Origin of the sequence: Mesorhizobium sp. M0048, assembly GCF_040323405.1 — a bacterium.
In the GTDB taxonomy this organism is placed as follows: domain Bacteria; phylum Pseudomonadota; class Alphaproteobacteria; order Rhizobiales; family Rhizobiaceae; genus Mesorhizobium.
Genome location: NZ_JAMYUV010000017.1, coordinates 54,435 through 95,246, shown reverse-complemented (window position 1 = coordinate 95,246; position 40,812 = coordinate 54,435). Strand labels below are relative to the sequence as shown.

Genomic DNA, 40,812 nt, shown 5'->3' with positions numbered 1-40,812 from the left:
TCTCGTAGGCCCGCCGCAAAGCCTTGCCGTCAAGCGACACCACCTCGGGCGTCTCTCGGCTGGCTCGGGCGAAAGCTGCGGCAAAGGCCGCAAAGGCGCGACCAAAGGCCTCCGGGTCGAGCAGGCGCAGCAGCCGCGAGAAGGTGTCGTGGCTGGGAGCTGCGTCATAGTCGATCAGCCGCGACAGCGCCTGCTTGCGCTCCTGCGCAAACAGGGCGAACTCCGTCGCATTGCTGGCACCACACAGGCTTGCCGCGATCATCATCACGATCAGGTCGCCAAGCCGGTGCGTGGCGTTGGGCGCGCGTGGATCAGGCACCGCGCCAAAGTAGCTCTCAAGGCAGGAAATGGCAGTCGCTCCTTCGCTCAACTGCCTCTCCAAAGAATCCTTTCTCAGCCTAAACTCAACCCCAAAATCGCCATATGCGATTCCCCTGCCCTTGAGGGGGAGATGGCCGGCAGGCCAGAGGGGGTCGGTTCGACTGGATGCGACCTCCCTTGCGACAGATGGAGGTTGGCGCTCTTCGTGAGGCGACCCCCTCTGTCGCCTTCGGCGACGTCTCCCCCTCGAGGGGGGAGATTACGCAGCTCACCCCGCAAGCCGGCTAACCATCTCGTGCTGCGCGTAGGCGTGGCCGAAGCGGTTGGCTAGAAAAGCGTCGAGCGCGATGTCCTCCTGCTTGATGAAACCTCTTGCCGGCAAGGTGCCGTCGGCGAGCATGTCGAGCACGGCGCAGATCGCCGATGCAGTGGTGATCTGGATGGCGCTGCGCACCTTTTCGCCGTCGCGCCTGGCGTAGATCTTGTTGGCATAGGTCTCCTGCAGCAGACGGCCGTTCTTGCGGCCGCTGACGGTGACGAAGACGATAACCACGTCCTGCAGCGTTGCCGGCAGGGCGCTTTCGAAAATGTCCTTCAGCACGTCGCGGCGGTGGCGCAGGCCGAGGTCGTTGAGCAGCGCCTTCATGATCGCGGCATGGCCGGGATAACGGATGGTGCGGTAATTCAGCGTGCGCACCCTGCCTTTCAGCGTTTCGGCCAGCGTGCCCAGCCCGCCCGAGGTGTTGAACGCCTCATAGGTGACGCCGTCGAGCGAGAACTCCTCGCGCTCCTCGAGCGGCGGCACCTCGATCAGCTCGCCTTCGACGATCGCCTCGCAAGGCTCGCAATATTCGTTGATGACGCCGTCGGTGCTCCAGGTCAGATTGTAGTTCAGCGCGTTCGACGGGTACTGCGGCAGCGCGCCAACCCGCATGCGCACGCTCTCCAGCGTGTCGAAGCGGCTGGCGAGGTCGTTGGCAACGATCGAGATGAAGCCGGGCGCCAGGCCGCATTGCGGAATGAAGGCGCTGTTGCCGGAGCGCGCCAGTTCCTTGACCCGCCTGGTGCTGACGACATCCTCGGTCAGATCGAGATAGTGCACGCCGGCACTGGCCGCCGCCTCCGCGATGCGCGTGGTCAGATGGAAGGGCGCGGCGCTGAGCACCGCGAATTTGCCGGCCAAGGCCGCTTCGAGGGTGCCGGCGGCTTCGATGTCGAGTTCCAGCGTCTCGATCGTTTCAGGCAGTTCGGCCGCGCCGAGCTGCGCCGCCGAGCGGTCGACGAGCGTGACATGGTAGTTGCCCGTGGAAGCCAGCATCTCGGCAATGGTCGAGCCGATCTTGCCGGCGCCGACGACGATGATTTCCTTCATGACTGGTCCCTCGCACCAACGTTGGATTGATCGCTAGAATCGCAGCTTGCCTGTCGAAAGGAAGCGTGAGACTGTACGAAACGCAGTCTCTCTTTGCGCAATGTGCCGGCAAGGTTCGTCGAAATGCTAAGCGATGCCGACCAGGCTCTGCTTTCCCTGCTGCGCATCAATGCGCGCGCCTCGACCGCCGAACTGGCGCGACGGCTGGGCGTGTCGCGGACCACGGTGCAGAGCCGGATCGAGCGGCTGGAACAGCGCGGCATCATCACCGGCTACGGTGTCAGGCTTTCGCCCGACTACGAACAGGGGCTGGTCAGGGCGCATGTCCTGCTTACCGTCACCCCCAAGCTCGCCGACAAGGTGGTGCGCAGCCTGCAGGCGCTGGCACCGGTTCGAACCCTGCACTCGGTCAGCGGCAATTTCGACATGATCGTTGTCGTCGAAGCGCCGTCGATCAGGGATCTCGACACGCTCCTCGACCAGATCGGCGCCATGGACGGGGTCGAGCGGACGTCGTCGTCGATCATCCTGTCGACGCGGATCGACCGCTGAGCCGGCTGGCGTCGCGGGTCCAGATGCTGGCGCGAAGGATCACCAAGGGCGGTGATCGTTCTGGCGTTACCGCAGCAAAGCGATATAGGCTTTCAGAATGTGGATCGATGGCGTGCAGCCGCGCCCAATCTCTTGCAGCATCGCGCGTTCACCCAAAGAACCTAGACAGGAGGCCTCCTTGCCCAAGCAGTGTTTCGGAAAATCCCATGTGCCGTTGTCGCCGGCGGTCAGGGCCGGCGATTTCGTCTATGTCTCAGGCCAGGTGCCGGTCGGCAGCGACGGGCTGGTGGTCAAGGGCGGCATAGCCGAGCAGACCGAACAGGTGCTGTCGAACGTCAAGGCGGCACTGGCGCTGGCCGGCTGCACGCTCGACGACGTGGTCAAGACGACGGTCTGGCTCGAGGACGCGCGCGATTTCGGCATCTTCAATACCGTCTACGCCCGGCATTTCCCGAAAGATCCGCCGGCACGCACGACGGTGGAGTCACGGCTTATGATCGACATCAAGATCGAGGTCGAAGCCGTCGCCTACAGGCCGGCCTGACGGAAAAGCGGAGACAGGCGCAATGCAATTCGATCTCCTGATAAAGGGCGGCCGCCTCATCGATCCGGCGTCCGGCCTCGACGCACAACGCGATCTGGCGATTGCCGACGGCCGTATCGCCGCCATCGACCCCGAAATCCCCTTCGAACGTGCAGCCCGCGTCATCGACGCCACGGGCTCGATCGTCGCGCCCGGCCTGATCGACCTGCACAGCCATGTCTATTGGGGCGGCACGTCGCTCGGCGTCGATGCCGACCGGCTCGCCGCAAAGAGCGGCACCACCACCTTCGTCGATGCCGGAAGCGCCGGCGCCGGCAATTTCCTCGGCTTTCGCCGCCACGTCATCGAGCGCTCGAAGGTCCGTATCCTGGCATACGTCAACATTTCCTTTGCCGGCATTTTCGGCTTCTCGCAGACCGTCGCGGTCGGCGAATGCAGCGACCTCAGGCTCTGCGAACCGCGCGAGACGGTGGCCGCGGCGCGCGAGCACGCAGACGTGATCGTCGGCGTCAAGGTCCGCTCCGGTCGCCATGCCGGCGGCAGCAGCGGCATCGCGCCGGTCGATCTCGGGCTGGAAGCCGCCGACAAGGCCGGCCTGCCGCTGATGGCGCATATAGACGAGCCGCCGCCGGGTCGCTCGGAAGTGCTGCCGCGGCTGCGCAAAGGCGATATCCTCACCCACTGCTTCCGGCCGTTTCCCAACGCACCGGTCTTCGCTTCGGGCGCGGTGCGGCCGGACATGCGGCTGGCGCGCGAGCGCGGCGTCATCTTCGATATCGGCCACGGCATGGGCTCGTTCGATTTCGAGGTGGCCAAGGCGATGCTGAGCGAGGGGCTGGCGCCGGACGTGATCAGCAGCGACGTGCATCTCTACTGCGTCGACGGGCCGGCCTTCGACATTCTGGTGTGCATGTCGAAGCTGCTGGTTCTCGGCATGCCGCTGGTCGAGGTGCTGCGCGCCGCGACACAGCGGCCGGCCGAAGCGATCGCCAGGCCAGATTTGGGCAGGCTTGCGGTTGGTGCGGTCGGCGACATCGCGGTGCTGCGGCTGCGTCCGGGCCGCTTCACCTTTGTCGACTCGGTCGGCGCCTCGTTGGTCGCCGAGCAAAGGCTGGTCTCTGACGGCATTGTGGTCGGCGGCACGTGGTGGCCGAACGAGGCGCTGGACGATTTCGGCGAAACCGAGCGCTTCGAAGCGCATGCGCATGACACGCATGTCGAGGTTGCCGCCCGGCATTTCGGGCGTGGGTGATCTCCCCCCTTGAGGGGGAGATGGCCGGCAGGCCAGAGGGGGTAGGTCCGACGGGGCTCGGCCTGCTGCTACGGTAGAGGAGGCTGGCGCTCGACGCGCGGCGACTCCCTCTGTCGCCTTTGGCGATATCTCCCGCTCAAGGGGGGAGATCACAGCTTCACCGCGGCGTCCCATAAACCGGCGTCGCAATGCCTTCCATCCTCGCCTTGATCTGCAGCGCCACGAACTTCGAATAAAAGCGCGACAGCGCCAGATTGCCGCCGTGGAACCACAGCGCTTCCTGCGCGGTCGGCTTCCACATGTTGCGCAATTCGCCTTGCCATGGACCCGGGTCGCCTTTCACGCCCGAGCCAATCCCCCAGCACGGCCCGACCTTGTCGGCGACTTCACGGGAGATGATCGCCGCCACCGTTTCGTTCATCGAGAGATAGCCGGTGCAGGCGATGATTGCGTCGGCCGCCAGTTCGGTGCCGTCGTCGAAGAGGATGCCTGTCGGCGTCAGCGACTTGATCCCGACGCCGCTGCGGATGCCGATCTCGCCGTCGATGATCAGATCGCAGGCGCCGACGTCGATGTAGAAGCCCGAGCCGGTGCGGTAGGCCTTCATCAAAAGTCCGGTCTCGTCGTCGCCGAAATCGATGGCGAAGCCGGCGCCGCGCAAGCGGTCGTAGAAGGCCGCGTCGCGCGCCTTGATGATGTCGTAGAGCGCGCGCTGGCCCTGTGGCAGCAGCGCGAACGGCGTCGAGGCGACGATCATGTCGGCCTTCTCAGTGGTGATGCCGCGGGCCAGCGCCTTTTCCGAAAAGATCTCGAAACCGATCTCCATCAGCGTGTCCGACTTGACCACCGTCGTCGGCGAGCGCTGGACCATCGTCACCTCGGCGCCGCTCTCCCATAGATCGACGCTGACATCATGGCCAGAACTTGCGGCGCCGATGACGGCGACCTTTTTGCCGCGGAATTTCTCGCCGCTGAAATATTGGCTGGAGTGCAGGATCTCGCCCTGGAAGGCCTCGGCGCCCGGCAGGTCGATCTGCCTGGGCGGGCCATAAGCACCGGTTGCAAAGACGATGTGCTTCGGCTTTAGCGTGATGCGCTGGCCGGCGCGGTCGACCTCGACCGTCCAGACCTTTTCGGTGTCGTCGTAGGACGCGCTGATGCATCTTGTGGAGGTCCAGTAGTTGAGCTCCATGACGCGTGTATACATTTCCAGCCAGTCGCCCATCTTGTCCTTGGGCGTGAACACCGGCCAGTTCTCGGGAAACGGGATGTAGGGCAGATGGTCGTACCAGACCGGGTCGTGCAGCACGAGCGAGCGATAGCGATTGCGCCAGGAATCGCCGGCCTGCGCATTCTTCTCGATGATGATGGCCGGCACGCCGAGTTGCCGGAGCCGTGCGCCCAGCATGATGCCGCCCTGGCCGCCGCCGATGACCAGGCAATAAGGCTGCTGGCCGGCGCCGAGTTCACGCGTCTCGCGCGCCCTCGCCTCCAGCCAGGTCTCGCGCTCCGGATCGGCCTTGTGGCGGACGCCCAGAGGCCGCGCCGGGCCCTTGCGCTCCTCAAACCCCTTGAGATCGCTCATCGCCGTAAACAGTGTCCGGCATTTGCCGTCCCTGAGGCGCATGATGCCTTGGCCCCACGCGGATGACGTCTCGAAAGAAAACCAGGCTTCGATAACGCCTTCGTCCGAAGTCGCTTCGCTGCTGAGCTGCCACCGGGCAGGCCTTGTCATTGCCAGCGTGGCTTCCAGCATGTCGCGGATCGCCGCGCCGCCTTCCATGGTCTTGATGTTCCAGGTGAAGGTCAGCAGATCGCGCCAGTAACAGTCCTCGACGAACAGGTTGATTGCGGCCGCGACGTCGCCCGCCTCGAGCGCTCGCGCAAAAGAACCGAGCCAGGTGGCCGCCTGTTTCGACGGTGATATGTCGAGCATCTGTCTTCCCTATCTCAAGCGACTTCGGCGCTGCCCTTTAACCTTATCCTCTCTCCCGAAGAGCGGGGAGAGGGTAGGTGAGGGGCAGCGCAAACAGTCCGGAAATTAAGGGCGCAGCGCAAGACCCCGCTATCAGGCGCGCGCGCGGGCCTGATCCGAACCGCTATCCAGCCATGCAAGATCGTCCGGCGAAAGTGAGATGTCGAGCGCCTGGAGGCTGTCTTCCAACTCGTCGAGCGTGCGCGGCCCGATCAGCGGGACGGACGGAAAGGGCTGCGCCAGGACATAGGCGAGCGCGACGTGGATCGGGCTTTTGCCCAGCCGTTTGGCGAGCTCGATGGCGCGGTCGCGACGGCCGAAGTTCCTCTCCGAGTACCAGACCCGGACCAGTTCCTCATTGTCGCGCCGGTCGCGGCCGGCGCGGTCGGTGAAGAAGCCGCGGCCCTGGCTCGACCAGGCGAAATTCGGCATCTGCCGGGCGGTGAGCCAGGCCTTCCATGCGTCGCTGGAGGAGGTGACGCAGCCCGCCCAGATCGGCTCCAGCATCTCGGCCAGCGAGAAATTGTTGGAAAGGGCGCCGGGCTTCTGCTTGCCGGTGCGCTCGGCATAGACAATCGCCTCGTCCATGCGTTCCATCGTCCAGTTCGAGCCGCCGAACGGACCGCGAATGCGGCCGGCCTTGACCTCGCGATCCATCGCATCGACGAACTCGTCGACCGGCACGTCCGGGTTGTCGCGATGCATGAAATAGACGTCGATATGGTCGGTCTGCAGCCGCTCAAGCGACTGGGTGAGCTGCTTGCCGATGACGTCGGGATAGCAGAGCGGCGAGTGCGCACCCTTGCCGATGACCACCGATTGCTCGCGCACGCCGCGGTTCTTCAGCCACTGGCCGAGCAGCGTCTCGGTATAGCCGGAACCGTAGACGAAGGCGGTGTCGAACAGATTGCCGCCCGCCTCAAAATAGGCGTCGAGCAGGATGGCGCCCGACGAAAACGTGCGGAAATCCTCGAAGCCGAGCGCCAGACACGAAGCCGGCCGCGGCAGGCCCGGAATGCCGCGCTTGGGGATGGCGGTCCCGCCGGAGCGCAGCTTCCGCCCGGAGATCGTGTGGACGCGCTTTGCCGGTTTCTCGATGTCGTATTCGAGCCCGATGGCGGCCCGCCATTTATCGAGCACGCGCAGATTGCCGAGACTGTCGGCCCAGCTCATGCCCGGCCAGGCGAACTCCTGCTTCCCGCCGAGAATGGCCTCGCCGGCAGCGTCGACCTCGAATGCGTAAAGCCAGCCGTCCTCCTTGACCTCGACCACCTCGGTGTCACCCGGACGGATGATGCGGATTTCGCCGGTGCCGCCTTGCTGGCCGCCGGCATACCAGAAATCCGCCACCTCGATGCGGCCCTTGCTGCCGAGAATACGCAATACGTTGTCCTGCGCGAGCGAAATGCTGCAGGAGACTTCCGCGACGATGCCGCCTGGAAAATGCAACAGCGCCGACGCCCATTCGTCGACGCCGGATTGGCCGAGATGCGCAGCGCCGACCACTTTGTCCGGCTCGGCGAAGGGCTTTCCCGCCGCGGCGCCGGCAATCAGCCGCGCCATCGAGACGGGATAGCCGCCGACATCGAGAATGCCGCCGCCGGCGAGATCCTTGGCGTAAAGCCGGTGCTCCGGCATGAAGCCCGGCATGGCGAAGCCGAAACTGGATTTGATCATCTTGATGTCGCCGATCGCGCCGGCCCTGACCAGCTCGACCAGCCTGGCCGTCTGCGGATGCAGCCGGTACATGAAGGCTTCGCCGAGAAAGGTGCCGGCCTTGCGCGCGGCATGGATCATGGCGTCGGCCTCGAAGGCGGTCAGGCCAAGCGGCTTTTCGCAAAGCACATGCTTTCCGGCCTCAGCCGCCTTGATCGCCCATTCGGCATGGCTCGGATGCGGCGTTGAAATATAGATCGCGTCGACATCCGGATCGCCAAGCAAAGTCTCGTAGCCATCGAGGATGCGGGCGCCGGGGAAAGCCTCAGTGAGCCCGGCCTTGCCGGGATTGCGCGCCCCTAAGGCGACTAAGGTGCCGGTGCGCGAATGGGCGACGCCGCCGGCAAAGGCCTTGGCGATGTTGCCGGGCCCGAGAATGCCCCAGCGAATTTTTTCTGGCTTGGACGTCATGTCAAATCTCCGTGGGGTGGCCGCGACCAGTCGCGATCGGACAAAAGGAACTAGATGGGTTAGCGAATGCGTGCGCCGGTGGCGTCGAAGAGAAGCGAGCGGTCGGCCTTGATCGACACCACCAGGTCGTCGCCGTTCGCGCGATGCCGCGAGGCCTCGCGCTCGATGATCAGTTCCTCGCGCCCGCCCCCGGTCCCGGAATTGGCATAGACATAACTCACCGATCCCAAGTGCTCGGCGACGTCGGCCTTGAGGGTAAGGTCGCAATCGCCCTGGCCGGCGTCGAAGAAATGCTCCGGCCGCACGCCAAGCACGACATCGCCGCCTGTCGCAGGCAGCGCATCCGAAAGCGGCTTGCGCAGTCGCGCGCCGCGATGATTGACCAGTTCGACGACCGCAGCGCCGTTGTCGGCCCCGACCATTTTCGCCGCCAGAAAGTTCATTTTCGGGGAGCCGACGAAGCCGGCAACGAAGCGGTTGGCGGGGTCGTCGTAGAGATCGAGCGGCGCGCCGATCTGCTCGATATTGCCGGCGTTGAGGACGACGATCCTGTCGGCCAGTGTCATCGCCTCGGTCTGGTCGTGCGTCACATAGACCATGGTAACGCCAAGCTCCTTGTGAAGGCGCGATATCTCGACGCGCATCTGCACCCTGAGCTCGGCGTCGAGATTGCTGAGCGGTTCGTCGAACAGGAACACTTGCGGCTCGCGCACGATGGCGCGGCCGATAGCGACGCGCTGGCGCTGGCCGCCCGACAATTGCCGCGGCCGCCGCTTCATCAGCTCGGCGATACGCAGGATTTCGGAAGCCCGCTTCACCCGCCGCTCGGTATCTGCCTTGGGATTGCCGGTCATTCTCAGGCCGAAGCTCAGATTCTGCTCGACCGTCATGTGCGGATAGAGCGCGTACGACTGGAACACCATGGCGATGCCGCGATCGGCTGCCTCGACGTCGTTCACCACCTTGCCGCCAATGGCGATCTCGCCGTCGCTGATGTCCTCGAGCCCGGCGATCATCCGGAGCAGCGTGGACTTGCCGCAGCCGGAAGGGCCGACGAAGACGACGAATTCGCCGTCATCGATATCGATATTGGCGCCGTGGACGATCTCGAAGACGCCGAAGCGCTTGATGACGTTTTTGAGTGTGACTGCAGCCATGCTGATCCTTACTTGATGGCGCCGGCGGCGATGCCGGCGACGAAATGGCGCTGCAGAAGCACGAACACGACGAGCATTGGCGCCGTCAGCATCACCGCGCCCGCCATGATGCCGCCCCAGGACACCTTGGTGAGACCGATCAGCGTGCCGAGCGCCACCGGCGCGGTCATTGCGCCAGGCTTGGAATTGATCAGCAGCGGCCACAGATAGTTGTTCCAGGAGGCAAGGAAGAGGATGATGGCGAGTGCCGCCAGCATCGGCCGCGCCAGAGGCAATGCGACGAACAGGAATATCCGCCATTCCTTGACGCCCTCGACCTTGGCCGCGTCGAACAGCTCGTGCGGCATCATCGAAAAACTCTGTCGCATGAATAGCACGCCCAGCGAGTTGAACAGCGGCGGCACGATCAGCGCCACCCAGGTGTTGGCGAGCTTGAAGTCGCGCGCCACCATGATGAATTGCGGGATAAGCACGACCGCATAGGGCAGCGTGATGGTGCCGAAGATGATGGCGACGACCATGCCCTTGCCGAAGAAGTTGTAACGCGCCAGCGCCCAGCCGGCCATCGAGGTGAGCATCACCGACAGGAAGGTATAGGTCACCGCCACCGAGACGGAGATGCCGATGGCGCCGATGAAATTGGTGCCGCGCTGCAGATTGCTGACATTGTCGAGGAAATTGCCGTGCGGCAAAAGCTCGATGTCGGGGCTGAAGATGCCATTGTCGGGCATCGTGGAAAAGACCACCATCATCCACAGCGGAAACAGCCAGACCAGCGCCAGCGGCGTCAGGACCAGATGCAGCGCGATGCTGCGGCCCAATCTGGCCTGAGAACGGCTGACCCGGGAATGGCTGATTGGGGAGCGCGAGGTCATTTCGGTTCCCTCGTCAGCCATATCTGCACCAGCGAAATGGCAATCGCCAGCCCGGCCATGGTGTAGGCGACGGCCGAAGCGTAGCCGAAATTGAGCGACCGGAAGCCCTGGCGGTAAAGCAGCAGCCCGAGCGTTTCGGTGCCGCCGCCCGGCCCGCCGCGCTCGGTGATCAGGAAGGGCTCGGTGAACAGCTGCATGGTGCCGATGATCGACAGCACGGCGCAGAACACGATGATCGGCTTGAGCAGCGGCAGCGTGATGTAAAAGAACTGGTTGACCTTGCTGACCCGGTCCAGGGTTGCCGCCTCGTAGACATCCTCGGGGATGGACTGCAGGCCGGCGAGCAGGATGATGGCGTTGTAGCCGGCCCAGCGCCAGGTCACCGCCATCATGATCACCGCCATCGCCGGGGTGACGTTGGTAAACCAGTCGACACTGGGCAGGCCGATGCTGTTCAGCAATTTGTTGATGATGCCGTAGTCGAGATTGAACATCAGCCGGAAAACCGCCGAATAGGCGACTTCGCCGACCACGACCGGCGCGAAGAAGGCAAAGCGGAACAGGCCACGCGCCTTGAGCAGCGGCGAATTCAAAAGCACCGCCATCACAATCGCCAGGGAAATCATCACCGGCACCTGGATGACGAGGATCAGCAATGTGTTCTTCAAGGCGTTGAAGAAGGCGGGATCGCCGATCAGCCGGCCCCAGTTGAAGGTCGGCGCGAACCGCCACGGCACGGTGCGCGTCGCCTGGAACGAGATCAGGAAGGAATCGATGATCGGCCACAGCCAGAAGATCGAGAAGATCAGCAGATAGGGCGCGAGGAAGCGATAAGCCGTGGCGTTCTGGTAGCGCATTCGTTTTCCTCCTTTCTGCTTTCGCCTGCTGGGGCGCGCGGTGTTGATGTTCAGGTGATGCGCCGCCGCAAACGGTGGCTTGTTCGAAGGCCGGCGCCGCCCCTCATCCGCCTGCCTGGCCGCAATGCTGGGGGATTCCCCTCTCCCCGTTCTTCACGGGGAGAGGGTAAGGGTGAGGGGCAGCGCCAGCGTTCGAAATAGATCACGAAGTCTGGAGCCATCCCGTATCAGATCACGACTTGACCGGCAGGCCGGTCGCCGCGGCGATCTGGCTTGCGGCATCGTCGAGCGCTGCCTTGGCGTCGGGATAGCCGCCGGCCAGATATTTGGTCTGCACCGCGCGGATGATGATTTCGGCGTCGCTCTGGAACGGAGTGCCGCGGCTGGGGACGACCTTGGGCAAGGTGCCGAGGATGTCCTTCCACACGGCTTGGCCACCCCAATAGGGCAGGCCTTCGGAGACATAAGGGTCGTTGAGCGCCGAGATCAGCGACGGCACCAGGCCGAAGCCTTTCAGCATGGTGATCTGGCCCTCATTCGTCCCTAGCGTGTATTTCAGATAGGCATAGGCGGCTTCCTTGTTCTTCGACACCGAAGTGATGGCGAGCGAGGAGCCGCCGAGATTGGCGGCGCGCGGACCGTCGGCGGTCAGGCTCGGCATCAGATAGACGCCCCATTTGCCTGCGCCATCGGGCGATTCCGTGCGTATGGTGCCTTCATACCAGCCGCCATACATCTGGCTGGCGACCTTGCCGGCGGTGTTGTTAGTGATCTTGGTGCTCCAGTCGGCAGAGGAAATGATGCCGGCGTCCTTCATCTCCTTGATCTTGGTCATGGCATCGACGCATTTGGGCTGATTGACGGTGATCGATTGACCATCGGCGGAGAAATAGGCGCAGCCCTGCTCGTTGGAGATCATGCGGAAGAATTCGGAATCGCCGTTGAAATCGGCGTTGGTCATCGTCACGCCAGGATTGGCGGCCTGGATCTTCTTGGCGGCGGCGATGAAATCGTCCCAGGTCTTGATCGAAGACGGGTCGACGCCGGCCTTCTCATAGAAGTCGCGGCGGTAGAACATCGCTACTGGACCGGAATCCCAGGGCATCGCATAGGCCTTGTCGTCAACCTCGAGCTCGGTACGTTTGAAGTCGGGGAATTTTGCCTGGTCTTCTGCGGTGTAGCCGAGCGTGTGCAGGTCGACGAAGCAATCCGGGAACTGGCTCCAGTAGTTTTCCGCCTCGCCGTTCTCGATCGTCACGATATCCGGCAGGCCCTCGCCGCCGGCGGCACAGCCGGCGATCGATTTGTCGTAGGTCGGCTGGTTGCCGAGGTCCTCGACCGTGACCTTGATGTCGGGATACTGCTTGTTGAAGCCCGCTATGGTGGCCTTCAGCGACGAAGCGGCGATGTTCCAGCTCCAGATCGTGATTTCACCGGACTGCGCAAAGGCTGGGCTGGAGCCCAGGGCAAGCGCGAGCGCGGCGCAGGTCAATTTTAAGCGCATTGAAATCCTCCCATTTCAGTTGCTCTCTGTTTGCGAGCGTGGCTAGACTAGGCTTCGGGAAAGCCTTGTCCGCGACAAAGGGAATAAGAAATGAGCGGAAAGTAAGATGCCGGAAAGGCCGTTTTACCAGCCTGGCGCCAGCAGCGTGGAGGGCCTGCCGCTGCTGCTGCAAATGTTCCACACCCAGCCCCTGGTGATGCTCAAGCCACATTGGCATGCCCAGGTCGAGGTGAATTTCATCGTGCGTGGCGCCGTGCATTACCGCATGGACGGGCACGGGCTTTCGCTTTCTGCCGGCGACATGTGCCTGTTCTGGGGCGGCCTGCCGCACCAGATGGACGAAGCCTCCGACGATGCCATCTACGCCGGCGCGCATCTGCCGCTGGTTCATTTCTTCCGGCTGCATTTGCCCGTCGACGTCCGCAACAGGCTGATGACCGGCGCGACGCTGGTGACCGACGCCACAGACCGGTCGGACGACCACAATTTCGAGCGCTGGAACCGCTATGCCCGCTCCGGCGACCCGGTCAAGGCGGAGCATGCCGTCAACGAGCTTTTGCTGCGGCTTGAGCGGGTGCGGTTCGAGCCCTACCGGCTGGTGCCGGAAACGCCGGTCGAACAGGAGCTAGGCAGCCCGTTCGATCAGCAATCGCTGCGCAATGTCGGGCGCATGTGCGACTTCATCGCCGAGAATTTCCTCTACGAGATCGATTGCGTCGACATCGCCGCGGCGGCCGACATCCATCCCAAATACGCCATGAGCATCTTCAAGAAATCGACCGGCATGACGCTCAATGAATATGTGAATCTGCTGCGCCTCAGCTACGCGCAGGCGCTGCTGATGCATCAGGATGCCAATGTGCTGCGCGTCGCCATGGAATCGGGCTTCGGCTCGCTCAGCGCGTTCAACAAGTCGTTCCGCAAGCTTTCCGGCATGTCGCCGTCGGATTTCCGCAGGGGCGTGGCCGGCGCCAGATAAGGGCGCCGGCTGGATTCAGCCGATAACCCCCAGACGTCTCGGCAGGCGGTTCATCGGCGACGGCCCGTTGGCGGTGATCAGGAACTGGTCCTCGAGATTGAAGCTGGCGAGACTGTCGATGTAGAGCGGAATCTCGAATGCCAGCACCATGCCGGGTTCGATCGCGACATCGCAGTCGGCCGAGATGAACGGCCATTGCTCGGAAAACACGGAATGGCCGACGCCGTGGCCGAAATGGCCGCGGCGATAGGAACGCAGGCCCTGGCGCGCCAGGCTGTCACTGGCGGCGCGATGCACGGCGGCCAACGGCTTTCCGGGCATAAGCGCGGCAAGCCCGTCGGCGAAGGCGCGTTCGGCTATCGCATGCAATTCGGCCTGTTCGGGCGACGGCGGCCCGAAGGTGAAATTCCGCGACATATCCGAGGCATAGCCGTTCACGCTGCACACCATGTCGGCCTTCAGCGGATCGCCGGCGGCGGCGACCGCGTCGGCGCCTTTTGGGCGAGCGCCCAGCGTGACGTATTCCGCCGTCGAGATTTGCTGCGACGACCCGCCGGCTACATCCGCGACGCCTTGCCGGTAAAGCGCGACCAGCTCAGACTGACGCATGCCGGCCGCTGCATGCTGCTGCAGCCGCGACAGGCCGGCCTCCGACAGGACGATGCCCTGCTGCAACAGGTCGATCTCGCTCTGCGACTTGATCGCCCGCAGCCGGTCGAGGATCGGCGAACCGTTGACCAGGGCAGTGCCCGGCAACATCGCCTGCATCGCGGAAAAATCGCTGGCCGAGACGAAATCCAGCTCGATGCCGAGCGTCGCACGCTCCAGCCCGAATTCTGCGAGGATCGTCTTCAGCTCGCGGACGGAGCGGGCAAGCTCGAAGGTCGCCGGACGTGAAAAACCGGGGGCGCGGCCAACCAGGCCGGCCTCGATGCGCTGCGCAACAGGCCGGTCGGCCGTCGCCGGCTCGAGCGACGCCGATTCGATCCAGATCGGATGCGTGCGTACCATGGCGCCGGCCATCGCCGCCGGGAGCTGGGCAGCCTGGAAATCCGCCACCACGACGCCGATCGGCAGGTTGCCTCGCTTGGGAATAACGACGAAACCGGCGCCGGCCCGCCGGAACAGGCCTGCCGGGCCGATCCAGGCACCGGTGGCATATTGGAACGCCTCGGGCTCGCAAAGCACCAGCGCCTCGATGCCGGCGCGCTGCATCAGGTCAGTCGCGCGCTCGCGGTCGACAAAGCCGGTCATGGGATCTCCTCGAATGCAATCGAAACCGACGCCGATGCGGCGGCGTTTGGCCTTAGCGTAGCTTCAGTGCCGCCGTGGAGCAGCTTTTTTCTGGAAGCGCTGTTCACCTTGAGAGTTCGTCGTCGGGAAACGAAAAAGCCGCGGCGAACCGCGGCTTTTCAACACAACAAGCGGCTGCTTCGAAAGCTTATTCGGTTTCGTCGGAAGTGTCGTCGGCAGTGTCTGCCGCGTCATCCGCGGTCTGCCTTGCCAGCGCTGCCTGCAAGGCCAACGTGGCCTGTGGCGAGGCCGGTGTCGTCGCAACGACCGCCGCTGCGTGAGCAACTCCGTGCGTCGACTTGTCCCTGGCCGCGGCGGAAGTGGCGGCTCCGTGTCCCTGCGAGCCGGCCCCGGCCGAGTTTCCGCCATTGCCGTTGCTGCCGCCATTGCCGTTGCCATTGCCATTGCCGCCGGGAGCAGCGAGTACCGGAGATGCGACAAGGGTGAGAGCGGCTACAGTCGCGAATAGACAGGTGCGCGTTTTCATAGTTCCTCCTTCGAGTCGCCCTCCCGCCAGGATGGGTTCCAAATGAAAAACGTCAGGACTTCCAATGTGAAAGCCGGCTGTTACCTAGCTTTGTTCAAATACAGTATTCTGCAAGATGGACCTTGGTCCGAAACCGGCACGCAAAAGTCCTGAATTTTATCGACAGCGTACTTCGGACGACCGCAACGGCTGGATTTTGCTGCCGTCAGATCCAGCGCCGCTACAGCGCATGTGCGTCGGCTGACATGAGGTTACAATCGAGGAAACCTCGGTGCTCGCCATCCGGCGAGATCATTTAAGGCGATTGAGGAACATTCCACAGTTCGTGAAGTTGGGAGCGCAGGCCCGCTTTTGAGGTGCCAAAATGTTTGATGCCGGCGGGCTTTTGGGAGGAAGCCATGATCCGCGTCACGCCTGCATTTCGTGTTTCACGCCGCCGCGCATTGCAGTTTGGCCTGGGAGCGACGCTCGCTTCGGCCACCGGGCTTGCCCCGGTTTCCCGCGCCTATGCGCAGGATGAGGTCAAAGACGAAGACATTTTCCGGTTCGCCCTCAATCTCGAATATATGGAAGCCGAATATTACCTGCGCGGCACAACCGGAAAAGGGATCGATGACTCGGATGCCGGCCCGAAGGCCGGCGCTGTGGCTGGCGGCAAACAGGTTCGCTTTGACACGCCTGCAATCGGCGAGTTCATGCGTGAGGTCGCCGAAAACGAACTTGCCCATGTCAGGTTCTATCGCAAGACACTTGGAAGCGATGCCGTCGACCGGCCGGCAATCGATTTCGATGCGGGCTTTGCGGCGGTTGCCAAGGCGGCGGGGCTCGGAGCGGACTTCGATCCTTTCGGCAACCAGATGAACTTCGTGCTCGGCGGCATGCTGTTCGAGGATGTCGGCGTCACTGCCTATGCCGGCGCCGCGCCCCTTCTGAAAAACAAGGATTTCCAGGCCGCCGCCGCTGGCATTCTGGCCGTTGAGGCCTACCACATGGGGATGGCGCGATCGTCGCTTTACCGAATGGGCGAGGATGCCTGGAAGGCCGCCAATGCGGTTTCCGACGCCCGCGACAAGATCGATGGACCGGAAGACAAGGACCAGGGCATCCGAGTGGACGGCAAAGCCAATATCGTTCCATCGACCCCGGATGCAATCGCCTTCACGAGGACGCCGCAAGAAGTGCTTCGGATCGTCTATCTGACCGACCAGAAAGGCGTCAGCAAGGGCGGCTTCTACCCGAACGGAATGAACGGAACGCTCAAAAGCACCTGAGCGGTCTGCGGATGAATCTCGTGGCAAATGAACTTGCGCGCGCGGCCAGCCGATTCGGCGCGCTGCGCCCTGTTGGCGCGCAAAAACGAAAAAGCCGCGGCGGACCGCGGCTTTTCGATGCTTGATTTCCCTTGAGAGAAATGGAGCGGGTGAAGCGATTCGAACGCTCGACCCCAACCTTGGCAAGGTTGTGCTCTACCCCTGAGCTACACCCGCTCGCGCGGCTTTTGGGCCGCAAGCCGCGCCTATATGGCTGAAGAGCGCGGCGATTGCAACAGGGAATTCGCAGGCTTTTTTGCTTCGCCGGCAATGCGGAGAAGCGCTCCTCCGGACGTCGCAAGGCAATCACCCCCCGCGTTGCGCGACGGACTTGTCTTGGCCGCATCATTGGCCGTAAACGGCGTTAGCCAAACAAGCCGTTGAAAGCGGGCCACCAGAAGAAAGACCGATGCCGAAGACCGAAGCCGAACTTTTCGCCTTTCTTGCCGGACTCGGGATCGAGGTATCGACGCGGCGGCATCCGCCGCTGTTCACGGTCGCCGATTCGCAGGCGCTGCGCGGTGAGATTGCCGGCGGCCACACCAAGAACCTGTTCCTCAAGGACAAGAAGGACAATTTCTTCCTGGTCAGCGTCGACGAGGAGGCGGTGGTCGATCTCAAGCAGATCCACCATCTGATCGGCGCTGCGGGGCGCGTGTCTTTCGGCCGGCCGGAGATGCTGATGGAGCTTCTCGGCGTCGTCCCGGGCGCGGTCACGGTGTTCGGGCTGATCAACGACACCGAGCGAAGGGTCAAGGTCGTTTTGGACGAGAAGCTGATGAGCCATGCGGTGGTCAATGCCCACCCGCTGACCAATGAAGCGACGACTTCCATCGCTGCCGCGGACCTGGTCAAATTCGTCGAGGCAACCGGACATGATGCTGTTATCTTGAAAGTCTCGGCATGATCGCCACATGGGTGACTAAGACCGGGGTGACTGAAACCGGGTTCTAAAGAAGGATGTTGCGCCCGTCCCTTGGCCGGCGGCGCGACCGAAAGGCGACGAGAGATGAGCGATAGCAACCCCTTTGGCGGCCCATTTGGCAGCAATGGCCGCCAGTATGCCACCACCGTGCAATATGGCGGCACCGATGCCGCGCGTGAGAAGGTCGCGCTTGCGAAGGCGCCGGCCGACGTCATCAAGGACACAACGACCGCTGGATTTGCTGCAGACGTCATCCAGGAATCGCGTCGCCAGCCGGTGCTGGTCGATTTCTGGGCGCCGTGGTGCGGCCCCTGCAAGCAATTGACGCCGCTGCTGGAGAAGGCGGTGAAAGCCGCCGGCGGCAAGGTCAAGCTGGTCAAGATGAATATCGACGACCATCCGTCGATCGCCGGCCAGCTTGGCATCCAGTCGATACCGGCGGTCATTGCCTTCAAGGACGGCCAGCCGGTCGACGGCTTCATGGGCGCCATTCCCGAGAGCCAGATCACGCAATTCATCCAGAAGGTTGGCGGCAAGAACGGTGGCGCGCCGCAAGTGGCCGAAGCGCTGGCCGCGGCTGCCGAGGCGCGCGACGCCGGGGATGTGCAGACAGCGGCCGACATCTACGATGCCATCCTGGAACAGGCGCCGGAGACGATCGAGGCGATCGCCGGCTTGGGCGACCTGCTGTTCGAGGCCGGCGATGCCGAAGGTGCCGAGGCGGTGCTGGCGCGGGCGCCGGAAGCGAAGAAGGATGCGCCCCAGCTCGCCGCGCTGCGGGCCAAAATGGCGCTCGCCGCGCAAGCAGCAGTGCTCGGCAATCCGGCGGAACTGGAACGGCGGCTGGCCGAAAATCCCGGGGATCACCAGGCACGGTTCGAGCTTGCCATGATCCAGAACGGCAAGGGTGATCGCATGGCGGCGGCCGACAATCTGCTGGCGATCATCAAGGCAGACCGCTCGTGGAACGACGACGGCGCCAGAACCCAGTTGCTGCAGCTCTTCGAGGCATGGGGCATGACCGACGAAGCAACGCTGTCGGCACGGCGCAAATTGTCGTCGCTGCTGTTTTCCTGAGCCGGCGCAGACTGTTTTGTCGCGCGGGCTTGCGGTGGGCGGCAGCTGCGCCAGATTAGGTTTTCGGACGGCGTTCGATTTCAGGTTTCCGGTGTTGCGCCTTGTGCCGGCCGGGAGGAGACGGATTTGGTGCGCTTCCTGACAAAGCGATCGGAGGATTGAGGTGCAGGCGGGAAACGCGCATTACCGGCTCGCTGCGGACTTACCGTCGACCATGCCGATCTTTCCGCTTGAGGGCGCATTGCTGTTGCCGGGAGGCCGTATGCCGCTCAACATCTTCGAGCCGCGCTATCTGCAGATGGTCGACGAAGCGATCGCCGGGCCGCGGCTGATCGGCATGATCCAGCCCAGCCTCGACGGTGCGCTGCGTCCAGACGGCGAGCCGGAGCTCTGCAATGTCGGCTGTGCCGGGCGCATCATTGCGCTGTCCGAGAGCGGCGACGGCCGTTACCTGATTTCGCTGCAGGGCGTGTGCCGGTTCCGCATTGTTCAGGAACTCACGGTCAAGACGCCGTTCCGCCAGTGCCGGCTGGCACCTTTTCTCGCCGATCTCGACGAGGAGCAGGCAGACGCCGAGATCGACCGGCCGGCGCTGCTGAAAGCGTTTCGCGCCTATCTGCAGGCCAACGATCTGGAGGCCGACTGGGAGAGCGTCAGCCGCGCCGAAAACGCCATGCTGGTCAACGCACTGTCGATGATGGCACCCTACGGGCCGGCCGAGAAACAGGCGCTGCTCGAAGCGGCCGATCTGAAGACACGCGCCGAGACCCTGATCGCCATCACCGAAATGGCGCTGGCGCGCGACAATGAGGATTTCGGTTCGAGTTTGCAGTAGGTTGGCCCTCCTTCTCCCACAAGGGAGAAGGGGAGGCCACGCGCAAAAACCTGAAGCGGTCGCCTTGTGGAAAGGATGGATCGAATGGCGGATGGACGTGACGGGAACAGGACTGTCGATCCCAAGCTGCTGGAACTCTTGGCCTGCCCGCTGACCAAGGGGCCGCTTGCCTGGGATCCGGAGCGCGGCGAGCTTATCTCGCGGGTGGCAAAGCTTGCCTATCCGGTGCGGGACGGCATTCCGATCATGCTGCCCTCGGAGGCACGTACGATCACCATTGACGATGCCGTGCCCACGCCACCGCGCCTGGGCGGAACGGCCTGACGAAGAGAAGAGGCCAATAGCCAGCCATGTTCTACTGAAAATTGCGCCCTTTGGGCATGACCTTCTCTGCCTTTCCCAATAGTTCCGTTTGCGCGATGCTATCGGGCCGCTTCTCCTCGGGGCCGCTCGAAGGTTCATCCACAAGCCTTGCCTCCTCGAGCAGCACCGACAGCCACGGCGTCAGATCCTCGACCTTCTCGGCGACGATATGGATGACGTCCGATTCCGATTGCAGCTTGCCGGTGACGCGGATGAAACGCGCGCCCATGACGATGGGGCGGAAGCGGTTGAAGGTTCTTTCCCAGAAAATGATATTGGCGACCGCATTCTCGTCTTCCAGCGTCAGGAAAATCGCCTTGCCATTGCCCGGCCGCTGCCGCACCAGCACGAGGCCGGCGACCGAAACGCGGCGGCCGTCCCGCACCTGGCCGAGCCGCGCATTGGGCGTGACGCCGGACCGATCCAGCCTTTGACGCAGGAAGGCGACCGGGTGCGCCTTCAGCGACAGGCCGAGCGAGCGGTAGTCGTGGACGACGTGCTCGCCGAGCGGCATTGCCGGGAGCCGGGTTTCAGGCTCGAGATCGCGCAAGCGGATCGCCGGCTGATCGAACAGCGGCAGCTTTTCGGCGGCACTCTTGCCGTCGAGCGCGCGGACCGCCCATAGAGCGTCGCGGCGGTTCAATCCAAGCGAGCGGAAAGCGTCGGCCTGTGCCAGTTTTTCGATCTCGTCGACGTTGAGGCCCGAGCGCAGCCAGACATCGCGCACGGATGCGTAGCCGTCGCCGCGTCGCAGCACAAAGGTCTCCATGCGCTCCTTCGACAGGCCCTTGACCTGGCGAAAACCCAGCCGGACGGCATGGCTGGTCCGGATGACGCCGCGCATCTGGGCATGGCGGTCAAGGATACGATCCGGATCGAAAGGCGATTTCTCCAAGGCGCAATCCCAGCCGGAAAAATTGACGTCGACGTCGCGGATCTCGACGCCGTGGTCATGCGCGTCGCGGACAAGCTGAGCCGGCTGGTAAAACCCCATCGGCTGGGAATTGAGGATCGCGGCACAGAACACGTCGGGATAGAAGGTCTTGAACCAGCAGGAGGCATAGACCAGCAGGGCGAAGGAGGCGGCGTGGCTTTCGGGAAAGCCGTATTCGCCAAAGCCTTCGATCTGTTTGAAGCAGCGCTCGGCGAAGTCTTTTTCGTAGCCCTTGGCGACCATGCCGTCGACCATTCTCTTGCGGTAATTGCCGATCGTGCCGGTGCGCTTGAACGTCGCCATGGCGCGGCGCAGTTCATCGGCCTCGCCCGGCCTGAAGCCGCCGGCGACGATGGCGATCTTCATCGCCTGCTCCTGGAACAACGGCACGCCCAGCGTCCTGCCGAGGATTTTTTCCAGTTCCGGCTTGGGGTATTCGGGTTTTTCCTTGCCTTGCCGGCGGCGCAGATAGGGATGGACCATGTCGCCCTGGATCGGGCCGGGCCGCACGATCGCCACCTCGATGACGAGATCGTAAAAGTTTTTCGGCCGCAGCCGCGGCAGCATCGACATCTGCGCGCGGGATTCGATCTGGAAGACGCCGATCGTGTCGGCGCGGCAGATCATGTCGTAGACACGCTTGTCCTCGGCAGGCAGAGTGGCCAGCACATAGGGTTGGCCGTAATCGTCCCGCGCCTCCGGATAATGATCCCGGAGCAGGGTGAAGGCGCGCTGCAGGCAGGTCAGCATGCCGAGCGCCAGCACGTCCACTTTAAGGATTTTCACCGCGTCGAGGTCGTCCTTGTCCCACTCGACCATCTTGCGCTCGTCCATCGCCGTCTTGACGATGGGCACGATCTCGTCGAGCCGGTCCCTGGTGATGACAAAACCGCCGACATGCTGCGACAAATGACGGGGAAAGCCCATGATCTCGTTGGCGCATTCGATCACGTGCCTTGTCGATGGATCGGTCTGATCGAGGCCGCCGGCTTTTGTCTCCTTTTCGCCGAGTTCCGAGGTCGACCAGCCCCAGATCGAACTGGACAGCGCGCTGCGGACGTCGTCCGACAGGCCCATCGCCTTGGCCACTTCGCGCATCGCCGAGCGGCCCCGGTAGCTGACGACGGCAGCGGCCAGCGCGGTGCGCTTGGTACTGTATTTGGAATAGATGTACTGGATGACCTCCTCGCGCTTTTCATGCTCGAAATCGACGTCGATGTCGGGCGGTTCGTTTCTTTCCTCGGAAATGAAGCGCTCGAAAAGCGTGTCGATCTTGTCCGGGCCAACTTCGGTGATGCCGATGCAGAAGCAGACGATCGAGTTGGCGGCGGAGCCGCGCCCCTGGCAGAGAATGTTCTGGCTGCGGGCGAATTTGACGATGTCGTGGACAGTCAGGAAATAGCGCGCGTAGTTCAGGCGCTCGATCAGGGCGAGCTCCTCCTCGATGCGTTGCGTCACAAAAGCGGGCACGCCCGAGGGGTAGCGGATGGCGGCCCCCTCCTTGGCCAGCCTTTCCAGCTCGGCCTGCGGCCCGAGGCCCGATTCCGTCGGCTCGTCGGGATAGTTGTATTGCAGATCACTGAGCGAGAAGGTCAGCTCGCCGGCAAAACGCAGCGTTTCCGCCAGCGCTTGCGGATGCCTGCGGAAAAGCCGTGCCATCTCCAGCGGCGGCTTTAAGTGACGCTCGGCATTGGCCGCCAGCTCCAGCCCCACCTCGGCGACGGGCACATTGAGGCGGATCGCCGTCAGCACGTCCTGCAGCGGGCGCCGTTCCGACGTATGGTAGAGCACGTCGTTGGTGGCCATCAGCGGGATGCCGGCCAGCTCGGCCATCGCCGCCGCCTGCTCGATACGGAAGCGGTCGTTACCGCGGTAATCCGGCGAAACCGCCAGCCTCAGGTTTTCGCCGAAGCGATCCCTGAGCCGGCTAATCAGTTCGAGGCCAGCTTCCGCGTCCGCCGACAGATCCGGCAGTATGGCCAGCGACAGGAGATCGCCCCATTCGAGAAGATCGCTCTGTTTGAGAAGCGCTGCGCCCTTTTCGTTCTCGTCGCGCAGATTGGCCTGCGTCAGCATGCGGCACAGATGACCCCAGCCCTTGCGGTCCTGCGGGTAGGCGAGGATGTCCGGCGTGCCGTCGCAAAAAACCAGGCGGCAGCCGGGATGATAGGAAACACCCTCCACCTTGGCCTGCTGCCAGGCGCGCACCACGCCCGCCACCGTGTTTCGGTCGGCGAGACCGATCGCCGAAAACCCCAGGAATTTTGCCGCGACCACCAGCTCCTCCGGTTTCGAGGCACCGCGCAGGAACGAGAAGTTCGACTGAATGCCGAATTCGGCATAGGGGATGGCCGTCAGCGCATTCATGCGAAGATCCCATGCATGAACCAGCGCGGCGGGACTTGAGAGGCGCCGTAAAGGCCCTGGCGATAGAGCCAGTAACGGCGGCCGTCGGCATCCTCGATGCGGAAATAATCCCGGGTCGGGGCATCTTCTCGTCCCGCCGCCCCTCGCCACCATTCCGGCGCGATGCGCTCCGGCCCTTCGGCGCGCGCGACCCGGTAGAGCGCGCGCCGCCAGCGGAAGTTCAAAGGCGGGCCTTCCGGCATTTCGGTGGCCGGCACCTCGATCGGCTCGGGCGCACGGAAAAGCCGGATCGGCCGTTCCGGCTGGAAGACGGTCGTGGGAGCGTCCTTCGCCTTGTCCGGCTGCTTCGGCGGCGAGGTTCTCTGCGGCACTTCCGCGAAGGGAAGGGTGGCGACGGCGCGCTCCGGCAGATGGCTCTCGACGGCGACCGGTTTCAAGACCGCACCTTCGCCGAGCCGGGCGCGGATGCGGTCGGCAAAAAGCGCGATATCGGCACCGTCGTCGCTCGTCTCGCCGGCAAGGTCGGCCTGCTGCATGTCGAAGGCGGCGGCGGTCAGCACCGAAAGGCGCACGAGATCGAAGCCATAGCCGGCGTCGATATCCTGTTCGAGCGCGGCAAGCCTTTCGTGGAACAATTTCTGGATCAGCCGCGGCTCGCGCAGAGGCCGCGAGGTGCCGACGGCGATGCGGCTGACGCCGCCATCGACGCGGAAAAGCAGCAGCGCCAGCCGCCTTGCGCCCTCGCCGCGACGCTCGAGGTCGCTCTTCAAGGTGGTCGCCAGCATGCCGGTCAGCCGCTCGATGTCCTCGGTCAGCATGATCGGCTCGGCAAGGTGACGCTCGACCGAAAGCGGTGCGACCGGCAGGCGCGGCGACACGGCCTCCTCGAGGCGGCCAAGCGCCTGGTCGAGACGCAAGAGCAGCGATGCGCCGAAGCGGCGGGCCAGCGGCGCGCGCGGTGCCGCCATGACGGCGCCCGCCGTGCGCAGGCCGACGCTTTCGAGGCTGGCGCGTACCTCCGGGTCGATGCGCAGCGCCGCCAGCGGCAAGGGCGCGAGAAGCGCTTCCTCCTTACCATCGGGCACGATGCGGTCGCCAGCAAACCGCGCCGCCGCCCAGGCAGCCCCAGGCGTGGCGGCAAGCCCGGCGCGGACATCGAAGCCCTGATGGAAAAAACGCGACAGGATATCGTCCAGCATCGAGCGTTCGCCGCCGAAAAGATGGGTGCAGCCGGTGACGTCGAGATAGAGGCCGTCGGTCCCGTCAAGCGCCACCAGCGGGGTATAGCGGTCGCACCAGTCGGCGAGGCCTTCGAGCAGGCGCCGGTCGGCCTCCGGATCGGCCTCCACGATGTCGATCGAGGGATGCATGGCGCGTGCGTCGGCTATGCCCATGCCGCGCTTCAGATTAAGCGCCTCGGCCCGCTCGTCGAGGGCGGCGATGCGCTGGGCGTTCCGGTCGCGGTGACTGATCACCAGCGGCAGGTGATCCGACGGCCGGGAACGCCAGGACCGCCCCAGACGCTGCCGCAGGATTCTCTCGGCGGCGAGATGCGGAAACCACAGGGATAGGATTCTTTGGCCGTTCTGGGGCCCATTCCTGAGACCTTCCTTGCTCGCCCCGTCTTTCTTCGAATATGCGTTCATCGGGGTTCCACTCCAGTGTGAATTTTCCGGGCAAGGCCGTGCGGCTCTTGCCGATGGCGACGGTGAAGGCGGGCCGGCCGATCGAGCCGGCGAGCGGCCCGGCAAGCGTCTTACGCGTTGCCGCCGGTGCCGCCGACAGGATGAGGCGGACGGGCGCTGCCGTCGGTTCGGGCTCGCCGGCCTGGCGCAGCAGGAACAGCGGCCGGCCCGCACTCTGCGCGCGGGCGTGCAGCCGCCGCGTCGCGGTGAGGTCAAGCCGCTGCGGGCTGCCGCGGATTTCGAGGATGACGGCGGCCAGCGCCGTCATCCGGGCAGCCTCCTCGGCGATCCACAGCGCATCGAGCAGCCTTGGCGCCTCGGAAAACAGCAATTGCTCCGGCTCGATGCCGAAGAAGGCGTGAAGCCCCCTGGCATAGGGAAAGCCGGCCTCGCGGAAAACCTCTGATGTGCCGATCCACAGCACCGGCAATCGCGGCCCCTGGCTTAGGATCAGGCTGACGAGCGACAAGGCAAAACCGGCAACGACCCCGGCATCGCGGGTCGCGGCGCCATGAAACTCGCTCACCGCCGCCTTCGGCAGGCCGCCGCTCAGCGCAGCATCGAGGCGCTCGGCGCCGGTGCGCAAAAACGCATCGGGCGGCGCCACGGCGAGGCCGCGCCGGACAATGGTCAGATTCCGAGCGGGTGTCGGATGCCGAGAGGGTGTCAGACTCTGACGAGGGACATCCGCGTCAAACGACGAACTGGCCGGCGCCTCCAGGCGCTCGGGCAAGGTCCCTTCGATCTTCGCGATCTGGCGGCGCAGGGCAAAAACAGTCTCCCGCGCCACGGCGCTTGTCGCCATGACGGTCAGCTTCCACTCACAATTGTTCCCGTTATGTTCCTATAGATTCCAGAGGCCGCCCGAAGAGTCAAGCGGAGTCATGGGGAATTTATTCCCAGAAAGAGCAATCCGAGCTTTTCAAGGAAACCGCTCGGGAGCCTGGGGTTGATAAAAAGGGGGCGGCTTTTGACTCTAGCCTGAAGCCAATTCTGAAGCGACGCGTCTCAAATATTGGGCGGTAAAGTCGGCGATTTGATCGACTTCTTCATCGTCATATTTGCGAAAGCTAAAGCGGCTGAAGCTAGGGTCGATAGCTTGGAGGGTTTTTCGTAGGGGACCGCGAAAATTCCTCATTTGATGGTTCCCCTCATATGCCAATACGTCTGCGCATTGAAGCGGTGGGTGCCTAGTTTTTGAGCCGAAATTGAAAGTCGCCGATTTTCCCGGAAAATGCCGCTGGACTTGCTGGAACGCCTCAGTCGCCGCCGCGCTGTACTGGTTGGCTTCATGGACGAATGCGATGTTATCGTGGCCTTCCGATGCGAGTTTCTCCCACGTGCTGCGAAGGGCCCATTGCAGGCAGATGTAGTACCAGCCGCGTACCATGTCTTCCGGCTTGATGGCTAAGCTATGTTTGTGAGCCAAGACCTCGCTCAGTTTCCGCCTGTCGACGGCGGCGATAATGCCCCGAATGTAGTGGTTTTTGACTACCGGCAGGATGCGCTTGACGTGTCTATCTCGCTCTTCACGGGTCCACCCTTCGTACTCCCCATGCCTGTTATGGCAATCGACCGAGTGGTGAATTTTTATCGGCGCCTTCGCCACGATCCACTCGAGGGTCCAGATCTGCCAGTCTTCTTTTGAAGCCCAAACGGCGGATACGGAAAGAATTTGCGAGTCATGGTCAGTGCCAGATTCGTCTAGGTAGACCTCAATCACGACCACCAAACCTTCCCGAGGGGCAAGAAAGGTGTCGCGGAACTCTAGGACGCGCCTTCCACCATTTCCGTCGACTCATCGGCTCGAAATTTGTTCAGCACGGTACCACCTCCTCAGTGCGTACGCGAATTACGACACGCTGAATTTATTCCTGCTTATGATCCTGGGGCAAAGGCGGCAGCCCGACCATTTGCCGAGTTCGGCCTGAAAGCCTATATGCCGGGATCAAAGGACAAAGCATGGCTCGCATCTACCAAACACGCATCTGGCACGACCAGCTTTCGCCAACGATGGAGGAAATCGAGCTCCTGGCGCTGGAGGCCTATGCCCATCTGCCGGAGGACTTTCGCAAGTTGACCGGCGAGATCGTCATTCAGATCGCCGAATTCCCGACCGACGAGATCATGGACGACCTTTCGCTGGAAACGCCCTTCGACCTGCTCGGCCTGTTCGAGGGGCGCGGCATCGCCGAGCGCTGGAATCCGCAGACCGGCGAGGGGCCGAACCGCATCACCCTCTATCGTCGCGCCATCCTCGACTACTGGGCCGAGAACGAGGAAACGCTGGGCGACATCGTCACCCATGTGCTGATCCACGAGATCGGCCACCATTTCGGCCTGTCGGACGACGATATGGAGAAGATCGAAGAGGCAGCGGAGTGAGCGACCCCGCTCCTCGTCATCCTGGGGCGGAGCAAGGAGCGAAGCGACGCGGCGCAGACCCCAGGATCCATGCCGTGATAGTGATGCAGTGCGCCGGCGGTGCAGAACCGAACGCTCATCATCCCGTTCTGGGTAACGGGGCTATCCCGATCGGTGGTAGATCACACTAGACTAATCCTGATCCGCCGTGCCCTTCGGCAGAGGTAACGGCATGGATCCTAGGGTACTCCGCGACGTCGCTTCGCGACTGCTACGCCCTAGGATGACGAAGGACGAGCGCTTCAGCGAACCTCCCTACCAATCGCTGAGCTTGGTGTCGGGGCCGTATTCCTGGCCCTCGATGTCCTTCACCACGGCCTGGCCGCAGCGCATGGTCTTGGCTTCCTGGTCATAGGCATAGGTCGGCGAGCCGAACAGGTGCCAGCCCTTGTTCAACGCCGCCGTCACCTTGTGGCAGAAGCTGGAATCGTCCGGACCGGACAGAAAACGGTAGAGTTTCATTCTTCAATCCTGTCGTCAGTTGCGTTAGTCATGCGCGAACAGCGGCGGCCTTCGCCAGCAGTTTTTCGGCCTGCGCCAGATGCAGCCGCTCGACCATCTTGCCGTTCAGCGCAACTACCGCCCTACCGGTATTTTGGGCGAGCGCGAAGGCATCCTTGACCGCGCGCGCTTCGGCTATTGCTTCGGGCGACGGTGCAAAGGCGCGGTTCGCGGCTTCGATCTGAGCCGGATGGATCAGCGACTTGCCGTCAAAACCCATGGCGGCCGCTTCCGTGCACTCGCGCGCAAACCCGTCCATATCGCGAAAATCATTGAAGACACCATCGAGCAGGTCGAGGCCGCCGGCGCGCGCGGCGAGCACCATCTGCATCAGCCATGGAACGAGATAGCGCCGATCGGGCGTGGCGAGAATGCCGGTGTCCTTGACCAGGTCGTTCGTTCCGGCAACGAAACAAACCAGTCGAGAGGCCGGGTCGCGGCCGAGCTCAGCGATCGGCCCGATATTGAGCAGCGCCCTGGGCGTCTCGATCATCGCCCATAGCTTGACTTCGTCGGCGATAAAATTGTCGTCGAGCACGTCGCCGGCCTCGAGAATGTCGCGCGGCGTGTCGACCTTGGGCAGCAGGATGGCGTCGGGCGAGCATTTTGCCGCGGCCAGCAGGTCGGCGCCGCCCCACTCGCTCGACAGCGCGTTGATGCGCACGACCATCTCGCAGCGCCGGTTGGAATGGCCGGCGAAAATCGCCACCAGCTTTTCGCGCGCGGAAGGCTTGTCGGCCGGGGCGACGGCGTCCTCGAGATCGATGACGACGGTATCGCAGGCCAGCGATTGGATCTTGGCCAGCGCCTTGTCGTTCGAAGCCGGGACGTAAAGCACCGAGCGGCGCGGGCGGTAGCTTTCGGTGGTCATCTCCGATCTATGCCGTCTGCAGCCGGCCGAGGCAAGCCGTGCATAAAAACTGCACGCAACTTCGGAAAATCTCCTCGTCTCCGCCCCGCTTGCCACCCGACCGGATGCGACAAGGGCGGCATGCAAGAGCAAACGAACTCCCGTTGGTCCCTGCCGTACCGGCTTCGCCGCGAAAGCTGGTGGCTCGTCGATCCGCCCCGGACTTCGGTAAACCTCCTCCCTTTCGTCCGGAAATCCCCGCCCACCGGCCGCATCAAAGCCGCCGAGAAAGCCCGATCATGATAGTATTCCTCCCGGCGGCGCCGAGCTATTGCAACCGCTTCGGCGTTGCCGTCCTGCTCGTCGCGCTGGCCGATTTTTTCTTCTATGGCCAACCGGCGGGCATCACGCTTTTCCTGTTCGGCGTTGCGATTGCCGCGGCGAGCATGGCTCTCCATCCTCTCGGCTCCTTCAACGATGGCAAATTCTGGTTCAAGCCGGTTGCGCTGCTCATGGCGCTGCTGCCGCTTGTGGAAAATGTCAGCGCACTGTCCGTCTCGATCGCGCTGGCGGGGCTGGCCATCTTCGCGCTTTCACTGGCCGGACGGTTGCGGCGCGGCCTTGCCCGTATTGCCGGCCAACTCTCGCTGTTCCTGCTTGCAACGCCATTTCGGCTCGTCCTTGATTTCTTCCGCTGGCGCACGGCGGCGCGGCGGCTTGGCCGGCGGCGCGTGCGCCTTGCGGCGATCGCCGTCTGGGTCATGCCGCTGGGCCTCGGCGCAGTGTTCCTCGCGCTGTTCGGCGCCGCCAATCCGGTCATTGAATATTGGTTCTCGCTGATCGACCTGATGGCACTGCTCGACCTCGTCCAGCTGCCACGTCTCGCCTTCTGGCTGTTCGTGCTTGCCTGCGTCTGGGCATTTCTGCAGCCGCGCCTGCCGCGCTTTCTCCGCCGCCGCAGGGTGTCGCCAGCCAGCGCACCGGCGACGCCGGCCACCAGGACCACCATCGAGGACATCGTCTTCGGCAAGGCCGCTATCCTCCGCGCGCTCGTCGTCTTCAACATCCTGTTCGCGGTGCAGAGCGCACTCGACGCCACCTATCTGTGGGGCGGCATCGCGCTTCCAGACCGGCTGACCTATGCCGCCTACGCGCATCGCGGCGCCTATCCGCTGATCGTCACGGCGCTGCTGGCCGCCGGCTTCGTGCTGGCGGCGCTGCGGCCGGGAAGTGCGACCTCCGGCGATCCGCTCATCCGCCGGCTGGTTTATGCCTGGGTGGCGCAGAACATCCTCCTGGTGGTCTCGTCGATCCTGCGGCTCGATCTCTATGTCGGTATCTATGCGCTGACCTATTGGCGTGTCGCTGCGTTCGTCTGGATGGGGCTGGTGGCGGCGGGCCTTGTCCTGATCATAGCCCGCATCGCGCGCGAAAAGTCCAACGAATGGCTGTTTGCCGCCAATCTTCTGACGCTATCGGCGACGCTCTATGCCTGCTCGTTCATCAACTTTGCCGCGCTGATCGCCAACTACAATGTCGACCATTGCTTCGAAATGACCGGCCAAGGCACCCAGCTCGACGTCTGGTACCTGCGCTCGCTCGGGCCCGGCGCCTTGCCAGCGCTCGATCGCTTCGTCCAGCACCAGAGCAGGACGGTTTCCGCGGAGGATGCCTCCATCCGCGAACTCGCCGGCTGGTATGCACAGGACGAAGCACGCTTCCGCGCCGGCCAGGAAAACTGGCGGGGCTGGAGCTTTCGTGACTGGCGGCTCAACCGCGCCCTCGACAGGCGTGGCCCGTTCGTGGTTCCTCCGATGTCCGAACCCTTCATGCCGGGCCGCTGATTTGATGCCGAACCACATACTGGTCGCCGACGACGACCCGCACATTCGCGAAATCATCTGCTTCGCGCTGGAAAAGGCCGGCATGAAAACGCTGGCGGTGCCGGACGGCGCGGCTGCCCTGCAGGCGATAGAGCGCCATGCGCCCGATCTCGTCGTGCTCGACATCGGCATGCCGGAAATGGACGGGCTGGAAGTGTGCCGGCGGCTGCGCCACACATCCGACCTGCCGGTGCTGTTCCTGTCCGCGCGGGATGAAGAGATCGACCGCGTGCTCGGGCTGGAGATGGGCGGCGATGATTATGTCACCAAGCCGTTCAGCCCGCGCGAGCTGGTCGCCCGCGTCAACGTCATCCTGCGCCGCTCCCGGCCCACGCCGGAACCAGCCGACGACCGGCAATTCTCGCATGGCAGACTGTTGCTGGTTCCGGCAAGCCATACAGCCAGCTTCGACGGCAAGCCGCTGGCGCTGACGTCGATCGAATTCGCGATTCTGAAAGGCTTTTTGGCGCGGCCGGCGCATGTGCTTGGCCGCGACATGGTGATGGCCAACGCCTATGCGGCCAATATCCATGTCGCAGACCGCACCGTCGACAGCCATATCCGCAATATCCGCGCCAAGCTGGCGGCCGTCGGCTGCGTCGACGCGATCGAGACCGTGCACGGCGTCGGTTTTCGGCTGGGCGGATGCGGCGCGTGAGCGCCCAAGAACTGATTGGCAGCAAATGGCGGCCTCGCCTCGCCACGGTCGTCATCGCCATCCTGATCATGGTGATGGCGCTGCCGCTGGCCGGCCTGTTTTTCTTCCGGCTCTACGAGAACCAGCTGATCAGGCAGACCGAGGCCGAGCTGATCGCCCAAGGCGCCGCCCTTGGCGCGATCTATGCGCAAGAGGTTCGCGAGGCCGGCCTTGCCCCGGAAAAGCTAGGCGCACCCGTGCCTTCACCCAACACCAGCGATCGGGCCTCTCCCTACCAGCCGATCGAACCGGGCCTCGATCTTGCGTCCGACGGGATCCTGCCGCCCCGGCCCGCGCCCACCGCGCCCAGCGCCCACCCCGCATGCGCGGAAAGGGGCGCACGCCTGTCGGGCATTCTTGCCGAGACGCAGAAGACCACGCTCGCCGGCTTCCGGCTGCTCGATCCCAGAGGCGTGGTCATCGCCGGCCGTGAGGAGGCCGGCCTGTCGCTCGCGGCTGTCGAAGAGGTTCGCGCAGCGCTTGCCGGCCGCTACGCCAGCGCGCTCAGGCTGCGGGTTCCCGACCAGCCGTCGCCGCCGCTCTATTCGGTCAGCCGCGGCACCAAGGTTCGCGTCTTCGTGGCCATGCCGGTTGCGGTCTCCGGCAAGGTCGCCGGCGTCGTCTATCTGTCGCGGACGCCGAACAACATCGTCAAGCATCTCTATGGCGAGCGCGGCAAGGTGGCGCTGGCGGCAATCGCCATCCTCGGCGGCGCGCTGCTGATCGGGCTGGTCTTCCTGCGCGCCGTCAGCCGTCCGATCTATGCGCTGATGGAACGCACGAAACGCATCGCCGCCGGCGACCGCGCGGCGATCAGGCCGCTCGATCACCACGGCACGCGCGAAATGGGTGAACTCTCTGCTGCTTTCCTCGACATGGCCGAAAAGCTGCACGCACGCTCCGACGGCATCCAGACCTTTGCCACCCACGTCTCGCACGAGCTCAAATCGCCGCTGACGGCGATCCAGGGGGCCGCCGAACTGCTGCGCGATTCGGGCAGCGCGATGGACGAGGCCGAGCGGCGGCGGTTTTCGGACAATATCGTCACCGATGCCGGCCGGCTCAACCTTCTGGTGCGCCGCCTGCTCGACCTGGCGCGCGCCGAAAATCTCGAGCCGAGCGGCGAAAGCACGTCGCTCGGTGCTGCGCTGGCGCTGCTGCCGGCCGAGGACAGGCTGGCGATGCGCCTCGAGGCCGGCAGCGATATCGGCCTGCGCATCTCGGCCGAGAACGCGGCAATCGTGCTGGCCAATCTCATCGACAATTCGGCGCGGCATGGCGCAACGCTCGTTTCCGTTGCGGCGGCGAGCGCGGACGGCAAGGCGACGATCCAGGTGAGCGACGACGGCGCCGGCATTTCGCCCAGCAACCAGGCTCGCATCTTCGAGCCGTTTTTCACCACGCGCCGCGATTCAGGCGGCACCGGTATGGGCCTCGGCATCGTGCTGGCCCTCCTGAAAGCGCATGATGGCACGATCCGGCTGGTTGACTCAGCGAGCGGCACGCGCTTCGAGATCATCCTGCCGGCGGCGTGACTCGGCGGTTCAGATCGGAAGGGCCAAAAGGTGCATTATGACATCGTCATCATCGGCGGAGCCATCGTCGGCTCCTCGGTCGCCTATTATCTGCGCGAGGAAGGGTTTTCGGGCTCGATCGCGCTTGTCGAGCGCGACCCGCAATTTTCCCGCGCCGCGACCACGCTGTCCTGCGCCTCCATCCGCCAGCAGTTCTCGATCCCGGAAAACATCCGGCTGTCGCAATTCACGCTGAAACTGTTCCGGCGGCTCAGGGAAGAGTTTGGCGCGGACGCCGATATCGGCTTTCGCGAAGGCGGCTATCTTATCCTTGCCGGCGAAAACGGGCTGCCGATCCTCAAGGCCAACCACGAGGCGCAGATGGCCGAGGGCGCCGACATCGTGCTTGAGGATGCGGAGGCGCTTGTCCGCCGGTTTCCATGGCTGTCGGCCGAGGGCATCACCGCCGGCGCCTATGGCCGCAGCGGCGAAGGCTGGTTCGATGCGCATGCGATGCTGATGCTGTTCCGCAAGGCGCTGCGGGGCGAAAACATCGATTTCATCACCGCCGATGTGACCGGCATCGAGCGCCAGGGCGACCGCGTCGCCAGCGTCAGCCTCGACAATGGCGAGCGGCTCGAGGCCGGCACCGTTATCAACGCCGCCGGGCCGAATGCCGGCAAGGTGGCTGATATGGCCGGGCTGGCGCTGCCGGTGGAGCCGCGCAAGCGCAACGTCTTCGTCTTCGAGGCACGCGAAAAATACGCCGACATGCCGCTGCTGGTCGATCCCTCAGGCATCTATGTCCGGCCGGAGGGCTCGGTCTACATCACCGGCGGTGCCGAGCCGGAAGAGGGCGACGGTCCTGCCGACCCCGGTGATTTCGAGCCCGACTGGCCGCTGTTCGAAGAGGTGATCTGGCCGGTGCTGGCCACCCGCATTCCCGCCTTCGAGGCGATCAAGCCGACACGTGCCTGGGCCGGCCATTACGACTACAACACGCTCGACCAGAATGCGGTGATCGGCCCGCATCCTGAGGTGAAGAATTTCCTCTTCGCCAACGGCTTTTCCGGCCACGGCCTGCAGCAGGCGCCGGCCGTCGGCAAGGCGCTGGCCGAACTGATCGTGCATGGCGGCTATCGCACGGTGGATTGCTCGGCGTTCGGGTATAGCCGGATCGCCGATGGGCGGCCGTTTCGGGAATTGAATGTAATTTAACGCTAGCCCGAAGGGATGCTACCGTTGCTTGGTGGATTAAGCCGCCGCCAAGCCGTCCGTACCAAGATACGCCTGAAGCCAGCCCAGCACCTGGGCCCAGCCTTCGGCATGCTTCGTCGCGGCAGCAGCGAGGCCGGCGAAGCCGCCATGGCAGATGGTGACGCGTGTGCCGCCGGCGATCGGCTCCAGCAGCCAGGCGACTTTGGTTTGGCGGCGGCCAAGCGTCGGATGGTCCCAGCCGTATCTCCGCGTCTGCACGATTCGGCGCGGCTCTTCGATCTCCAGGAATTCGCCGCTGGCGGGCAGGTGTCTGCCGGCCGCCGTCTCGACGGTGACGCTCCAGCGGCCGCCGACGTGGAGGTCGGCCGTCCATCCGGTCATCCGGTAGGTCGTGGCGGACCCCCACCAGCGCTCGACCTCGCGTGTAACGAGCGCGTCAAAGATCCGCTCGGGCGGCGCGCAAACATCGGCGCTCGCCATAACGGCCTTGCCATTCGTCATGCTGTGCACCGCGGCACTGTACATCGCTGTCTCCAGAAACGTTTCGCTATCGAAACAACCTCAAGCCTTCGACGCCGGGCGCGACAGGCCTTTGCCGGTTTCGAGCAGGCTCTTCAGGCTGGACAGGATGAGCGGCCAGCCGTTCGCCACATGGCCAAGCAGCTTGTGCGGTCCATCGGCTTCGTGTGTGATGGCGAGCTTCACCATCTCGCCCTCCTGCTCGATGGCGAAGGTGCAGCGTGTGTAGCCGTCCGCCTTGATCTCGGGCATGAACTCGTTGCGCCATTTGAGCACGATGCGCTTGGGTGGATCGATCTCGAGGACCTCGCCGTTGTCGGTGACGCGGCCGTCGGTGTAAACCATCTTCCACGCCGAACCTTGTTTCCAGTCGCTTAGCATCTGGGCGCCGAGGAAATATTGCCGATGGAACTCCGGCTCGGTCAGCGCTTGCCAGAGTTTTTCGGGCGAGGTGCGGATGTAGGTGACATAAACGAAAATGTTGCTCATCAGTCTTCCCTTTCGAGGCGTTTCTTCAAATCGCTGAGGGCGCCCAGTCGCCCCCGCTCGAATTTGCCGATCCAGCGTTCGGCGATCTCGTTGATGGGAACCGGATTCAGATAATGTTGCTTCTCGCGTCCCTTGCGGATGGTGATGACGAGGTTTGCTTCTTCCAGGATCGCCAGATGCTTGGTCACCGCCTGGCGCGTCATGTCCATCTCACCGCACAGCGCGTTCAGCGTCTGCCCGTTCCTTGCATGAAGGCTGTCCAGTAATCGCCGACGTGTCGGGTCGGCCAAGGCGCGAAAGACGGCATCCATGCTCATGACCTTAACATGCAACCATCTGGTTGCATGTCAAGAGGCAGAACCTTGGCCGAGGATGCGCAGGTTGAGGTCGCTGAAAGTGGATTTCAGCGCTTGCGGCCGAACCAGAATGCGTTGGGCATGCGCTCCATGCCGATACGCTCATAGAAGCCGACGGCGTCGGGCATGGAGATCAGGCTGATGGCGACGGACGGTCCGAGTTGCCGGCGTGCCTCATCCATCAGACCCTTGCCGATACCCAGCCCTTGCGCCGATGCAGAAACAGCGAGCTCGGAGATATAGCAGACCCAGGAAAAGTCGGTGATGCCGCGAGCGACACCGACCAGCGGCTTGCCTTCTGTGTCGAGACGCGCGGTGAGCACCAAATTGGCCGCTGACAACATCGCCTTCAATCGAGTGTTGTCATCGACGGGCCGTGTCTCGCCGAGGCCGGATTCCACCAGCACGCGGCGGAACTCGGCGGTGCCGAGGTCCGGTTCGCTGGCGTAAAGGATCGTGGATCGCGTTGTCATGTCGATAAAAGTGCACCATGGGCCAGTGGTTTTGAAGCGTTTTGTGTTTCGATCGACGACGGAAGTCCAGAAACAGCCGCCTTTTATTTGCCCGCGGCTTTGTGTAAACCGGGCGCCAGCAATTCCCCGCAACGAGAAGAAGACGGGCAAGAACCATGGAAAAATTCACCAAGCTCACCGGCGTCGCCGCGCCGATGCCGATCGTCAATGTCGACACCGACATGATCATCCCCAAGGATTATCTCAAGACGATCAAGCGCACCGGGCTCGGCACCGGCTTGTTCGCCGAAATGCGCTACAAGGACGACGGTTCGGAAAACCCGGACTTCGTGCTCAACAAGCCGGCTTACCGCAAGGCGCAGATCCTGGTCGCCGGCGACAATTTCGGCTGCGGTTCGAGCCGGGAACATGCGCCGTGGGCGCTGCTCGATTTCGGCATCCGCTGCGTCATCTCGACCTCGTTCGCCGACATTTTCTACAACAACTGCTTCAAGAACGGCATCCTGCCGATCACCGTCAGCGCTGAAGACCTGGAGAAGCTGATGGACGATGCCTCGCGCGGTTCCAACGCGACGCTGTCTGTCGATCTCGAGACCAAGGAAATCCGCGGGCCTGACGGCGGCGTGGTCAAGTTCGACCTCGACGAGTTCAAGCGCCACTGCCTGCTCAACGGGCTCGACGATATCGGTCTGACCATGGAGAAGGCCGGCGCCATCGCTTCGTTCGAGAAGAAGAATGCTGCTGAGCGCCCCTGGGCCTGAGCGGTACGATGACCTGGTCGCGACAGGCCGGGTCCGTGGCGGCTGAACGGAGGGAACAGTCATGACACGTTCGCTTCTTGCCGGGGCCTGCGCGCTGGCGTGGATTCTGATGCCGGTGGCAGGCGCGCATGCACAGACCGACATGGTGCTCGTGCCGGCTGACGATGCGTCCGGCGTGGCCGACCAGGGCGCGTTGAGCAATGCGGCCCTAGCCGACAATGACAAACAGGCGCCGATCCCGTTCGAGGGCGGCCAGCTGACCATTACCCAGGAGGAAGAGTACGGGGAACGGGTGCTCGCCTTCGACGGCAAGGAACTGGCGCGCAATTACGACGTCTTCTTCGACAAGGTCGTCGAGGTCGGCGGTGTCAAGGTGGCGCTTGTCGATGTCGGCGACGGCGGCAATCAATGCGGCCCGGCCAAGGTGATCGTGTGGAAGCCGGAAGGCGGCACGATCCAGACGACCACGGTCGAGCAGGATGAATGCGGCGCACCGCCGGCCGCGATCTCCGACAGCGCCATCTATTTCGTACCCTATCTTTTGCCGGGCGATTCCAAGCCGGCGCTGCAATGGTCGCCGACGGACGGGCTGACGACGTCCGGTATTCTGACCTACATGCCGGAGCCGGGCACGGACTGGAAAGACGTCGATCCGTCGAAATACGACAACATCATTGATGCCTTTCACAACGAGGCCGTCTACAGGCTAGCCGAGACGCTGCTCGGCAAGGACATGCCCGACATGGCGACCAGCCTGCTGGTCGGCGGCGGTACTGAGGAGACCGCTTCGGGCGCCTTTTTTGCCAGCGGCTGCGTGCCGCATGATTGCGGCGGCAATGACGGTTTCATGGCCGTCGACCCGGTCAACCATAAGCTCTATTTCGCCCGCCGCGGCGACAAGCCCGAGCCGGACGCGTGGCCGGCGGTGAGTACATGGCCGGCCGACGTCAAGGAAGTGCTGGACAAGGCGCTGGGGTCGGCCAATTAAGGTTTCGCCAAGGGGTCGCAACTGCGCATTCGTCATCCTCGGGCTTGACCCGAGGATCCTTGCCGCGACCGTTGTCGGAAGGCGCGGCTGAGCAGAAATTCTGCACCGTGGCAAAGCCATGATGTCTCGGCATGGATCCTATGGTCTAGGCTGCGTCGCTACGCTCCTTGCTCCGCCATAGGATGACGACGGGATAGATGCTCCGGCCAATCTCCAAGGTTAGCGTCTTGCCGCCTCGTGACAACAATTTGCCTAGCTTGGCTCATGACCCGCCCGGGCCCCTCTGCTAGACGACGCTCAGCAACCCAACGAGACCGTCCCATGCGAAAACTGATCTCCACCGGTTCGCCCTTCGAGAAGACCGCCGGCTATTCGCGTGCCGTGGTGCAGGGCGACTGGTGTTTCGTGTCCGGAACGACCGGCTACGATTATGCCACTATGACGATGCCGGAGACGGTCGAGGCGCAGACGCGTAATTGCCTCGCTGCCATCGCCAAGGCATTGCAAGACGGCGGCTTCGAGATGGCCGATGTGGTGCGGGCACATTACTATATCACCGATGCGGCTTTCGTGGATGTGGTGTTCCCGATCCTCGGCGAGGCCTTTGGCGAGATCAGGCCGGCGGCAACGATGATCGTGTGCCAGCTCAACAAGCCGGAGATGAAGATCGAGATCGAGGTGACGGCGCTGCGGCGCACAGCCTGATGCCTGTCACGGTTGCGACAACGACACGGTTAGCACGAGGATCGGCCCATGGTGAAGGTCAGGCGCATCGTTGCAAACATAGACACGCAGGATATCGCGGCGGCAAAACCCTTCTATCAGGGTGTGCTCGGCCTCGATCTCAAGATGGATATGGGCTGGATCGCTACCTACGGCTCGCAAGAGACGATGTCCGTGCAGGTCAGTTTCATGGCCGAAGGGGGATCAGGAACGCCGGTGCCGGACATCTCTATCGAAGTCGACGACGTCGATGCCGCGCTTGAAAGCATGAGGACGGCCGGCTTTGCCATCGAATACGGTCCGGCGGACGAACCCTGGGGCGTGCGGCGCTTCTTCGTACGCGACCCGTTCGGCAGGCTGGTCAATATCCTTTCGCATCTGTAGGCGTTTTGGCTTGAGCATCGGATTCTCCCAAAACCGGTTTCCACTTTTGGGTCCGATGCTCTGAACCGCAGGCTTGCGCGCCGGCTGCTTGGCGTTTAGCAAGGCCGCGTTCATGCGCTAAACAATCGGGACGGTTCTCATGGCTTCGAAAAATCTTCTCCTGCTTGCCGGCGACGGCATCGGCCCCGAGGCGATGGCCGAGTTGAAGAAGCTGATCGCCGCCATGAACGACAGGCTTGGCAGCGATTTCGTCACCGATGAGGGCCTTGTCGGCGGCTGCGCCTATGACGCGCATGGCGCGGCGATCTCCGATGCCGACATGGCCAAGGCTATGGCCGCGGACGCAGTGCTGTTCGGCGCCGTCGGCGGACCGAAATGGGATGCGGTGCCTTACGAGGTGCGCCCGGAGGCGGGTCTGCTGCGGCTCCGCAAGGACATGGAGCTGTTTGCCAATCTAAGGCCGGCAATCTGCTATCCGGCGCTGGCGGCGTCCTCCTCGCTCAAGCAGGAGGTGGTCGAAGGGCTCGATATCCTCATCGTGCGCGAGCTCACCGGCGGCGTCTATTTCGGCGAGCCGAAGCAGATCATCGATCTCGGCAACGGCCAGAAGCGCGGCATCGATACTCAAGTCTACGACACGTTCGAGATCGAGCGCATTTCGGGCGTTGCCTTCGAGTTGGCACGCACGCGCAAGAACCACGTCACCTCGATGGAAAAGCGCAATGTGATGAAATCTGGCGTGCTGTGGAACGAGGTCGTCACCCAGACGCACAAGGCGCGCTATGCCGACGTCAAGCTCGATCACATGTTGGCCGATGCCGGCGGAATGCAGCTGGTGCGCTGGCCGAAGCAGTTCGACGTCATCGTCACCGACAATCTGTTCGGCGACATGCTGTCCGACATCGCCGCCATGCTGACCGGCTCGATCGGCATGCTGCCGTCCGCCTCGCTCGGCGCGCCGGATGCGAAGACAAAAAAGCGCAAGGCGCTCTACGAGCCGGTGCACGGCTCGGCACCCGACATCGCCGGCAAGGGCATCGCCAATCCGGTCGCCATGATCGCCTCCTTCGCCATGTGCATGCGCTATTCCTTCGGCATGGTTGAAGAGGCCGACCGGCTGGAAGGCGCGATCGCCGCCGTTCTCGACCAGGGCTTGCGCACCAGGGATATTCATTCGCCGGGAATGACCGAGGTCGGCACCGCTGAGATGGGCGACGCGATCATCGCCAAGTTCCTGGGCTGATCCCGTGTCGGTCGACGTCCGCTGGGCGACGACCGAGGATGCCGCGGCACTCGCCGCCGCCATGCTTTGCGAAATGGCGGTGCATTACCGGCAGCCGCCACTCGACGCCAGCCAAGCTTTGTCGGCGGCGCAGAAATGGCTTGGCGACGAAAGTCCGGCCTATCCGCATTTTGCGCTCGCCTTCGTCGATGGTGAAGTTTGCGGGCTGGCCTCGGTTGCGATCGCGCATCCCGGCATCGATCTCGAGCGGCTGCTGTTCCTCAAGGACCTATTCGTACGCGATGATGCCCGCAATGGCGGTGTCGGTCGAGCGCTGATGGCATTCCTTGCCGGCCATTGCCTGCGCGAAGGCATCGGCCGCATCGACCTGACCACCGAGGACTGGAACGAGCGTGCGCTGCGCTTCTACGTCGGGCTCGGCGCGGAGCGCCAGGGCCGGAAGGTCTTCCTCAGGCTTTCGAGCGAGGCGCTGAAGGCGATCGCCAAACCCTGACGCCCGCCGGCACCGGACCCCAAAGGTTTTCACCGACCTTGGATGGGATAAGCCCAAGCGCCAACAGACCCAGCGTGTTGAAGCCGGGAACGAAGTACAGCAAAACGAACCAGCCGCTCAGGCCGATGTCGTGCAGGCGTCGTACCATAAGGGCAAACCACGGCAGGACAGTCAGTAGCAGGAACACGAAGGCTGGCGCATAACCCAAAGCTCCAAATTCCAGGTCGCCTCTGACAGCTGTGATCGCTGCATTGATGAGGACGCCGAACGCAAGAAGCGCGAAGAACACGATCAGCGTGAGCAGAAAAAAGCCCCAAAATTCCTTGCGGCGGGCGCGGCCGGTGAAGCTGACAGGTCTCACTTTGAATGCGCGCCAGAAATAAGCCCATAATCCGGTGGATTGGGCAGGTTCAACGCCGTTGGGAATGAGGCTGCGGGATTCGGCAGCCCTTGGCCTTCCTGCAATGACGGCGCGCGCAGTCCCATCGTCCGGCTGGAACTCGAC

At 63.6% G+C, this 40,812-nt stretch carries 41 protein-coding genes and 1 tRNA gene (1 of these 42 cut by a window edge); 20 read left to right on the top strand and 22 right to left on the bottom strand.

Annotation, left to right across the window (positions count from 1 at the left end):
• Window positions 1-370 (bottom strand): transposase family protein (locus tag NKJ84_RS16900; protein ID WP_352507390.1); only part of this gene is annotated, 370 nt, incomplete at its 3' end.
• 219 nt (window positions 371-589) lie between these two features.
• The gene (locus NKJ84_RS16895) at window positions 590-1,693 is read right to left on the bottom strand and encodes a saccharopine dehydrogenase family protein (protein WP_352507389.1); all 1,104 of its coding nucleotides are present in this window, start codon (window positions 1,691-1,693) and stop codon (window positions 590-592) included.
• A 123-nt stretch (window positions 1,694-1,816) separates the two neighbouring features.
• Between NKJ84_RS16895 and NKJ84_RS16890 the strand changes: the two genes are divergently transcribed.
• The 3 genes from NKJ84_RS16890 to NKJ84_RS16880 all read left to right on the top strand — a co-directional run bounded on the left by NKJ84_RS16890 (window position 1,817) and on the right by NKJ84_RS16880 (window position 4,041).
• Window positions 1,817-2,245, top strand: a complete 429-nt coding sequence (locus NKJ84_RS16890) for an Lrp/AsnC family transcriptional regulator (RefSeq protein ID WP_254817936.1) — start codon at window positions 1,817-1,819, stop codon at window positions 2,243-2,245.
• A 178-nt stretch (window positions 2,246-2,423) separates the two neighbouring features.
• Entirely contained in the window at window positions 2,424-2,789 is a 366-nt protein-coding gene (locus NKJ84_RS16885; RefSeq protein WP_254817935.1) for a RidA family protein, read from the top strand.
• A gap of 22 nt (window positions 2,790-2,811) precedes the next feature.
• Window positions 2,812-4,041, top strand: a complete 1,230-nt coding sequence (locus NKJ84_RS16880) for an amidohydrolase/deacetylase family metallohydrolase (protein WP_352507388.1) — start codon at window positions 2,812-2,814, stop codon at window positions 4,039-4,041.
• 157 nt (window positions 4,042-4,198) lie between these two features.
• On the opposite strand, the gene NKJ84_RS16875 is transcribed toward NKJ84_RS16880, so the two are convergent.
• The 6 genes from NKJ84_RS16875 to NKJ84_RS16850 all read right to left on the bottom strand — a co-directional run bounded on the left by NKJ84_RS16875 (window position 4,199) and on the right by NKJ84_RS16850 (window position 12,536).
• Window positions 4,199-5,977, bottom strand: coding sequence for an NAD(P)-binding domain-containing protein (locus NKJ84_RS16875; protein WP_352507387.1), 1,779 nt, complete (start codon window positions 5,975-5,977; stop codon window positions 4,199-4,201).
• A 132-nt stretch (window positions 5,978-6,109) separates the two neighbouring features.
• Window positions 6,110-8,143: an aldo/keto reductase gene (locus NKJ84_RS16870; RefSeq protein WP_352507386.1), complete on the bottom strand. Its 2,034-nt coding sequence runs from the start codon at window positions 8,141-8,143 to the stop codon at window positions 6,110-6,112.
• A gap of 59 nt (window positions 8,144-8,202) precedes the next feature.
• Complete coding sequence (locus tag NKJ84_RS16865; protein WP_023675944.1) at window positions 8,203-9,300, bottom strand: ABC transporter ATP-binding protein; 1,098 nt, start codon at window positions 9,298-9,300, stop codon at window positions 8,203-8,205.
• 8 nt (window positions 9,301-9,308) lie between these two features.
• Window positions 9,309-10,175 (bottom strand): carbohydrate ABC transporter permease, encoded by an 867-nt coding sequence (locus tag NKJ84_RS16860; protein WP_352507385.1) that lies wholly within the window; start codon window positions 10,173-10,175, stop codon window positions 9,309-9,311.
• Window positions 10,172-11,032 (bottom strand): carbohydrate ABC transporter permease, encoded by an 861-nt coding sequence (locus NKJ84_RS16855; protein WP_352507384.1) that lies wholly within the window; start codon window positions 11,030-11,032, stop codon window positions 10,172-10,174. Before NKJ84_RS16855 ends, NKJ84_RS16860 begins: the two co-directional genes overlap by 4 nt.
• A gap of 232 nt (window positions 11,033-11,264) precedes the next feature.
• Window positions 11,265-12,536: an extracellular solute-binding protein gene (locus NKJ84_RS16850; RefSeq protein ID WP_254817929.1), complete on the bottom strand. Its 1,272-nt coding sequence runs from the start codon at window positions 12,534-12,536 to the stop codon at window positions 11,265-11,267.
• Between the two features lie 106 nt (window positions 12,537-12,642).
• Here NKJ84_RS16850 and NKJ84_RS16845 point away from each other — a divergent pair, with 106 nt between their 5' ends.
• The gene (locus NKJ84_RS16845; RefSeq protein WP_352507383.1) at window positions 12,643-13,515 is read left to right on the top strand and encodes a helix-turn-helix domain-containing protein; all 873 of its coding nucleotides are present in this window, start codon (window positions 12,643-12,645) and stop codon (window positions 13,513-13,515) included.
• A 15-nt stretch (window positions 13,516-13,530) separates the two neighbouring features.
• On the opposite strand, the gene NKJ84_RS16840 is transcribed toward NKJ84_RS16845, so the two are convergent.
• Window positions 13,531-14,769, bottom strand: a complete 1,239-nt coding sequence (locus tag NKJ84_RS16840; RefSeq protein WP_352507382.1) for a M24 family metallopeptidase — start codon at window positions 14,767-14,769, stop codon at window positions 13,531-13,533.
• A 187-nt stretch (window positions 14,770-14,956) separates the two neighbouring features.
• Entirely contained in the window at window positions 14,957-15,295 is a 339-nt protein-coding gene (locus NKJ84_RS16835) for a hypothetical protein (RefSeq protein ID WP_254817926.1), read from the bottom strand.
• A 398-nt stretch (window positions 15,296-15,693) separates the two neighbouring features.
• Between NKJ84_RS16835 and NKJ84_RS16830 the strand changes: the two genes are divergently transcribed.
• Window positions 15,694-16,566, top strand: coding sequence for a ferritin-like domain-containing protein (locus tag NKJ84_RS16830; protein ID WP_352479722.1), 873 nt, complete (start codon window positions 15,694-15,696; stop codon window positions 16,564-16,566).
• A gap of 141 nt (window positions 16,567-16,707) precedes the next feature.
• Here NKJ84_RS16830 and NKJ84_RS16825 read toward each other — a convergent pair.
• A tRNA-Gly gene (locus NKJ84_RS16825) sits at window positions 16,708-16,782 on the bottom strand.
• A gap of 232 nt (window positions 16,783-17,014) precedes the next feature.
• On the opposite strand from NKJ84_RS16825, the gene NKJ84_RS16820 reads away from it, so the two are divergent.
• The 4 genes from NKJ84_RS16820 to NKJ84_RS16805 all read left to right on the top strand — a co-directional run bounded on the left by NKJ84_RS16820 (window position 17,015) and on the right by NKJ84_RS16805 (window position 19,766).
• Entirely contained in the window at window positions 17,015-17,512 is a 498-nt protein-coding gene (locus NKJ84_RS16820) for a prolyl-tRNA synthetase associated domain-containing protein (RefSeq protein ID WP_254817917.1), read from the top strand.
• A gap of 102 nt (window positions 17,513-17,614) precedes the next feature.
• The gene (gene trxA / locus NKJ84_RS16815) at window positions 17,615-18,607 is read left to right on the top strand and encodes a thioredoxin (protein WP_352507381.1); all 993 of its coding nucleotides are present in this window, start codon (window positions 17,615-17,617) and stop codon (window positions 18,605-18,607) included.
• Between the two features lie 163 nt (window positions 18,608-18,770).
• Window positions 18,771-19,442 (top strand): LON peptidase substrate-binding domain-containing protein, encoded by a 672-nt coding sequence (locus NKJ84_RS16810; RefSeq protein ID WP_023675985.1) that lies wholly within the window; start codon window positions 18,771-18,773, stop codon window positions 19,440-19,442.
• A gap of 84 nt (window positions 19,443-19,526) precedes the next feature.
• Window positions 19,527-19,766, top strand: coding sequence for a Trm112 family protein (locus NKJ84_RS16805; RefSeq protein ID WP_352507380.1), 240 nt, complete (start codon window positions 19,527-19,529; stop codon window positions 19,764-19,766).
• A gap of 31 nt (window positions 19,767-19,797) precedes the next feature.
• Here the strand turns inward: NKJ84_RS16805 and NKJ84_RS16800 are convergent, their stop codons facing one another.
• The 4 genes from NKJ84_RS16800 to NKJ84_RS16785 all read right to left on the bottom strand — a co-directional run bounded on the left by NKJ84_RS16800 (window position 19,798) and on the right by NKJ84_RS16785 (window position 26,520).
• Window positions 19,798-23,106 carry an error-prone DNA polymerase gene (locus tag NKJ84_RS16800; RefSeq protein WP_352507379.1) on the bottom strand — a complete coding sequence of 1,103 codons (3,309 nt, stop codon included), beginning with the start codon at window positions 23,104-23,106 and terminating at the stop codon, window positions 19,798-19,800.
• Window positions 23,103-24,581 carry a DUF6504 family protein gene (locus tag NKJ84_RS16795; RefSeq protein ID WP_352507378.1) on the bottom strand — a complete coding sequence of 493 codons (1,479 nt, stop codon included), beginning with the start codon at window positions 24,579-24,581 and terminating at the stop codon, window positions 23,103-23,105. The genes NKJ84_RS16800 and NKJ84_RS16795 overlap by 4 nt, the downstream gene beginning before the upstream one ends.
• A complete protein-coding gene (locus NKJ84_RS16790; RefSeq protein WP_352507377.1) occupies window positions 24,514-25,596 on the bottom strand; it encodes an ImuA family protein in 1,083 nt (360 codons plus the stop codon). The genes NKJ84_RS16795 and NKJ84_RS16790 overlap by 68 nt, the downstream gene beginning before the upstream one ends.
• A gap of 171 nt (window positions 25,597-25,767) precedes the next feature.
• Window positions 25,768-26,520, bottom strand: a complete 753-nt coding sequence (locus tag NKJ84_RS16785; protein ID WP_352507376.1) for a DUF3800 domain-containing protein — start codon at window positions 26,518-26,520, stop codon at window positions 25,768-25,770.
• Between the two features lie 233 nt (window positions 26,521-26,753).
• Between NKJ84_RS16785 and NKJ84_RS16780 the strand changes: the two genes are divergently transcribed.
• Window positions 26,754-27,176: a metallopeptidase family protein gene (locus NKJ84_RS16780; RefSeq protein WP_023680515.1), complete on the top strand. Its 423-nt coding sequence runs from the start codon at window positions 26,754-26,756 to the stop codon at window positions 27,174-27,176.
• Window positions 27,177-27,470: 294 nt separating this feature from the next.
• On the opposite strand, the gene NKJ84_RS16775 is transcribed toward NKJ84_RS16780, so the two are convergent.
• Together NKJ84_RS16775 and NKJ84_RS16770 are read right to left on the bottom strand one after the other, a co-directional pair.
• The gene (locus NKJ84_RS16775; RefSeq protein WP_352470863.1) at window positions 27,471-27,677 is read right to left on the bottom strand and encodes a DUF1737 domain-containing protein; all 207 of its coding nucleotides are present in this window, start codon (window positions 27,675-27,677) and stop codon (window positions 27,471-27,473) included.
• Window positions 27,678-27,705: 28 nt separating this feature from the next.
• A complete protein-coding gene (locus NKJ84_RS16770; RefSeq protein WP_352507375.1) occupies window positions 27,706-28,587 on the bottom strand; it encodes an HpcH/HpaI aldolase/citrate lyase family protein in 882 nt (293 codons plus the stop codon).
• Window positions 28,588-28,865: 278 nt separating this feature from the next.
• Between NKJ84_RS16770 and NKJ84_RS16765 the strand changes: the two genes are divergently transcribed.
• From NKJ84_RS16765 to NKJ84_RS16750, 4 genes are read left to right on the top strand one after another with little or no spacing between them, the layout of a single operon-like run.
• Window positions 28,866-30,410, top strand: a complete 1,545-nt coding sequence (locus NKJ84_RS16765; protein ID WP_352507374.1) for a DUF4153 domain-containing protein — start codon at window positions 28,866-28,868, stop codon at window positions 30,408-30,410.
• A 4-nt stretch (window positions 30,411-30,414) separates the two neighbouring features.
• Window positions 30,415-31,107 (top strand): response regulator transcription factor, encoded by a 693-nt coding sequence (locus tag NKJ84_RS16760; protein ID WP_352507373.1) that lies wholly within the window; start codon window positions 30,415-30,417, stop codon window positions 31,105-31,107.
• Window positions 31,095-32,681: an ATP-binding protein gene (locus tag NKJ84_RS16755; protein WP_352507372.1), complete on the top strand. Its 1,587-nt coding sequence runs from the start codon at window positions 31,095-31,097 to the stop codon at window positions 32,679-32,681. The genes NKJ84_RS16760 and NKJ84_RS16755 overlap by 13 nt, the downstream gene beginning before the upstream one ends.
• A 30-nt stretch (window positions 32,682-32,711) precedes the next feature.
• A complete protein-coding gene (locus tag NKJ84_RS16750; RefSeq protein ID WP_352507371.1) occupies window positions 32,712-33,878 on the top strand; it encodes an NAD(P)/FAD-dependent oxidoreductase in 1,167 nt (388 codons plus the stop codon).
• A 36-nt stretch (window positions 33,879-33,914) separates the two neighbouring features.
• Here the strand turns inward: NKJ84_RS16750 and NKJ84_RS16745 are convergent, their stop codons facing one another.
• The 4 genes from NKJ84_RS16745 to NKJ84_RS16730 all read right to left on the bottom strand — a co-directional run bounded on the left by NKJ84_RS16745 (window position 33,915) and on the right by NKJ84_RS16730 (window position 35,715).
• On the bottom strand, window positions 33,915-34,403 hold the full coding sequence (locus NKJ84_RS16745; protein WP_352507370.1) for an SRPBCC family protein: 489 nt from the start codon (window positions 34,401-34,403) through the stop codon (window positions 33,915-33,917).
• A 36-nt stretch (window positions 34,404-34,439) separates the two neighbouring features.
• The gene (locus NKJ84_RS16740; RefSeq protein ID WP_352507369.1) at window positions 34,440-34,886 is read right to left on the bottom strand and encodes an SRPBCC family protein; all 447 of its coding nucleotides are present in this window, start codon (window positions 34,884-34,886) and stop codon (window positions 34,440-34,442) included.
• Complete coding sequence (locus tag NKJ84_RS16735) at window positions 34,886-35,197, bottom strand: ArsR/SmtB family transcription factor (protein WP_352507368.1); 312 nt, start codon at window positions 35,195-35,197, stop codon at window positions 34,886-34,888. Before NKJ84_RS16735 ends, NKJ84_RS16740 begins: the two co-directional genes overlap by 1 nt.
• 92 nt (window positions 35,198-35,289) lie before the next feature.
• On the bottom strand, window positions 35,290-35,715 hold the full coding sequence (locus tag NKJ84_RS16730) for a GNAT family N-acetyltransferase (RefSeq protein WP_352507367.1): 426 nt from the start codon (window positions 35,713-35,715) through the stop codon (window positions 35,290-35,292).
• Window positions 35,716-35,870: 155 nt separating this feature from the next.
• Here NKJ84_RS16730 and leuD point away from each other — a divergent pair, with 155 nt between their 5' ends.
• The 6 genes from leuD (at window position 35,871) to NKJ84_RS16700 (ending at window position 40,307) form a co-directional block, all read left to right on the top strand.
• The gene (gene leuD / locus NKJ84_RS16725) at window positions 35,871-36,476 is read left to right on the top strand and encodes a 3-isopropylmalate dehydratase small subunit (RefSeq protein WP_254817902.1); all 606 of its coding nucleotides are present in this window, start codon (window positions 35,871-35,873) and stop codon (window positions 36,474-36,476) included.
• A gap of 61 nt (window positions 36,477-36,537) precedes the next feature.
• A complete protein-coding gene (locus tag NKJ84_RS16720) occupies window positions 36,538-37,464 on the top strand; it encodes an Ivy family c-type lysozyme inhibitor (RefSeq protein ID WP_352507366.1) in 927 nt (308 codons plus the stop codon).
• Between the two features lie 321 nt (window positions 37,465-37,785).
• Complete coding sequence (locus tag NKJ84_RS16715) at window positions 37,786-38,169, top strand: RidA family protein (protein WP_352507365.1); 384 nt, start codon at window positions 37,786-37,788, stop codon at window positions 38,167-38,169.
• A gap of 51 nt (window positions 38,170-38,220) precedes the next feature.
• Entirely contained in the window at window positions 38,221-38,571 is a 351-nt protein-coding gene (locus tag NKJ84_RS16710; RefSeq protein ID WP_352507394.1) for a VOC family protein, read from the top strand.
• 139 nt (window positions 38,572-38,710) lie between these two features.
• Window positions 38,711-39,814: a 3-isopropylmalate dehydrogenase gene (gene leuB, locus NKJ84_RS16705; protein WP_352507364.1), complete on the top strand. Its 1,104-nt coding sequence runs from the start codon at window positions 38,711-38,713 to the stop codon at window positions 39,812-39,814.
• Between the two features lie 4 nt (window positions 39,815-39,818).
• Window positions 39,819-40,307 (top strand): GNAT family N-acetyltransferase, encoded by a 489-nt coding sequence (locus NKJ84_RS16700; RefSeq protein WP_352507363.1) that lies wholly within the window; start codon window positions 39,819-39,821, stop codon window positions 40,305-40,307.
• On the opposite strand, the gene NKJ84_RS16695 is transcribed toward NKJ84_RS16700, so the two are convergent.
• Window positions 40,264-40,812, bottom strand: the 3' portion of a protein-coding gene (locus tag NKJ84_RS16695) for a DUF805 domain-containing protein (protein WP_352507362.1). Its footprint extends 129 nt past the window's final position; 549 of the gene's 678 nt are visible here — the last part of the coding sequence; the start codon falls outside the window, past its right edge; the stop codon is at window positions 40,264-40,266. The two genes, NKJ84_RS16700 and NKJ84_RS16695, sit on opposite strands and share 44 nt — an antisense overlap.

Coding starts and splice junctions, on each gene's coding strand:
- NKJ84_RS16805 (WP_352507380.1), top strand. CDS start 19,527: ATGGCGGATGGACGTGACGGGAACAGGACTGTCGATCCCAAGCTGCTG.
- NKJ84_RS16880 (WP_352507388.1), top strand. CDS start 2,812: ATGCAATTCGATCTCCTGATAAAGGGCGGCCGCCTCATCGATCCGGCG.
- leuD (WP_254817902.1), top strand. CDS start 35,871: ATGGAAAAATTCACCAAGCTCACCGGCGTCGCCGCGCCGATGCCGATC.
- NKJ84_RS16745 (WP_352507370.1), bottom strand. CDS start 34,403: ATGTACAGTGCCGCGGTGCACAGCATGACGAATGGCAAGGCCGTTATG.
- NKJ84_RS16890 (WP_254817936.1), top strand. CDS start 1,817: ATGCTAAGCGATGCCGACCAGGCTCTGCTTTCCCTGCTGCGCATCAAT.
- NKJ84_RS16720 (WP_352507366.1), top strand. CDS start 36,538: ATGACACGTTCGCTTCTTGCCGGGGCCTGCGCGCTGGCGTGGATTCTG.
- NKJ84_RS16870 (WP_352507386.1), bottom strand. CDS start 8,143: ATGACGTCCAAGCCAGAAAAAATTCGCTGGGGCATTCTCGGGCCCGGC.
- NKJ84_RS16800 (WP_352507379.1), bottom strand. CDS start 23,106: ATGAATGCGCTGACGGCCATCCCCTATGCCGAATTCGGCATTCAGTCG.
- NKJ84_RS16860 (WP_352507385.1), bottom strand. CDS start 10,175: ATGACCTCGCGCTCCCCAATCAGCCATTCCCGGGTCAGCCGTTCTCAG.
- NKJ84_RS16895 (WP_352507389.1), bottom strand. CDS start 1,693: ATGAAGGAAATCATCGTCGTCGGCGCCGGCAAGATCGGCTCGACCATT.
- NKJ84_RS16840 (WP_352507382.1), bottom strand. CDS start 14,769: ATGACCGGCTTTGTCGACCGCGAGCGCGCGACTGACCTGATGCAGCGC.
- NKJ84_RS16715 (WP_352507365.1), top strand. CDS start 37,786: ATGCGAAAACTGATCTCCACCGGTTCGCCCTTCGAGAAGACCGCCGGC.
- NKJ84_RS16775 (WP_352470863.1), bottom strand. CDS start 27,677: ATGAAACTCTACCGTTTTCTGTCCGGTCCGGACGATTCCAGCTTCTGC.
- NKJ84_RS16740 (WP_352507369.1), bottom strand. CDS start 34,886: ATGAGCAACATTTTCGTTTATGTCACCTACATCCGCACCTCGCCCGAA.
- NKJ84_RS16755 (WP_352507372.1), top strand. CDS start 31,095: ATGCGGCGCGTGAGCGCCCAAGAACTGATTGGCAGCAAATGGCGGCCT.
- NKJ84_RS16865 (WP_023675944.1), bottom strand. CDS start 9,300: ATGGCTGCAGTCACACTCAAAAACGTCATCAAGCGCTTCGGCGTCTTC.
- NKJ84_RS16770 (WP_352507375.1), bottom strand. CDS start 28,587: ATGACCACCGAAAGCTACCGCCCGCGCCGCTCGGTGCTTTACGTCCCG.
- NKJ84_RS16845 (WP_352507383.1), top strand. CDS start 12,643: ATGCCGGAAAGGCCGTTTTACCAGCCTGGCGCCAGCAGCGTGGAGGGC.
- NKJ84_RS16875 (WP_352507387.1), bottom strand. CDS start 5,977: ATGCTCGACATATCACCGTCGAAACAGGCGGCCACCTGGCTCGGTTCT.
- leuB (WP_352507364.1), top strand. CDS start 38,711: ATGGCTTCGAAAAATCTTCTCCTGCTTGCCGGCGACGGCATCGGCCCC.
- NKJ84_RS16835 (WP_254817926.1), bottom strand. CDS start 15,295: ATGAAAACGCGCACCTGTCTATTCGCGACTGTAGCCGCTCTCACCCTT.
- NKJ84_RS16780 (WP_023680515.1), top strand. CDS start 26,754: ATGGCTCGCATCTACCAAACACGCATCTGGCACGACCAGCTTTCGCCA.
- NKJ84_RS16765 (WP_352507374.1), top strand. CDS start 28,866: ATGATAGTATTCCTCCCGGCGGCGCCGAGCTATTGCAACCGCTTCGGC.
- trxA (WP_352507381.1), top strand. CDS start 17,615: ATGAGCGATAGCAACCCCTTTGGCGGCCCATTTGGCAGCAATGGCCGC.
- NKJ84_RS16855 (WP_352507384.1), bottom strand. CDS start 11,032: ATGCGCTACCAGAACGCCACGGCTTATCGCTTCCTCGCGCCCTATCTG.
- NKJ84_RS16735 (WP_352507368.1), bottom strand. CDS start 35,197: ATGGATGCCGTCTTTCGCGCCTTGGCCGACCCGACACGTCGGCGATTA.
- NKJ84_RS16830 (WP_352479722.1), top strand. CDS start 15,694: ATGATCCGCGTCACGCCTGCATTTCGTGTTTCACGCCGCCGCGCATTG.
- NKJ84_RS16760 (WP_352507373.1), top strand. CDS start 30,415: ATGCCGAACCACATACTGGTCGCCGACGACGACCCGCACATTCGCGAA.
- NKJ84_RS16820 (WP_254817917.1), top strand. CDS start 17,015: ATGCCGAAGACCGAAGCCGAACTTTTCGCCTTTCTTGCCGGACTCGGG.
- NKJ84_RS16730 (WP_352507367.1), bottom strand. CDS start 35,715: ATGACAACGCGATCCACGATCCTTTACGCCAGCGAACCGGACCTCGGC.
- NKJ84_RS16850 (WP_254817929.1), bottom strand. CDS start 12,536: ATGCGCTTAAAATTGACCTGCGCCGCGCTCGCGCTTGCCCTGGGCTCC.
- NKJ84_RS16790 (WP_352507377.1), bottom strand. CDS start 25,596: ATGGCGACAAGCGCCGTGGCGCGGGAGACTGTTTTTGCCCTGCGCCGC.